This is a genomic window from uncultured Haliea sp., assembly GCF_963973825.1.
Lineage (GTDB): Bacteria > Pseudomonadota > Gammaproteobacteria > Pseudomonadales > Halieaceae > Haliea.
The window spans coordinates 56,446-113,646 of record NZ_CAXBAE010000013.1; the positions used below are offsets into that span (position 1 = coordinate 56,446).

Here is a 57,201-nt window from a genome sequence, read left to right on the forward strand (position 1 = left end):
GGGCGCGATCTCTGGCTGGACCTGCTATTGACCCACGGTGTGGAGCCCTGGCTGGCCGGGCAGGGCCTGTGCTTCCTCTACGACTATCCGGCCAGCCAGGCGGCCCTGTCGCGGCTGGCGCAGCGCGACGGACACCGTGTTGGCGAGCGCTTCGAGTTGTACATCGATGGGGTGGAAGTGGCGAATGGCTACCATGAACTGGCTGATGCCGCCGAGCAGCGTGCCCGTTTCGAGGCAGACAACCGACAGCGTGAGGCCCGGGGGCAGTCGCCGCGGCCGCTGGACGAGGCTTTGCTTGCGGCTCTGGCGCACGGCCTGCCGGCCGCCAGTGGCGTTGCGCTGGGGCTGGATCGCTTGCTGATGCTGGCCAGCGGCGAGACGGATATCCGGCGCCTACTGGCCTTTTCCTGGGAACGTAGCTGAGGCCGGCGGGCAGACCGCCGGGCCGTAGCCAGCGATAAATTCGGGCGGCATGCGTCGCGGCCGCCCGGTGCTGATCTCGATACAGGCAAAACGCATCATGCCGCGCAGTAGCGTGACGCCGTCGGCCGGCCGTTGAATCTGGAAGCGGCGCTCCATGGTCAGCCGGCGGTCCCAGCCCACGATCCAGGTGCCGGCAATCAGCGCATCGCCTTCGCGCGATGCTTGCAGGTAGTCATATTCGCTGTGGGTAATGGCCATCGCCCGGTCCAGCCGGCGATAGCTGTCCAGGTCCAGCCCCAGGTGCACCGAATGGGCCCAGGCCACCTGCTCACACCATTTCACATACACCGTGTTGTTGGTGTGTTGCAGGCCATCGATATCGGCAGCGCCCACCTCGGTCTCGAGCGTGAAGGGCTGTGGATAGTCCCAGGTCAGTGCGGCCATGCTACACGGCCTGGCCGGGGCTGAGCGCTGTGTCCGGCTCCAGCGGCTTCTGCGCGAAGTGGAAGAACGCGTAGGCGATGGCCAGCAGCGGACATAGCAGGTTGAAAAAGGCAAACGGTGCGTAGCTCAGCGTGGCCACGCCCAGTGTCGCGGACATGTAGGCACCGCAGGTATTCCAGGGAATCAGCGCTGAGGTCAGCGTGGCGGAGTCTTCCAGTGTGCGCGACAGATTGAGCCGCGACAGCCCGCGACGGGCATATTCATCGCGGAACATGCGTCCGGGCAGGGCAACGGATATGAACTGGTCTGCCGCCAGCACGTTGGTGGCGATGCAGGTGCCGACCGTGGCGCCCACCAGGCCTGCCGCGCTGTGCACCCGCTGCAGTATCTTGCGCAGCAGGTGATCGAGGATGCCGGTGCGCTCCAGCACGCCGCCAAACGCCAGCGCACAGATAATCAGCCACACCGTATTGAGCATACTGCTCATGCCGCCCTTGCTCAGCAGATCGTCGAGAAAGCTGTTGCCGCTGTTGGCCACGTAACCGTCGAACAGGCTGATCCATACCCCTTTCAGCAGCAGCGCGGCCGGGTGGAGCTCTCCCGCGGCTCCCGCGAGTTCGCGCACCGCCTGTGGCTGGAACAGCACCGCGAAAACAGCGCCTGCAAGGGCGCTGACCACGATGGAGGGAAACGCCGGAAAGCGTTTGTAAATCAGTCCCAGCATCAGCACCAGCGGCAGCAGCAGGTGCCAGCCGATGTTGAATTCCTGCATCAGGCTCTTCTGCAGTGCGGCGATCTCCTCGGGGGTTGCGGCCTCGCCGCCGCCGATCAGCAGGAAGGCCAGCAGTGCCAGCGCAAAACCGGGCACGGTGGTCCACAGCATGTGGCGAATGTGGTCGAACAGGTCTACCCCGGTGGCCGCCGCCGCGAGGTTGGTGGTGTCGGACATGGGGGACAGTTTGTCGCCAAAGTAGGCGCCGGACACGATGGCGCCCGCCGTGATGGCCGGTGACAGGCCGAAGCTGCCGGCGATACCCATGAGCCCGATACCCAGGGTGCCCGCAACGGTCCAGGAGCTGCCGATACTCACCGCCACGATGGCGCAGATGGCTGCGCTGGCGGCGTAGAACACCGATGGATTGAGTATCTCCACGCCATAGTAGATCATGGCGGGCACGGTGCCCGACAGAATCCAGGTGCCGATCAGCATGCCTACCGACAGCAGGATCAGCGTTGGCCCCAAGCCCACGGAAATACCGTGGATAATGCCTTCCTGGGTCGCGTGCCAGGTGAGTCCGATACGCTTGCCGACCAGCGCCGCCACGCAGGCCGCGAGCAGCAGCGCGATCTGGTTGGCGCCGTAGGAGGAGTCCGCGCCGAACAGATAGACCGAGGCCGCCAACAGCAGGGTCAGGAAGACCACTGGCGCCAGCGCAAGGCCGGTAGTCAGCGGGCGATAGTCAGGGGGCTGGTCGCTCAAGGGGTCTCTCGTGTTGCTGCGGCAGGCACTGATCAGGCGTCATCAGGGCTGAAGAATGCCTTAAACTAGGGCCCGGGTACAGTGCGGACAACGCGGGCAGGGGGATTACAGCGATGGCAATACGGTGCTGAGGAACGATCGCAAGGCGCTCTATCTGGGGCTGAGCGCGGTGCTGCTGTGGTCCACCGCGGCCACGGCCTTCAAGCTCGCCCTGCGTGAGCTGGATGTGTTCCAGCTGGTCGCCTGGTCGGTGTCCGCCTCCGCGCTGGCGCTGTTGGCGATCGTCTGCTGGCAGGGTCGGCAGCGGCAACTGTGGCGCTCGCTGCGCGAGCGACCCGGCTATTTTCTGGTGTTGGCGGCGATCAACCCGCTGCTCTACTACCTGGTGCTGCTGCATGCCTACGCGCTGTTGCCGGCGCAGCAGGCACAGACCATCAATTACACCTGGGCCATCACACTGGCCCTGCTGGCGGTGCCGCTGCTCGGGCAGCGGCTGGGACGCCGGGATCTGCTCGCGGTGGCTCTCGGCTATAGCGGCGTGGTGATTATCGCCACCCAGGGCCAGCCCTTTTCCCTGCAGTTCAGCAGCCTGCCCGGGGTGGGGCTGGCGCTGGGCAGTACTCTGGTCTGGGCGCTGTACTGGATTCTCAATACCCGCAACGAGGGCGACCCGCTGGTCAGCCTGTGCCTGAATTTCCTGCTGGCTACGCCGGCCGCATGGCTGGTCTGCGGTCTGTTTTCAACCCTCTCGACGGGCGGTACCACCGGGCTGCTGGCCGCCCTGTATGTGGGCCTGTTCGAGATGGGAATTACCTTTGCGCTCTGGTCCAGCGCCCTGCGCCTGACCAGTTCCGTGGCGCGGATCGGCAACCTGATCTTCCTGTCGCCGCTGTTTTCGCTGGTCTTTATCGCGACGGTGCTCGAGGAGACCATCCACCCGGCGACGCTGGTCGGGCTGGCCCTGATCATCCCCGGCGTGCTGCTGCAGCAGGCGGGCGGCAACACCGCGCCCCGCGAGGCGTAGGCCACAGTGGCCACGCCCGAGCCCCCGGTATTGGCGCCCCGCTATTACCGCGACAACTTCCAGCACCTGTGCGATACGGTAGAAGCGCTCTACGGCGATCTGTTGCAGCCCGAAGAGCAGGCCTGGCTGGCACAGTGGCGAGCGGCTTCGGAACCGGCGCAGTGCCTGTATGTGCGGCTGGTTTCTCGCGTAGGGCCGTGGTTCCGTATGAACAGGCTGGATTATCCGGAAATCGGGGCGGTTGAGGCGCCGCTGGCGGAACTGCACGCACTCGACCTGCTGCTGTTGCCGCAGGAAGCCAGCGAGGAGTCGCTGCAGGTGCAGGACCTGGACCGCCTGTTCACACTGCCCGAGTGGCGCCGCACCTTCCGGGATCGCTTGCCCGCAGCGGCACAGCGCAGCAAGGCGCAATGGGTGGCGGCGGTGGAGGCGCTGGCCGAGCCGGTGGCCGATGTGCTGCAGGCGCTGTGTGCAGCGACCGGCGAGCGCCTGGTTGCCCCGCTGGGTGTGGATACGGTCGGCCTGTTTCAGTTGCTGTTCTTCGGCAACCGGCGACAAACGCTTACCGACTTCGTGCTCAGCGACCTGGGCATCAACCGCTATTATCCCTACGCACTGACCCGTGCGCAGCGACGTTTTCCCTGCCGCGAGTCGGTGGACGAGTACCGGCAACTGGGCGAACTGGCAGACAGGCACTGGCTGCTGGAGCAGGCCGGCGCGGCGGAGGACTTCACCGCACTGGCTGAGGCATTGCTCGACACCCCACCGCGCCACGCCACCAGCGAGCGACGCTACTGGCTGCTGTGCAATCGGCTGGGGCGCAATCTGGAGCGCAGCGGCGACTGGACGCTGGCTGGGCGTCTCTACCAGCGCAGCCAGTTGCACCCGGCGCGGGAACGCCACGTCCGTGTGCTGGAGCAGCGCGGATGCTGGCAGGAGGCGCAGGACGCGTGTACGGAGCTGTTGCAAAGCCCCTGGTGTGAAGAGGAACGCGATGCGGCCCGGCGCATTCTGCCACGGCTGCAGCGCCAACTGGGTGTGCCCCCGACTCCGCGCAGGCGTCAGGCGGTGCCGATGCTGGACCTGGCGTTGCCGCAGACAGAGACGCGGGTAGAGATCGCGGTGGCCGAGCACCTCGCCGATGGCGAGTGGGACTCGGTGCACTATGTGGAGAACAGCCTGTTCAACAGCCTGTTCGGGCTTGCCTTCTGGGAGCAGATTTTTGCACCGGTGCCCGGCGCTTTCCACAACCCCTTTCAGGCCGTGCCCGCAGACATGTACCAGGCCGGATTTCGCACCCGCAGGGAGGCAGCACTGACGCGCCGCCTGCGCGAGCTGGCCACGGGTGATCTCGCTGCCGAGTTGCAGGCTGCGCTGCAGCGCTACGCGGGTTATCAGTGTCGCTGGGTCAGCTGGCCGTTGCTGCACGCCGATTTTCTGGCCCGGGTCACAGCCTGCATACCGCGGGAGCACCTGCTTGCGGTTTGGGAGCGTATCCTGTTCGACCCGGGTGAAAACCGGCGCGGCTTCCCCGACCTCATCGCCCTCGGCGACGGCCCGGGCGCCTATTGCCTGGTGGAGGTGAAAGGTCCGGGCGACCAGTTGCAGCACAGCCAACGGCGCTGGCTGCAGTTCTTCGGGGATCAGGGTATACCGGCGAAGGTGGCGCGGGTGGTGTGGACTGATGGCTGAGCACCGCGTGACCGTGCGCGAGCTGGCGCTGTTCTGTCACCGCAGCGGTGACATCGACCACCGCTTCACGCCTTCTCCCACGGGCCAGCAGGGAATTGAGGGGCACCAGCGCATCTACCGTCGCCGTCCAGCCAGCTACCGCGCGGAGTTTTCCGTACAGCTCGCCTGGCAGGGTGCAGCAGCGCTGCCGGCGCTGGTGGTGTCCGGCCGTGCGGATGGTTACGACAGCGAGCAGGGGCTGGTGGAGGAAATCAAGACCTGCCGCATTGACCCGTCCCGCATCCCACCTGCGGTTACGCGTCTTCATCTGGCCCAGGGCAGGCTGTATGCGGCCTTGATTGCAGCCAGCGAAGATTTGCCCGGGTTGGCGGTACAGCTGACCTGGCTGCAGCTGGATACGGACGAGGAGCACCCGCTGCGGCAGGATTACAGTCGCGAAGAGCTGGATGACTTCCTGCAGGATACCCTCCTGCGCTACAGCCAGTGGCTGGCACAGGTGGCGCAGCGACGCCTGCGGCGCGATGCCAGTCTCACGGCGCTGGCGTTCCCCCACGCGCAGTTCAGGGCTGGCCAGCGCGAACTTTCCGAGCGTGTGTACAAGTGCATTCACCAGGCCGGTCAGCTGCTGCTGGAGGCGCCCACTGGCATCGGCAAGACCGCCGCCGTGCTGTACCCCGCCCTCAAGGCTCTGGGTACAGGCCGCCATGACAGCGTGGTCTTTGCGACGACCCGTATCAGTGGGCGCCGCGCCGCGGAGCAGGCCATGCAGCGCTTCGTGAGCGCGGGCTATGGTGGCAACGCGCTCAGCCTCACGGCCAGGGAGCAGGCCTGCCTGGCGCCGGGAAAAGCCTGCCACGGAGAGGATTGCCCCTACGCCCGCGGCTACTACGACCGTCTGCCCGCCGCCCTCGAGGAAGCGCTGCAGGCGCCACTGCTGGGGCGCGAGGCGCTGGCTGCGATTGCCGGGCGTCACTCGGTATGCCCCTACCAGCTCAGCCTGGACCTGGTGCCCTGGGTGGATGTCATTGTTGCCGATGTCCACCACGTGTTCAGCCCCACCGCAAACCTCGCCGAGCACCTGACCGCCGCCGGTGGACGCTGGACAGTATTGCTGGACGAGGCGCACGGCCTGCCCGACCGGGCGCGCGGCATGTACGGAGCCGAGCTGCCCAAGGCGCTGGTAATGGCGGCGCGTCGCGAGGCCTCCGGGGACCTGCGACGCGCGCTGGAACGGCTCAATCGCCAGTTGCTGGCGCTGTTGAAACTGGAGGGGTGGGTGTCCGCCAGCCATTGGCTGACGGACGTGCCAGAGTCGCTCGGCAGGGCGCTGGCAGAGTGTGTGGAGGCGGTGAATGCAGCGCAGGCGTTGGACGCGTTTGTGTTGCAGGCCCGCCCTGCCCTGCGCGACCTGTATTTTGTCGCGCTGCAGTGGCAGCGCTTGCTGGAATGCTGGGGTGGCGAGTTCCGGCTGGAGCTTGAGCGGGGCGCTGGCCCCCAGGGCTTGGTACTGCGTGTGCATTGCCTGGAGCCCTCGCGATTGCTGGCGCAGCGTCACCAGGCGATGCATGCGCTGGTCGTGTTCTCCGCCACGCTCAGCCCGCAGCAGTGGGCACTGGATACCCTGGGTCTGACGCCCGCGGCGGTGGCCTGGTGCGCGCCCTCCCCGTTCACCCGGGACCAGCTGCAGGTGCAGATTGCCTCGCATGTGGATACCCGCCTGCAGCAGCGTGCCGCAAGTTTGCCGGTGCTGGCCACCCTGCTGCGGCAATGGCTGGAGAGTGTGCCGGGCAACTGTTTGCTGTATTTCCCTTCGTACCGCTACCTGGAGGACTGCCTGCAGCAGATGCTGGAGCAGGGTTGGCCGGCGGGCCGCCAGCGCTGGGTGCAGGGCCGGAGTGGGGCGGGTGGCCCGGACCTGTTGTCGTTGCTGCAGCAGGCGCGGGATGTGGCGGCGTTCTGTGTGCTCGGCGGTGCCTTCGGCGAGGGTATCGACCTGCCCGGCGACGAACTGCACAGTGTGGTGATCGTGGGTGTTGGCCTGCCACAGGTGAGTGCCGGCAACGAGCAGCTGCGGCAGCTGTTCGGCAGCCGCTACGGGAACGGCTTTGCCTACGCCTACCAGTACCCGGCGGCGCAGAAGGTCAGCCAGGCGCTGGGCCGTGTGGTGCGCACCGGAAGCGACCGCGGCAAGGCACTGCTGGTTGATGCGCGCTATGCCGACCCTGTCTGGCGGGCATTGCTGCCGCCCTGGTGGGACTACACGAGCTACCCGGTGACAGCCAGCGGACGATAGCCGGGCTTGGCAAAGGCGAGTTGCACCGTGCCGATAATCCGCTCGCGGAAGCCGCCCTCGCAGTAGCAGAGGTAAAACTCCCACATGCGGATGAACTGGTCGTCAAAGCCCTGTCGGCGCACGGCGTCCAGCTGCGCAATAAAGCGCTCGCGCCAGGCGGCCAGGGTGCGTGCGTAGTCCAGGGTGATGTCGCGCAGGTGCACCATCTGCATGTCAGTATCGCGGGCCAGGTGGTTGGCGATCACAGCAATGGACGGCAGGCAGCCGCCCGGGAAGATGAAACGCTTGATGAAGTCGACGGTATCCCGCGCCTGCTGGTAGCGCTGGTCGCTGATGGTGATCGCCTGTATGACCATTTTACCGTGGGGTTTCAGCAGTTCGCTGCAGCGCGCAAAGTAGGTGCCGTAAAACTGGTGACCCACCGCCTCGATCATCTCGATGGACACCAGTTTGTCGTAGTGTCCGGTGAGGTTGCGGTAGTCCTCGCAGAGCACCGTTACCCGATCACCCAGGCCCAGCTGGGCCACGCGCTCGCAGGTGTAATTGAATTGCTCTCTGGAGATGGTCGTTGTGGTGACCCGGCAGCCATAGCGTTGCGCGGCGTGAATCGCCATGCCGCCCCAGCCGGTGCCGATTTCCAGCAGGTGGTCGTCCGGGCTGAGTTCCAGCTGCTGGCAGATCTCGTCGAGTTTTGCCAGGGATGCTTCTTCCAGCGAGCTGTCAGCGCTGGGGAAGAGCGCGGAGGAGTACATCATGGTGGGGTCGAGAAACAGGCGGAAGAAATCGTTGCCCAGATCATAGTGTGCCGCGATGTTCCGGCGTGAACCGGAGTGCGTATTGCGGTTCATGCCGTGGGCGAGCTTCAGGCCCAGCCGCACCAGCCAGGACTGGCCGCGTTCCATGGCTTCCATGGTGAGCATGTTGGCGCTGAACAGGCGCGTGACCGTGGTCAGGTCGGGGGTCGACCAGTCGCCCTCGATGTAGGCCTCGCCTGAACCAATCGTGCCGCCGGAAAGCAGTTTGCCGTACACCGCGGGGTTGTGCACGGTCACCTCGGCATGGGGTTCGCCATCGCGCCGTGAGCTGCCGACACGGAACGTCTCGCCGCCGTCATGCAGGGTGAGGCTGCCCACCGTGAAGTTGCCAAGTACCCGCAAGAGCAGCTTGCGCGCCAGGTGATGGTTGGACCAGCGTTTTCCGGCCTTGGTTTGCAGCCGCACCTGGCTGACACTCATGTCGTTCATATCACGCTCCAGAAGGTCTCGATCCGGGGTGGTTGTGCACCGGCACCCCTTTGATAAACAGGCGCAGTGCCTGCCAGTAAATACCCAGGGCCACCTTGAGTGTCATCAGTGGATGGCGCCAGAGAATGCGGTTCAGGTTGCGTCCGGTCATGGGCCGCGCGCGCAGGGTGAGATTGGCCTCGAAAATGCGCCCCTCGTCAGTGTCCGTCGCCAGGTAGATCGACAGGCGCTCGCCCGGCGTGTTGCTGCGCCACACGTAGCGCATGTCCATCGGGTTGAAGGGCGACACATGCATGGCCTTGTCGAAGGTATGTTGCAGCCAGCCGCCGCTCTCGGGGCCTCGCAGCACGTAGCTGTGGCGCTCATCCCAGGGCGTGTTGGTGACCTCTGCCACCAGAAACTCGAGGCGACTTTCGTCGTCACTGAAGCAGTAGTAGCAGGCGATCGGGTTGATCTGGTAACCGAAGTAGCGCAGGTTGGCGAGCAGGTAGATGGGCCCGGTGTGCTCCTCACCGGTTTCTTCGCGGATGCGGCGTCGCACCTCCTCTGCGAGCGGTATTGCGGGGTCACCGAGAAAGTCGCTGCGCAGGAAACGTGCCGGCGCCCAGCGCGTACTGGACCACAGCCAGCGTTTGGCAAACAGCTGGGGCAGTTCGTCCAGGCATATCCAGGGCATGAAGACGCCATAGCTGAAGGCGTGCTCACGGGGCAGGAAGCGGCGGTGGCGCAGCGTGCCTTGGTACAGCCTGGACTTCACGCCGCGGCCTTGGCCGCCTGGTTGATGCCGTCCGCCACGCGCAGTGCGCTGACGACGCCATCTTCGTGGAAGCCATTGTGCCAGTAGGCGCCGCAATACCAGGTATTGCGTGTGCCATTGATCTCCTGCCAGCGCTGTTGAGCCTTGATACCCGCCAGCGAAAACACCGGGTGGGCATAGTTGAACGTGCCGAGGATGCGGTTCGGGTTGATGGAGGCAGTGTCGTTCAGCGTCACGCAAAAGGTCTCCGGCGCGTTGAGTCCCTGCAGGATATTCATGTTGTAGGTTACCACGGCTCGCCCCGAATCCACGCCCAGGCGGTAATTCCAGCTCGACCAGGTTTTGCGGTTCTGCGGCAGCAGGCGGACGTCGGTGTGCAGCACCACCTCGTTGTTCTGGTAGGGCAGTGCACCGAGGATGGCCTTTTCCTCCTCCGACGGGTCGGCGAGCATGCGCAGGGCCTGGTCGGAGTGTGCCGCCACCACCACCTGATCGAAGCGGAAGCTGCGGCCATCGCGCAGGGCGAGGTCAACGCCGTTGGGATTCCGGTTGATGTGGGTGACCTCGCTGGAGGTGTGTATGCGGTCTTCGAAGCGCTGGCAGAGCGGCCGCAGGTATTCCCGCGAACCGCCTTCCACGACCCGCCACTGGGGCCTGTTATTGACCGAAAGCAGGCCGTGATTGCGGAAGAATCGCAAAAAGAATTCCAGCGGGAAATCGCTCACGCTGGCGCAGTCTGCAGACCAGATTGCGGAGGCCATGGGCACCAGGTAATGACTGCTGAAGGCGTCGCCGTAGCGTTTGCGCTGCAGGTAGTGGCCCAGCGTTTCCCCGGGCTCCAGCAGTCCGGACTCCAGGTCGGCGACGGATTCACGGTTGAAGCGCAGGATGTCGCGCACCATGCCCAGGAAGCGGGGCGATGCCAGATTGCGTCGCTGCGCGAAGAGGGTATTGATGCTGCTGCCCGAGTATTCGAGGCCGCTCTCGAGATCGCTGACGCTGAAGCCCATGTCCGTCGGTTTGCTGCTGACGCCCAGTTCCTGCAACAGGGCAATAAAATTGGGATAGGTCCAGTCGTTGTAGACGATGAAGCCCGTGTCCACGGCGTAGCGCCGGGTACCCAGCTTGACATCGACGGTGGCCGTGTGGCCCCCGATCTGCGTCCCTGCCTCGAACACAGTCACGCGGTGCGCGCGGCTGAGATAGTGGGCACAGGACAGGCCGGAAATACCTGAACCGATGACTGCGATATCCAAAACTGTGACTCCTCCCGGCCTTCAGGCGGCACCGCGCTGCGTCGCGGTCGAAACCCGTGCCTCAAACGATAGTTCAATGGCCAGATTACGCCCTCCCGCTGCCGCTGGATCATTCTGCTTATTTATACAAACGATTTGATCCGGCTGCCTCGCCGGGGCGTATACTGGCCTGAACACGATGAAGAACGCGGGTGCAACGGTGGAAGAAAAGATCGACAGTGCGTCGAACGGCTGGCAGGGCCCCACAGGGCGCCGTACCGACGAGTGGAGCGAATGCCTCACACAAATTGCAGCGACCGGCGATCGCGCGGCGTTCACACGCTTTTTTCGCCATTTTGCGCCGCTGATCAAGGCCTTCGCCCTGTCCGGCTCCAGTCTGTCTGCGGCACATGCGGACGAACTCGTCCAGGAAGTGATGTTGAAGGCCTGGCAGAAGGCCTCCGCGTTCAACCCGGAGAAAGCAGCCGCCAGCACCTGGGTCTACACGATAGCGCGCAACTGCCGCACGGACATGTTCCGCCGTCTGCAGAAGTTCGATACGCCGCTCGCGGCAGACGATTTTATGCCGGATCAGGAGCCCAGCGAGCCCTTTGCCATGTTGCAGAGCCGCCGCAGCCGGGACACGATCCACGAACTGATGGGTACCCTGCCGCCAGACCAGGCGCAGATACTCGCCAAGGTGTACATGGAAGGCAAGTCGCACGCGGAAGCGGCGGCTGAGTTGGATCTCCCGCTGGGTACCGTCAAGTCACGGGTCCGGCTGGCAATCCAGAAATTGCAAATTCAGATAGACAGGTAAGCAGCAGAATATCATGGCCAAGTTTCATCCCAGCGTTGATTTATTGACCGAGTACGTGGCGGGTATCCTGCCGCTCGCGCAGTCCGCCTGCATCTCGGCACACCTCAATTACTGCCCGCAGTGCCAGCAGCAAAGTGCCCGCTTGCAGGACCTGGGTGCCGTGTTGTTCGAGAGCCTGACACCGGTGCCGGTGGGCGACGCGCTGCTCAACACCGTACTGGCGCGGTTGGACGAGGAGCCGCCCCTCAGCTATCGGCGTGCCCAAGACCCTGCAGTAGGCCGGCTCCCGGCGCTGTTGCAGCGGCTGATGAAGGGCGATTTCTCCGAGCTGTCCTGGAACAAGATCACGTCCTCCCTGAGCATCAGCTACCTGAAAACGGGTGATACCGCCTACGAGTTTGCGCTCTATCACATCAAGGCGGGCGGCAGGATTCCCGAGCACACCCACCGCGGCTCTGAAATGACGCTGGTGCTGCAGGGCGGCTTCTCTGACGCCGCAGGCAGCTACCACGAGGGGGATTTCCTGTTCCGCGAAGCCAGTGACACCCATGCGCCCACTGCCTTGCAGTCAGAGGACTGCATCTGTCTCGCCGTGCTGGACGCGCCCCTGCGCTTCACTGGCTGGAAGTATCGCTGGATGAACCCATTCCTGCAATTGCGCGCAGGCTGATTCGATCGCCCCCTCCCGGGGGCTTTTTTTTGTCTCCCTTCACCTGTTGCGGGATGGTGGCAACCGCAGGCCATGGGACGATAGCGTATTGAGTCGGCCAATGCCGGGCCTGCAATTATTTGCCATGTGAATATTAGGCATAATTCCTTGATGGGGGTCTGTGTGCTACAGTCCCGTGCCGAAAAACCGGGAGAGCCGGGATCAGGGGTTACCGAACGTTACAGAATACGGTGCCAGACCCTGCTACCACGGCCACAACAACGACAGCAATCTCAATCGACACGCTTGAAAACGGGGTAGGACGAACTATGCGCATCGCAATTCCGAGGGAGACGCATCCGGGCGAAAACCGGGTGCCGGTCACACCGGAGACAGCCAAGAAGCTGTGTCGCCTGGGTGCTGACCTGGTCATTGAAAATGGGATGGGCCTCGGGTCCGGGTTCACGGATGAGGAATATGCCGCGGCCGGTGCCACGCTGACGACCGATCGCGAAGGCCTGTTCCGTGACGCCGACATGCTGTTGCGCCTGCGCAAGCCCGAGAAAGCCGATATCGCGCTGATGAAAAAGGGCTGCATCCACATCAGTTACCTGGACCCGTTCAATGAGCACGACCTGGTGCGCACCCTGCAGCAGCACGGTGTGACCGCCATCAGCATGGAAATGATTCCGCGCACCACGCGCAGCCAGAAAATGGACGCCCTGAGCTCCCAGGCCAACCTGGCGGGTTATGTCATGGTGCTGCAGGCTGCTACGCACCTGCCGCGCATCTTCCCGATGATGATGACACCGGCGGGTACCCTGAAGCCGGCCAAAGTGTTCATTATTGGTGCCGGTGTCGCCGGCCTGCAGGCGATTGCGACCGCCAAGCGTCTGGGTGCACGGGTGACGGCCTTCGATACCCGCCCGGTGGTGGCAGAGCAGGTGCGCTCGCTGGGCGCCACCTTCCTCGATATCGATCTGGGGCAAACCGGTGAGACGGCCGGTGGCTATGCCACGGAGCTGACGCCTGAGCAGATCCAGAAACAGCGCGAAGCGCAGAAAGATACCATTGCCGACTCTGACGTGGTGATCACCACCGCCCAGGTGTTTGGCCGCAAGCCCCCGGTGATCGTTACCCGGGACATGGTGGAAGGCATGAAGCCGGGTTCCGTGATCGTGGATATGGCGGCTGAAACCGGTGGCAATGTGGAGGGCTCGGTGCCGAATGAAGTGGTCACCGTCAACGGTGTGACGATCATCGGCAAGGGCAACCTGCCCAATGAAGTCTGCCGCGACGCCAGCCACATGTATGCGAGCAACCTGTTCAACCTGGTCGATGACGCCTGGGACAAGGAAAGCAACGCATTCAAGATCGACTTCGAGCACGACATCCTGCCCGGCTGCATCATTACGCACGGTGGTGAAGTGACCAACGAAACCATCAAGAAAATCCTGGAGGGGGGCAACTGATATGGAAGCCGTATTCCTGACCTTTATTTTGATGTTGTCCATTTTCCTGGGCTTCGAACTGATCAACAAAGTACCGGCAACGCTGCACACGCCGCTGATGTCCGGTGCCAACGCGATTTCCGGCATCACCGTGGTCGGTGCCATCAGCCTCGCCGGCACAGGCCAGCACGATATGGCCCAGTGGCTGGGTGCTGCGGCTGTCGCCCTGGCGACGATCAACGTGGTGGGTGGTTACATGGTGACCGACCGCATGCTGGCGATGTTCAAGAAGAGGGGTAAATAATCATGGGTGCAACCGGATTGGCCATTCAATTGGCGTTTGTTGTCGCGGCGGCCCTGTTTATTTTCGGCCTCAAGCTGCTGGGTTCCGCCGCCACGGCGCGCAAGGGTAACCTGCTGTCCGCGGTGGGCATGCTGCTGGCGATTGTCGCGGCCCTCATTGACCAGGGCATTGTCGAGTTCCAGTGGATTCTGGTGGGCATGGTGGTTGGCGGCGTGATCGGTGCTGCCACGGCACGCCTGGTGCAGATGACCTCCATGCCGGAAATGGTGGCGCTGTTCAACGGCTTCGGCGGTATGGCCAGCCTGCTGGTAGGTGCTGCGGCGCTGGGTGCCGGCGACAGCAACACCTTCATCCTGGTGACCATCGTGCTGTCCATCCTCATCGGTGGCCTGACCTTCACCGGCTCACTGGTGGCCTATGGCAAGCTGAGCGAGAAAATCGGCAGTGGCGCCGTCACCTTCAGCGGTCAGCAGATCGTCAACAGCCTGCTGGTGCTGGCGATTCTTGCCAGCGCCGTGATGTTCTGCCTGCAGCCCGAGAACAGCCAGTGGCTGTACGCCATCATCGCGCTGTCCCTCTTGTTCGGCATCATGGCGGTGATTCCCATCGGCGGTGCCGACATGCCGGTGGTGATCTCGCTGCTGAACTCCTATTCAGGCCTCGCAGCCTGTGCGGCGGGTTTTGCCATCAACAACAACATCCTCATTGTCGCCGGCTCCCTGGTAGGCGCGTCGGGCATTATCCTCACGCAGATCATGTGCAAGGCGATGAACCGTTCCCTGAGCAACGTATTGTTCAGTGGCTTTGGCAGCGTGAGCAGCGCCGAGACCGTGGTAGAGGGCGAAATCAAGCCCATCTCCGTGGAAGACGCGTTCTATGTACTGGAAGCGGCGACCAGCGTGGCAATCGTACCTGGCTACGGCATGGCCGTTGCCCAGGCGCAGCACGTGGTCAAGGAACTGTGTGAACTGCTGGAAGAAAACGGCTGCGAGGTCAACTTCGGTATTCACCCGGTGGCGGGCCGTATGCCGGGGCACATGAACGTGCTGCTGGCGGAAGCAGACGTACCCTACGACCAGCTGCTGGAAATGGACGAGATCAACCCGCGCATGGAAACCGTCGATGTAGCGATTGTGATCGGCGCCAACGACGTGGTGAACCCCGCTGCGCGGGAGGTGGAGTCCAGCCCCATTTACGGCATGCCGGTGATCAATGTCGACAAGGCGCGCACCGTGTTTGTGCTCAAGCGGTCCATGGCGTCGGGCTTTGCCGGCATCGAAAACCCGCTGTTCTACAAGGAAAACACCCGCATGCTGTTCGGCGATGCGAAAGAAAGCATCGGCGGCCTGATCCGCGAGTTCAGCTAAGTTGTTACCGCCCTGCGGGTGCTTTGCACCTGCGGGGCGGATGAACTGTCGGTTTCACCGAAACGTTCAGCTACGACAACCCCGTCTCGATCACCACCGTCTCCGCGATCTATGGCCTTGAGTACGGCTCCGACCGAGCCCGTTATAGCAAGGTGCATACAGCTTGAATTCCTTCGATTATTCTCTTCTTGTGTTCACGTTGTACCACCTCCAGATCAGGGTATTATTTCTGAACCGGGTGGGTTAATGGCACTGAACCACTTCGTCGACCAGAGCCCTGCGGACCACAATGTAAGTTCCATCGGGGAGAAAGCGACTGGCATTGGTACAGTATTGGCATCGGTAGTGGCGGCTACATCGCAACGTAAAACACCACGCGAGTACTATATAATCAGCGATGAGCGCGCCATGAAAGGCCTTTTCCGAAATCCAGCTATAACGATTCTCCTCTCACTGGCCCTGTGGATTGGCATTCAAGAGTTTCTCGATCATGCTCCTCTCCAGTTTGTTTTGACCGTCATTCTGATGGTAGTTTTCTCGTCGATTCTACTTACATCACGCTGTCCCAGGTGTGGGGACACGTACGGAATCACTATGATGAATTACGTCGTGACACAAAACTGCTGTAAGAAGTGTGCAAGATCGAGGCATTCGAAGAACTGAACAGTCAAAGCGGCGCACCAGAGCAGTGTGCCTACGACCACGACCGCCTGAGCCTATGATGACGTGGCCTCCGGCAACCTCGGCCTGGGCAAAGTCCACGAAGGGACCATAACCGGGTACAGCAAGGTGTAAAGCGGCTCGCCTTTCGATGATGGCCAGCTGACCGGTACCACCTGCATGATAGGCGTCGAGAGCTATTTCATGCTGCAGAGCTGACGCGCACAGGCACCAGCGACCGAGCAGCATCCCGACAATACCACCAAACTGGGCGGCTTCTTCGTGCAATATACGTATTGGTGGCTGAGAGGATTAACGTGCAGCGTATTATAAGGCAAGTCGCTTTAGTAAGCGGCGTAATATATTCCGTCCTGCTTCTCATATTGACCCTCGTATACCGACCGGGTGTTGGTGAGATCGCTATGAGTTTCTTGCTGGGTCCGAGCGCAGTGTTAGTCATTTACCTTTATGCAACCAAACAAGATATGAGTTACGCATCATGGTCTATGGAGCACGGAAAAGCTCCTTTCGCGCGGTTTCTGCTTCTTGCCATCGCAGTTTGGATGCTGGTTGCCATCCCTTGGATATTGGTAGGATAAAAACCGTCAATTTCCAAGTCGTGGCGCCACGTCGCCGACCACTTGGCAGCTTGGCCCGATCTCCAGACTGTAGAAGTGCAGCCACACGGGTCCCGAGCACCTGGTTGATGTGGGGATCATTCATATGGACAGATGAATCTTTCGCGCGAACCTTGGAAGGATTTTCGAATGACAATGCAATTGCCCGCGCAGGGTGAGCGTGTTCTTTCCGATCGCTGTCTATTTGTGCAGGTATGCTGCTATGAAGCGGGTTAATGAGTTGAAGCTGGCAATACTTGTCTGGATTATTGGCATGCTCGGGCTTGCCTTGGTTTTCACTGGTGTCGAGCTGCTGGGTAGAATACTTGTCAGCTGCAGTTTTTTTTCGGGCTTGATTTTGATCCTGCGAGGAAATCTGAAGATTTGGTTCCCTAAAAAATGAATGATGGGGAATGACATCAAGAAACGTACATGTCAGGGAATTGGTGTGAGAAAAGGCTGTGGAGTCCTGCGCTGCGAACCTGATTTGCTAGCGCGTGGCGCCCGGGCACGCCACCACATGCCTGTGCCGCCGTGAAATCCGCTTCCATGTCCAGGCTTTCCTGCAGAGCGATAAACAAAAAAAATTGCGGCGCTCACTGCTCCCGAAACTGCAGACTCGCCAGCCGCGCATACAGCGGTGAATCCCGCAGCAGAGTATCGTGCGTGCCCGTGGCCACCAGCTGCCCCTTGTCCAGCACCGCAATGCGGTCCGCGTGGCGTATGGTCGACAGGCGGTGAGCGATGATCACCGTGGTACGGTTACGCATCAGTTCCTCAAGCGCGAGTTGCACCTGGTGCTCGCTTTCGCTGTCCAGAGCGCTGGTGGCCTCATCCAGCAACAGCACGCGGGGGTTCGCCAGTATGGCACGGGCCAGGGCGATGCGCTGGCGCTGGCCGCCGGACAGGCGTACGCCCTGCTCCCCCAGCTCGCTGTCGTAGCCCTTCGGCAGGCGCTGGATGAACTCATCGGCGTGGGCCGCCCTGGCAGCCGCCATCACCTCTTCCGTGCTGGCGGCGGGCATGCCGTAGGCAATGTTGTAGCGCACGGTGCCGGTGAACAGCGCCGGCTGTTGCGGCACCAGGGCCATTTGCTGGCGCAGGGTTTCCAGGCGCATCTCGCGCAGGTCCACACCGTCAAACAGCACCGCGCCGTCCTGCGGGTCGTAGAAGCGCAACAGCAGCTGGAACAGGGTTGATTTGCCGCCGCCGGAAGGGCCGACCAGGGCCAGGCTCTTGCCTTCTTCGATGACCAGTGACAGGCCCTTCAGCGCGGGGTCAGCCGGGCGCGCCGGGTAGGCAAAGGTGACGTTGCGCAGGCTCAGGCTGGCCCGGCGGGGTACCGCACGGCTGGTGCCGTCAATAATTTCGCTGCGGGTATGCAGCAGTTCCAGCAGGCGCTCGGAGGCACCCGCCGCACGCTGCAGTTCGCCCCACACTTCCGAAATGGTGGCGAACCCGGAGCCCACCATCAGCGCATAGAACACGAACGCGCCCAACTCACCGCCGCTCATTTCGCCGCTGATGACCGACTGCCCGCCACTCCAGAGCATGGCCGCCATGCCGCCGAAGAGCAGCAGGATGGCGACCCCCACCAACAGGGCGCGCTGGCGAATGCGCCGCCGGGCGATAACAAAGGCACGCTCTACTTCCCGGCCGAAGGCCGCGCTTTCGCGACTTTCGCTGGTATAGCTCTGTACGGTGCGGATGTGCTGGATAATCTCGCCGGCGTAGCTGCCGACATTGGCGATGCTGTCCTGGCTCTGGGTGGACAGCCGCCGCACGCGCCGCCCGAAGAACAGGATGGGCAGCAGCACCAGCGGCACTGCCACCGTGATGATCAGGCTCAGCTGGATGTCGGTGATGAACATCAGCACCAGGCCGCCGAGCAGGGTCAGCCCGCTGCGCAGCGCCATGCTCAGGGAGGAGCCGATGATGGTCTGTAGCAGCGTGGTGTCGGTGGTGAGGCGCGACATGATTTCGCCGCTGCGGTTGGTCTCGAAATACCCGGGATCCAGATGGATGATGTTGTCGAACACCGCGTTGCGGATGTCGGCGCTGACCCGCTCGCCCAGCCAGGAGACAAAATAGAAGCGGGCAAACGTGCCCACGGCCATGGCGGCGGCGATGACCAGAATGACGCCGATGGCATTGGCCAGGTCGGCGCGGGTGCCGCCGCTGAAGCCCTCGTCGATAAGCACCTGGATACCCCGGCCGAGAAACAGTGTGGCCCCCGCGGTAAATACCAGTGCGGTGCCGGCGGCCAGCAGGCGAGCCCGGTAGGGCAGCAGGAAGCGCAATATGGCCAGCAGCGGTGACAGGCTGCGACCGGGCTTTGCCGCCATTACTCCGCGTCTGCCGGGGCTGCGCCGCGCCGTTTGATCAGGCGCCCGAACACAATGCCCAGTTCGAACAGGCACCACATGGGTACCGCCAGCAGCGCCTGTGAGATCACGTCGGGCGGGGTGAGCAGCATGCCGAAGACGAAGCAGCCGACGATGACGTAGGGCCTTTTGCGCGCGAGATCCTCGGGTGTGGTGATCCCGGCGGCGATCATGATTACCACCGCGATGGGGATCTCAAAGGAGATACCGAAGGCGAAGAACAGCTTGAGCACAAAGTTCAGGTAGCTGTTGATGTCGGTCATGATGGCGATATCTTCGGGGCCCACGCTGGTAAAGAAGCCGAACACCAGCGGAAACACCACGTAGTAGGCGAAGGCTGCGCCGGCGTAGAACAGCACCACGCTGGAGGCCAGCAGGGGTATCGCAAGGCGCTTTTCATGCCGGTACATCCCGGGTGCGATGAAGCTCCAGGCCTGGTAGAGCACATAGGGAATGGCGATGAACACTGCGGCGACCAGGGTGAGCTTGAACGGCGTCAGGAACGGCGAGGCGACATCCGTGGCGATCATCGACGTGCCCGCTGGCAGCAGCGCGCGCAGCGGCTCGGAGACAAAGCTGTAGATCTCGTTGGCGAAGGGAAACAGGCCGATGAACACAATCAACACGGCGAGCAGCGCGCGCAGGAGCCGGTCGCGCAGCTCGGTGAGGTGTGCCACCAGGGGCAGGGGCTGGTCTTCGCTGTCGTCGCTCATTGCCCCGAGGGCTCCTTGTCGGGGCTGACCTGTCCGGGGCTTGCCCGCCCGGGGCTCGCCCGCCCGGGGCTCACCTGCCCGGGGCCAGCTGCCCCCGAACCCTCTGTGGGCGTGGGCGCTGCTGCGCTGTCGTTCCCGCTGGCCGCCTTCAGGGCATCGCCGGCCTGCTGTGCATCGCGCTTCAGGTCGCTACCGGTTTTGCGCAGCTCCTGCATGATGGCGTCGTTGTGCAGTTCCTGCTCTACTTCGCTGCGGATCTGATTGAAGCCGCGGCGGATCTGCGCCAACCAGGCGCTCACGGTACGGATTGTCGAGGGCAGCCGCTCTGGCCCGATGACCAACAGCCCGACCACTCCGATAAGCAGTAGCTCGGCAAACCCGATATCAAACATGGCGGCGTGTCACGACTTGCTGTTGTCGCTCCGTGCTTCGCCGCTGGTGTCGTCCTTGGCTTCCGCCTCCGCCTTGCTGCTGTCATCATCCTGGATGCTTTTGCGGAAGCCCTTCACGGCGCTGCCGAGGTCGCTGCCCAGGGTGCGCAGGCGCTTGGTGCCGAACAACATGATGACAATGGCGAGAATGATCAACAATTGCCAGATACTGATGCCACCGATACCCATGTGTGTCTCCGTTGTGTAGTGGTGATCCCGCGGTCAGCCGCGAGAGGCCTTTTCGTCCAGCCCGGACACGCCGAAGCGCTCTGCCAGGCAATCCAGCACCGCGCTGGAGTCCAGCTCCAGGTGGGAGAGCATGACCAGGGTATGAAACCAGAGGTCAGCCACTTCGCCCACCAGCTCCGCGCGGTTCTCCCCCGCATCCTTGGCAGCAATAATGACCTCGGTCGCTTCTTCCCCGACCTTCTCCAGAATCTTGTTCAGACCCCGGTGATGCAGGCTGGCCACGTAGGAACTCTCCGGGCTTGCTGTGCGGCGCGCGGCGAGTATCGCGTCCAATTGTTGCAGAACATCGTTCACGGTGTCTTTCCGTACATGGATTCCGGTGATTTCAGCACAGGGTCGGTGGTGTTCCAGTCGTCACCGGTCCAGCGCTGGTAAAAGCAGTGGCGACGCCCGGTGTGGCAGGCGACGCCACCCACCTGTTCCACGCGCAGCAGCACGGTGTCGCCATCGCAGTCCAGGCGTAGCTCGTGCAGCAGTTGTACGTTGCCTGAGCTCTCGCCCTTGCGCCACAGCGCCTGGCGCGAGCGCGACCAGTACACGGCGTGGCCGGATTCCACCGTGCGCTGCAGCGCCTCGGCGTTCATCCAGGCCAGCATCAGCACATCCCCGCTGGCGGCGTCCTGGGCGATCGCGGGCACCAGGCCCTGGTCGTTCCAGTGCACGGCCTGTAGCAGGGCTGCGGTGTTGTCAGGGGTTACGGTATCCATAGCGGGGCATTATGGCACAAGGGCATGACCCCGCCTATTCGTCCGCGCTGCGTCCTGGCCAGAGCAGCAGCAGGGCTCCCGAGAGCAGTAGCCAGCTGGCGGCCGGTACCGTACTGAGGAAGGCCCATCCCCCGGGCAGCGCCAGTACCAGCCCGCTGCCGGCGAGTGCCGCGGCCGCGACGTGGCGCCGCGACCTCCGGCGCTGTTGTGCGCGCTGCAGGGCCATCTGGCGTTGCTGTTGCTGGCGCTGCTGGCGTGAAAGATCGGGGCCGCCGGGCCTGCGTTGCAGGTTGTCGAGCACGGCATCCGGCACCTGCGGCAGCTGCTCCAGCCAGGAGGGAAAATGTCGCTGCAGGCGCCGCAGCATGGACTGCGGCGAATAGCGCTCCTGCACCCAGCGCTCGAGGAAGGGCTGCGCGGTGTCCCATAAATTGAGCTGCGGGTAGAGCTGGCGACCCAGGCCCTCGATGTTGAGGAGGGTCTTCTGCAGCAGAACCAGCGCAGGCTGCACTTCCATGTCGAAGCGCCGCGCCGTGCTGAACAGGTAAATCAGCAGCTGGCCGAAGGAAATGTCGCTGATGGGCCGTTCAAAAACGGGTTCGCAGACCGCGCGCATGGCGGACTCGAAATCCTGCACGCGGGTGTCCGGGGGAATCCAGCCGCACTCCACGTGCAGTTCGGCGACCGCGCGGTAGTCGCGCTGGAACACCGCCAGCAGGTTGCGCGCCAGGTAATACTGGTCAGCGTCGCTGAGGCTGCCTACGATCGCGCAATCCACGGCGATGTAGCGCGGGTTGGCGGGGTCGGTGGCGTTGACGAAGATATTGCCCGGGTGCATGTCGGCGTGGAAAAAGTTGTCGCGGAATACCTGCGTAAAGAAGATTTCCACACCGCGTTCGGCGAGCAGCTTGAGGTCGGTGCCGCGTGCCTCGAGGGCGGCCATATCCGTCACCGGAATGCCGCTGATACGCTCCGCCACCATCACGTTGCTGCGCGTATAGTCCCAATATACCTGGGGTACGTAGACCAGGTCGCTGCCCTCGAAGTTGCGCCGCAGCTGGGAGGCGTTGGCCGCCTCGCGGCGTAAATCCAGCTCGTCGAGAATAGTCAGCTCGTAGTCCGCCACCACCTCCACCGGGCGCAGCCTGCGACCATCGGGCAGGTAGCGCTGCACCAGCCGCGCGAGGGTATAGAGCAGTGCGAGGTCCTGGCGTATTACCGGCTCGATGTCCGGGCGCAGCACCTTGACCACGACCTCTTCCCCGCTGTGCAGCGTTGCACCGTGCACCTGCGCTACCGAGGCCGACGCTATGGGTATGGACTCGAATCGCGCAAACAGGGTGCTCACCGGCTCCCCGAGGGCAGACTCGATAATCCCCGCTGCCAGGGTTTCGTCGAAGGGGGGCACCTTGTCCTGCAGTCGCGCGAGCTCGTCGGCGATGTCGGCGGGCAGCAGGTCGCGTCGCGTCGACAGGAGTTGACCGAACTTGATGAAGACCGGGCCCAGTGCCTCCAGCGCGCGGCGCAGCCGCTCTCCCCGACTCATGCCGGGCTGGCTGTTGCGCCAGGGCGACAGGCGCAGCAGCAGCCGCAGGGCCGCGGGCAGTGTTTCGGGCGCGACAAACTCCTGCAGCCGGTAGCGCCCCGCCACGCGCAGGATCAGCAGCAGCCGCCGACTGCGGGAAAACAGTCCGGCGCTCACTGCCCGGCGCTCCGGATGCGCTTGCGCAGCCGTTCCAGCCGCGACTGCAACCGCTCCACGCGTTGCTGCAGGGCTTGCACGTCGCCGTAGAAGTCCTCGACTTCCAGGCGCGGTGGTGTCAGGCGCGCCTCCTCATGGATGAACTCCTCGAGCTGCCGCAGCAGGCTGCTCGACGCGGCCGTCCCGGCACTGAAACCGGCGCGCAGGAACTGCGCAAGCTGATGGCCAGCGACGTCCCCGAGCACGTTCACCAGCGGCGCTTCCCAGTCCAGGTCGAGGCGCCCGATGATGCCCTGCAGTTCGATCAGTGGCGCGCTGTCGCCCTGCAGCACCAGGTTGCCGTTGATCAGTGTGGCTGCCGGGTCGCTGGCGCCCGCCAGCTGGGCAAAATCGGCGGCGCTGCCGCGCACGCGCGTGGTCACCGGGCCATCGTAATAGCCGAGTAACCGGGTGCGTTCCGCGCCCGGTTGCAGGTACACGTGAACAACGGGCGAGGTGCACTCGATGGCGAAGGTGCGTCCGGCCAGCCCGGCCAGTTGCCGCTGGCCAGCCGGGTCCAGCGCCAGGGCGCGATTGAGTGCCGCCTCCAGCGCAGCCAGTGCCGCTGTGGTCAGCGTCGGGTCGAGGCCGGCGGGGGCCATGTCAGGCCTTGAAGCCCCGATGCAGGGCGACAACGCCGCCGGTGAGGTTGTGGTATTCGCAGTTGACGAAGCCCGCATCCTCCAGCATGCCCAGCAGTGTGTCCTGATCGGGGTGCATACGGATGGATTCTGCCAGGTACTGGTAGCTGTCGCTGTCCCCCGCGACCAGCCTGCCCATGAACGGCAGCACGCGGAAGGAGTAGCCGTCGTAGGCTTTTTCCAGCAGTGGGTTGACCGGCTTGGAGAATTCCAGCACCAGCAGCCGCCCCCCGGGCTTGAGCACGCGCAGCATGGAGCGCAGGGCGAGGGCCTTGTCGGTGACGTTGCGCAGGCCGAAGGCGATACTGACGCAGTCGAAGCTGTCGTCGGGGAAAGGCAGGTACTGCGCATCGGCCTGTACGAACTCGAGGTTGCCCTGGTAGCCGTGGTCCAGCAGTTTGTCGCGGCCCACGTTGAGCATGGATTCGTTGATGTCTGCCAGCACCACGCGACCCGTGGGTCCGACGATGTCAGCGAACTTTGCGGCCAGGTCACCCGTGCCGCCGGCAATATCCAGCACCGACTGGCCGGTGCGCACGGCACTGAGTTCGATGGTGAAGCGCTTCCATATCCGGTGTATGCCGCCGGACATGAGGTCATTCATCAGGTCATAGCGCCCCGCCACCGAATGAAAGACATTGGCCACGAGGCCGGCCTTGGCGTCCTCATCGACTTCCCGGTAACCGAAATGGGTGGTGCGTTTATCGCTCATGCGGCCTCCGCCGTCCTGTAACAGGGCCGTTATTGTAGCGCGATGTGGCTCCCGCGGTCAGGGCTGGAACTGGATGACCTGCACCTGGGGATCACGTGTGGCACCGGCCGCCGACATGCGGTCGAGGTAGTCCTGCCAGAGCGCTTCCCGCTGCGTGCACAGCTGATAGAGGTAATCCCAGGCATAGAGCCCGGTGTCGTGCCCGTCATCGAATACCAGTTGCAGTGCATAGTGCCCCACAGGCCGGATGTCGGTGATGGCGACGTGCATCTTGCCGGTTTGCAGCACCTCCTGCCCCGGGCCGTGCCCCTTCACCTCGGCCGAGGGGGAGTAGACGCGCAGGTACTCACAGGGCAAACGGTAGCTTTCTCCACCGGCATATGCCAGCTCGAGCTCCCGCGAGGCGCGGTGCAGGTGTATGTCGATGGGGCGCGGTGCTCGTTCGGTCATGGCGTGACTCTCAACTCACAGAATGAAGCGCGACAGGTCTTCGTCTTCGCTCAGGGCCTGCAGCTGGCTGTTGACGTAGTCGGCGTCGATGGTCAGCGGCTGTTGCTGCAGCCCGGCATCCGCGGCGCCGAAGGAGGCCTGCTCCAGCAGGCGCTCCATGACGGTATGCAGGCGTCTTGCCCCGATGTTTTCGGTTTTCTCGTTGACCTGCCAGGCGGTCTCCGCAATGCGCCGCAAGCCATCTGCGGTGAACTCCACCTCCAGGCCTTCCGTGGCCAGCAGGGCCTGGTACTGTTCGGTGAGTGAAGCGTCAGGCTCGGTGAGGATGCGCTCGAAGTCGCTGGCGGTCAGTGACTCCAGTTCCACCCGGATTGGCAGGCGGCCCTGCAATTCAGGGATCAGGTCGGAGGGCTTGGCGAGGTGGAACGCGCCCGAGGCGATGAACAGGATATGGTCGGTCTTGATTGTGCCGTGCTTGGTGGTGACGGTAGAGCCCTCGATCAGCGGTAGCAGATCGCGCTGCACGCCTTCCCGCGAGACATCGGCCCCGGCCGTCTCGCCGCGCTTTGCCACCTTGTCCAGTTCGTCGATGAAGACGATACCATTCTGCTCGGCTTCGCGAATGGCCCGCTGCTTCAGCTCCTCTTCGTTGACCAGCTTGGCCGCCTCTTCGTCGCACAGGGCCTTCAACGCCGCCTTGACCGGCATGCGGCGGGTCTTGCTCTGCTGGCGCGAGAGGTTGGAGAACATGCTTTGCAGCTGGTTGGTCATCTCCTCCATGCCCGGGGGCGCCATGATCTCCATGCCAAGCCCGCTGGTCGCCAGGTTGACCTCCACTTCCTTGTCATCGAGCTCGCCTTCGCGCAGTTTTTTCCGCAGCAGCTGCCGGGTGCCGGCGCCGGCGGTGTTGTCGGCGCTGTCTCCGCGCGCCGGAGGCAGCAGGATGTCCAGCAGCCGCTCCTCTGCTGCCTCTTCGGCGCGAAACCGCACTCGTTGCATCTCCTGCTCGCGATACAGTTTCACGGCAACGTCGGCGAGGTCGCGGATGATCGACTCCACATCGCGGCCGACATAGCCCACCTCGGTAAACTTGGTGGCCTCGACCTTGACGAACGGCGCATTCGCCAGCTTCGCCAGGCGACGCGCGATTTCGGTCTTGCCCACGCCGGTGGGGCCGATCATGAGAATATTCTTCGGGGTGATTTCGGCGCGCAGCGCATCCGGCAGCTGCATGCGTCGCCAGCGATTGCGCAGGGCGATCGCCACAGCGCGCTTGGCGTCCTGCTGGCCGATGATGTGCTTGTCCAGTTCGTGGACAATCTCGCGGGGCGTCATGTTGGACATGCGGGGAGCCTAATAGTCGAGTTGTTCGATGGTTTGGTTGTGATTGGTGTAGATGCAGATATCGCCGGCGATATTCAGGCCCTTCTCCACGATGCTGCGGGCGTCGAGTTCGGTATTGTCCAGCAGTGCGCGGGCGGCGGATTGCGCGAAGGGGCCACCGGAGCCGATGGCAATCAGGTTGTCCTCGGGCTCGATGACATCGCCGTTGCCGGTGATCACCAGGGAGGTCTCTTTGTCGGCGACCGCCAGCAACGCTTCCAGCCGGCGCAGGGCGCGTTCGGTGCGCCAGGCCTTGGCCAGTTCCACGGCGGCGCGCACCAGATGCCCCTGGTGCTTGTCCAGCTGGGCTTCAAACAGCTCGAACAGGGTGAAGGCATCCGCCGTGCCGCCGGCGAAGCCCGCCAGCACCTTGTTCTTGTGCAGGCGGCGCACTTTGCGCGCGTTCCCCTTCATGACGGTATTACCCATCGATACCTGCCCGTCTCCGCCAATGACAACGCTGTTGCCACGACGCACTGAGAGGATGGTCGTGCCTCGATACTGTTCCACGATAAGTCTCCTGTTGCTCCAGATATGGGGAGCCGTGGCGGGAATTCAAGCGCGCCGCCACGGGGCGGCACCGGTGCTAGGGACGCCCCCGCTTCAACAGCAGGGTGTCGATGTTCTGCGCGGCCGTTAAGCCACGCGCGCGGCTCATCTGTGCGTGGGTGGTGTAGGGCCCGAGATACACCCGGAACCAGCGACCGTTGTCTCCCGTGGATTCCTCCACGCTGGGTTCCAGGCCGAGCAGTAGCAGCTCCGCGCGTCGCCGGTCAGCATCCTCGCGCTGGCGGAAGGAGCCCGCCTGCAGCACATAGCTCTCCGCGGGCGGCGGGGCCACGTTGGGCTGTTGCGCCACCTCTGTCGGTTCAACCTCCACGTCGATGGTCTGTTCCGGCAACATGGTATAGAAGTCGAAGCGGGGTTTTGGGGGTGCCTCGGCCGCGGCGGTTTCCGCTGCTTCTCCCGCGGGCTGTGTGCCCGGCGGCAGTGTGCCCAGGTAGAGCAGCAGGCTGAGAAATACGCCTGTGCCCACCCCGGCAGCAAACCAGCGCCAGGGGCTTGCGCCGCCACTACTGCGGCTGGCCGCCTGGGGCTTGCGGCGCGCCCCGCTGCGCCCGCCCCGGCCGCCGCTGTCGCGTGCCATTTACATGGCCTCCGGTGCGTTCACGCCCAGCAGCCACAGGCCGTTGGCCACCACCTGGCGCACGGCTTCGCTCAGCGCGATGCGGGCATCGCGCAGTTCGCCGTCATCCACCAGCAGTTTGTGCGCGTTGTAGTAGCTGTGGAACTCGGCAGCCAGCTCCCGCAGGTAGTTGGCTACCGTGTGGGGTTCGCTGGCCAGCGCCGCGCCCGCCACCACCTCGGGGTACTGGTCGAGCCGCTTGATCAGCGCTTTCTCCTGCTCCTCCTCCAGTCGTGGCAGCGCCGCAATGCCGCGCTCCTGTTCCCAGTCCCAGCCCTGCTCGGCCAGTTTGGCGCGCACCGAGCAGGCGCGGGCGTGGGCATACTGAATGTAATACACCGGGTTGTCGTTGCTCTGCGACAGCGCCAGGTCGATATCGAAGGTAAGCTGTGAGCTGGGCGCCCGAGCCACCAGGAAATAGCGTGTGGCGTCACAGCCGACTTCATCGATCAGGTCGCGCAGGGTGACGTAGCTGCCTGCTCGCTTGGACAGCTTCACCTCGTTGCCGTCGCGCATCACCGTCACCATCTGGTGCAGGACATAGTCGGGCCAGCCTTGCGGAATATCGGCCTGCAGGGCCTGCAGGCCAGCTCGCACGCGAGTCACGGTGCTGTGGTGATCCGCGCCCTGTTCGTTGATCACGCGTTCAAAGCCGCGCTGCCATTTGTTGAAGTGGTAGGCCACGTCCGGGAGGAAATAGGTGTACCCGCCTTCCCGTTTGCGCATCACCCGGTCCTTGTCGTCGCCGAAGGCCGTGGTGCGTAACCAGAGCGCACCGTCCTGTTCATAGGTATGGCCATTGGCGACCAGCCTGGCCACCGTCGCCTCTACCTCGCCGGACTCGTAGAGGGAGGACTCCAGAAAGTAGCGGTCGAAGTGCACCGCGAAGGCTTTCAGGTCCAGGTCCTGTTCGCGGCGCAGGTAGGCAACGGCGAAGTCGCGGATGGCATCGAGGTCGTCCGGGTCCGCCTTGCCGGCGACATGGCGGTCCGTGGCGTCGATTTTTTCACCCGCCAGATAGGCTGCGGCAACATCGGCGATGTAGTCGCCGCGATAGCCGTCTTCAGGCCATTGCGGGTCGTCGGGTCCCAGGCCGCGGCAGCGCGCCTGTACCGAGAGGGCCAGGTTGCTGATCTGGGCCCCGGCATCGTTGTAGTAGAACTCGCTGGCCACCGACCAGCCGGTGGCGCTGAGCAGCCGGCAGATGCTGTCGCCCACGGCAGCACCGCGGCCATGGCCGACGTGCAGGGGGCCGGTGGGGTTGGCGGACACGAACTCAACCTGCACCCGGCGGCCGGCGCCGGCGTTGCTGCGACCGAACTGCTCGCCCTCGGTGAGCACGCGCTGCACCACTGCGCGGCTGCTGTCGCCCGACAGGAAGAAATTGATGAAGCCCGGCCCGGCGACCTCCGCGCGGCTGACCAGCGGTGAGGCCGGAAGAGCGTCACAGATCATGCCCGCCAGGTCGCGGGGTTTGTAGCCTGCCGCCTTGGCCAGGGTCAGGGCCACGTTGCTGGCCAGATCGCCGTGGCTGGCGTCCCGTGTACGCTCGATGACGATGGTCGGTTGCGTGGCCTCGGGGAGTCGACCGTCGGCGGCCAGCGCGTCCAGGGCCTGCTGGATCAGCTGTGACAATTGTTCCTTCATTTCCAGGGGGGATACCTGCGTTTTCTGGGGTGAATTGACGACTCGCCTGTGCGCAAGCCAGCATCGCATTATCGCCGCAAATGGCCGCTCATGGCCAGCGCGCGCCGGCGATCAACCCAGATCCAGCGGGTCGACATCGATGGACCAGTTGAGCCCCTGGCGGCTGGGCAGTTGCTCGGCGCAGTGCACCAGGAGGCGCGCCAGCCGCTGGGCCTGGCGCACGTCCGGCGCCATGGCCAGTAGCTGGTTGCGGAATTTGCCCGCCCGCCGTTGCAGGGGGGAAGGCAGCGGCCCGATGAGGCGGCAGCCCTGCGGCAGAGCCGGGTCGGCCTGTTGCCTGAGTGCCGCCAGGAAGCGTTCCCCGGTATCCGTGGCCGGGCTGTCGGTGCGCAGGAGAATCAGCCGCCCATGCGGCGGCATGCCCTGTTCCGCGCGGGCCAGCAGCAGGCGCCGCGCCTGGTCCGCGTAGCGCTCGGTAAGCATTGCCTGCATCAGGGGGTGATCGGGGTAGTGGGTCTGCACCAGCACCTGCCCGGCGTCACCCGCGCGGCCCGCGCGCCCCGCGACCTGGGTCAGCAGCTGCGCCATGCGCTCCTCACCGCGGAAGTTGGCGCTGAACAGCAGCGCATCCGCGTCAATCACGGCGACCAGATTGACCCCGGGAAAGTGGTGCCCCTTGGTCAACATTTGCGTGCCCAGGAGAATGCACGGCGCGCCGTGCTGCACCTCGGAAACCAGTGCCTGCATGGCACCTTTACCCTGCATGGAGTCGCTGTCGACGCGATAGATTGGCCAGTCGGCAAAGCTACTGCGCAACACCTCTTCGGTTTGCTCGGTGCCCAGGCCATTGGTCAGCAGGCGCTCGCTGTGGCAGCTGGGGCAGGCCTGCGGCAGGCGCAGGTTGGCGGAACAGTGATGGCAGCGCAGCCTGCGCTGGCGGCGGTGCACTGTCATGCGGGCGTCGCAGGCACTGCACTGGGCAATCCAGCCGCAGTCGTGACATTGCAGCGCCGGCGCGTAGCCGCGGCGGTTCAGAAACAGCAGTACCTGCTGTCCGCTCCCCAGGGCGTTGAGGATGGCTTCGCGCAGCGCACGCGACAGTCCGCCCTGCAGGGCTTCGCGGCGCACATCAATGGCTCGCAGGGCGGGCAGTTCACCCTGACCCGCGCGCTGCGTCAGCCGGTAGTGGCCGTAACGGCCCTGCAGAGCGTTGTGAAGGGTTTCCAGTGCGGGGGTGGCGCTGCCCAGCACCACAGTGGCGCCCTCCAGCTGTCCTCGTTTCACGGCGAGATCCCGCGCGGAATAGCGAAATCCGTCCTGTTGCTTGAAGGACGCATCGTGCTCTTCGTCGACAATGATCAGCCCCGGGCGCGGCAGGCTGCTGAAAATCGCCGAGCGTGTGCCTATGACAATGGAGGCAGCGCCCGTGCGCGCCGCCTCCCAGGCAGCGTAGCGCTCGGTGTCATTCAGGCCCGAATGCAGCACCGCAATGCCGCTGCCGAAGCGTTCCGTGAAACGCGCGAGGGTCTGCGGGGTCAGGCCGATTTCGGGTATCAGTACCAGTGCCTGTTGGCCCCGGGCCAGGCAGTGGGCAATCAGCTGCAGGTAGACCTCGGTCTTGCCGCTGCCGGTGATGCCCTCCAGGAGGCTGCAGTGGAAGGCGCCGTAGTGTGCCAGGATGCCCTCCAGCGCCGCGGCCTGCTCGCCGTTCAGCGGCAGCCCGGGCTGCGCCGCGCAGGGAGTCCGGTCGGGCGCCAGCAGGCAGCGTTCGACGAGGCCTTTCTGCTCCAGCTGGCGCAGGATGCCGGCGCTGATGCCCCGCTCGCGCAGCGCGCTGGTGGCAAGCTCGGCGTTGTCCTGCAGCAGCGCCAGGGCCTCCGCCTGGCGCGGCGACCGCCGCAGGGCGCCTGCCGGCAGCCCTTTGCCACGCTGGCTGAGGCGCCAGCCGGGCTGCCCCGGTGGCTGGTGTGGCTGGGCATTCCTGAGCCCGGGCGGGACGGCGACATCGAACACCTCCCCCGGGGGATGTTGGTAATAGTCCGCCGCCCACAGGCACAGCTGCAGCACTCCGGGCGATAACAGCGGGGCCGAATCGACGACCGCCTGCGCCGCACGCAGCGATGCCGGGGGCAGCGCAGATTCTCCGGCCACCTCGATCAGCCAGCCCTGCAGCTGGCGCCGCCCGAAGTCGACCTTCACCCGCACACCGGGCTGCAGGTCCGACAGAGCCTGTGGCTCCAGCCCTGCCGGAGGCAGGTAGTCGAACAGTGAGCGCAGCGGGCAGGAAACGGCCAGGCGAAGAACGGGCATCGTGCCTCTCAGCGTGTTATCGGTGTGGAACGGTGGCGGATAATAGCGCAAACCGCGGGGCTGCCTACAGCGGGGCAGCCTACAGCGGAGCTGCCGTCAGCGGGGCTTGCGCTGGCCGCTGTGTCTGGTACTATGCGCGCCTATTTTTTCGCGTTACCTCCACAATTCCGGTGCGGTGCCCGACAGGATCGGGTGGCGGCACCAATTCACAGGAGCAACACCATGAAAGCAGAAATTCATCCCAAGTACGAGGCGGTTACCGCAACGTGCAGCTGTGGCAACGTGGTTGCCACGCGCTCCACGCGCTGCGAAGACTTCCACATCGACGTGTGCTCGCAGTGCCACCCGTTCTTTACGGGCAAGCAGAAGGTGCTCGACAGCGGCGGCCGCGTTGACCGCTTCAAGAAGCGTTTTGGCGCGCGCGGCGCATCGCGCTAAGCGGCTCCAGCCGGCTGCCTGGTGCAGCCGGCAAACAGAGGCCGGGCACCTTGGGGTTCCCGGCTTTTTTGTGTCTGGTACAAGCCCTTGAAGTGCCTGCGCTTGTGGCTGCGAGTGCTTTTCTATATTCTCGTGCGTCCCTCCCGCAAGCGCAGTCACCAGCGGATTTCTGACTATGAGCAAAGATTTCAGACAGGCGGCCCTCGACTATCACGCGAAGCCGGTTCCCGGAAAAATCAGCATGGAGCTGACCAAGCCCGCGGAAACCCAGGCCGAACTGGCGCTGGCCTACAGCCCCGGTGTTGCCGAACCCTGTCGTGAAATCGCCGCCGATGCCGATGCCGCATATCTGTATACCGGCAAGGGCAATCTGGTTGCGGTAATCAGCAACGGCACCGCCGTGCTGGGCCTGGGCAATCTGGGTTCGCTGGCGAGCAAGCCCGTCATGGAAGGCAAGGCACTGCTGTTCAAGCGCTTCGCCGGCATCAACTCGGTAGACATTGAAGTCAACACCGAGGACAGTGCCAGCTTTATCGACACCGTGGCCAACATCGCCGACACGTTTGGCGGCATCAACCTCGAGGATATCAAGGCACCCGAGTGCTTTGAAATTGAAGCAGAGCTGGCACGGCGCTGTTCTATCCCCATTTTTCACGACGATCAGCACGGCACCGCCATCGTTACCGCGGCGGGCATGATCAATGCGTTGGAGATTCAGGGCAAGCGCCTGGAGGATGCCGTGATTACCTGCCTCGGCGCCGGCGCCGCGGCAATTGCCTGCATGCGTTTGCTGGTGAGCATGGGTGCTCGCCAGGAAAACATCTTCATGCTTGACCGTCGCGGTGTGATTTACGCCGGGCGCGAGGGTGTGAACAGCTACAAGCAGGAGTTCGTCAACAATACCGACAAGCGCAGCCTCAGCGATGCCGTGCGCGGCGCCGATGTGTTTGTGGGGCTCTCGGGTGCGGACCTGCTCAGTGCTGACATGCTGTTGTCCATGGCGGACCGCCCCATCGTCTTTGCCTGCTCCAACCCCGACCCGGAGATTCGCCCGGAACTGGCGCACAGCGTGCGCGATGACCTGATCATGGCCACCGGCCGTTCGGATTATCCGAACCAGGTGAACAACGTGCTGGGCTTTCCGTTCATCTTCCGCGGCGCGCTTGACGTGCGTGCCAGCGCGATCAATGAAGAAATGAAGATCGCGGCGGTGAAGGCGCTCAGCGACCTGGCTCGCGAGCCGGTACCTGAGTCGGTGCTCAGGGCCTGTGGCGAAACCGAGCTGAGCTTCGGTCCTCGCTACATCATTCCCAAGCCGGTTGACCCCCGGCTGCTGCAGCACATTGCGCCGGCGGTGGCGCGTGCTGCCGTGGACAGCGGTGTCGCCCGTGTACCCTACCCCGACAATTACGCACCCGGCCGCGGTTAGCGACTAGAAGATATCCCGCACCAGGTCTTCCGTGGTGCCGCGCAGGCCACTGTCGCCTGCGCCACCGCTGGCCGCCGGCACCTGATCCTCCCGGAAATACTCGAAAATGGCGTTCTGCTGACCCGGGCGTGCCAGCAGGCCGGTGTCGGGGTCGATGCGCACATGCACGACCCCCGGGGGCAGTGGCGGCTGCACGTCGGGGCTGTTGCGCAGGGCGCCGCGCATGTAGTCAATCCAGATGGGCAGTGCCGCCGTGCCGCCGAACTCACGGCGCCCAAGGGGGGTGTAATTGTCGAAGCCGACCCAGGCCGTGGTCACCACGTCGCGGTTGTAACCGGAAAACCAGGCGTCCATGGGGCCGTTGGTGGTGCCTGTCTTGCCCGCGAGGTCGTTGCGCCCCAGGGTCAGGGCCCGGCGGCCTGTGCCCCGTTTGATCACATCCTGCAGGATGCTGGTGAGGATGAAGTTGCTGCGTTCGTCCATGACCCGCTCGGCGCGCGGCTGCTCTGGCGTCGCGGCCGCACCGGCACCGGCGAGAATTTCCTCCATGCGCAGCTCACGCTCCGGGGCGGCTTCGACCGGTGTTTCGACGGGCGGGCACTCGCGGCACACAGTCGCGGGTGCGGCCTCGAAAATAACGTTCCCGTCGATGTCCTCAATGCGCTCAATCAGGTACGGCTTCACCGCGTAGCCGCCGTTGGCCAGCACCGCATAGGCGGTGGCGAGTTCCAGCGGCGACATCACATGGGTGCCCAGCGCCAGGGACAGGTCCGGCGCAAACTGGCTGGTATCGAACCCGAACCGCGCGACATGGCGGATGAGCTCCGGTACGCCAATCTGCTGCAGCAGGCGGATGGAAACCAGGTTGCGCGACTGGGTGAGCGCCCAGCGCAGTCGGGTGGGCCCGTAGAACCGGCCGCCGTCATTCTCCGGTCGCCAGATATCTTCCAGTGAGGCATCCTCCAGCACCACGGGGGCATCGTTGATGATGCTGGCAGCGGTAAAGCCCGCCTCCAGCGCCGCGCTGTAGACGAACGGTTTGAAGCTCGAGCCTGGCTGGCGCCGGGCCTGGGTGGCGCGGTTGAACTTGCTGTTTTCAAAGCCCAGCCCGCCCACGATGCTGATGATGGCGCCGTTGTCCGGGTCCAGGGACACCAGCGCCGCCTGCGCCGCCGGGACCTGGCTGAGGTGCCACCGCCCATCGTCCTGACGCTGTACCCGAATGAGGTCCCCGACCGCCACGACGTCGGCAATACTGGCTGGCGCGCGGCCCACGGAGTTCTCGGTGAGGTAGGGGCTGGCCTGGCGCAGACCATCGTCCCAGAGCAACTCCCCGGTGCTGCCGTCATTGAACAGCAGGTCAACCCGGTCCTCCCCCAGCCGGGTCACAATCGCGGGGCTGAGCCCGGCGACCACCGGGGTCTCGGCGAGGGCTTCCAGCCAGCGGGTGGTGGCATCGGCGGCCACAGCGTCGGCGTCCGGCGGCAACTGGCGCTCTGGCCCGCGATAGCCGTGCCGCCTGTCGTAGGTCATCAGGCCGTGCACCACGGTTTCCTGCGCCAGCTGCTGCAGCTCGCTGCTGATGGTGGTGTACACGTGGTAGCCATCGGTATAGGCCGCCATGCCGTAGCGATCAAGCATCTCCTGGCGGGCCATCTCCGCCGCGTAGTGTGCGGCGAAGCTCAGTTGCGCACCATGGTGCTGGGCGCTGGCCGGCTCTGCCAGCGCTGCCGCCCAGCTGTCCCGGTCGATATAGCCCAGCGACAGCATACGCCCCAGAATCCAGTCGCGGCGCTCCTTGCTGGCCTGCGGCCCGCTGATCGGGTTGTTGCGCGACGGTGCTTTTGGAATGCCGGCGAGCATGGCGTGCTGTGCCAGGGTCAGCTCCTTGATGCCGCTGCCGTAGTAGACCTGTGCAGCGGCTTCAAAACCGTAGGCACGATGGCCCAGAAATACGCGGTTGAAATACAGCTCGAAGATTTCTTCCTTGTCCAGCGCGCGCTCAATCTTGATTGCCAGCAGGATCTCGTTGAATTTGCGCGTGAAGGTGCGTTCCAGGCTGAGGAAATAGTTGCGCGCCACCTGCATGGTCAATGTGCTGCCGCCGGAGCCCTTTTCACCTGTCAGCGCGAGCTCCGACACGGCGCGCATCAGGCCGGCAAGGTCTACGCCGCGGTGGGCGAAGAAGCGGTCGTCTTCAGCGGCCAGCAGGGCCTGCACGAATTGCGGCGGAATGTCCTCGAAACGCAGTGGATTGCGCTTCTGTTCGCCGAACTGGCCGATCAGGTCGCCATCGCGGGTATACACCTGCATGGGCGTCTGTAATCTGACGTCGCGGAGGGTCTCCACGTCGGGTAATCCGGGGTCAAGGTATAAATAGACGCCCGCGAGCAGCCAGCCCAGACCCAGCAGGGCGAGCACGGAAGAACGCAATAAAAAGCGGAGGAAACCCATTTATTCCTTTACAAAGCAGTGACTTGTATTACTGTAGTCGGCAGGGGGGCAGGCAACATTTGGTAATTATAAGCGTATTTTCGCTTTTGATTGCAGTATTGATTATGCTATATCTACAAATTAATGTAGTAGTGTATAAAAACAAGCTAAGTCAGTGATACACATAGGAAAACGAATTGCTTGGCATTCTAGGGAAGAAAAAGTCGGTGGCGGTGTTGGGGCTGGATATCAGTTCCACAACGGTAAAGCTGCTTGAGCTTAGCCAGTCCGGAGGGCGATATCGGGTAGAAAGTTACTCGGTCAGTTCCCTGCCGGTAGACGCGGTCATCGAAAAAAACGTGAACGATATCGAAGGCGTCACCAACGCCATTCGAGCTGTCGTGGCGCAGTCGCGTACCAAGCTCAAGGCGGTCGCAGCCGCCGTGGCAGGGTCGTCGGTGATCACCAAGATCATCGACATGCCAGCCGGCCTCAATGAGGACGACATGGAGACGCAGCTGACGCTGGAGGCGGACCAGTACATTCCGTATCCCCTGGACGAAGTGGCAATCGATTTCGAGATCCAGGGCGCGTCGCCGGAGCGTGCCAATCACGTTGAGGTTCTGCTGGCGGCCTGCCGGCGTGAAACCATCGAGTCCCGGGTGGATGCCATTGAAGGTGCTGACCTCACCGCACGCATTATGGATGTCGAAGCCTATGCCATGGAGCGCGCCTACGGCCTGATCCGGCGCCAGCTGAATCTGGAGCTGGAAAGCATGGTCGCCATTGTGGACATCGGCGCCACCATGACCACACTCAGCGTGTTGAACAACGGGCAGACCATCTACACGCGCGAGCAGCTGTTTGGTGGCAAACAGCTGACCGATGAAATCATGCGCCGCTACGGTTTGCCGCTGGAAGAGGCCGGTCTGGCCAAGAAACAGGGCGGCCTCCCGGACGATTACGAACCCGAGGTCCTGATTCCCTTCAAGGAAGCGGTCGTACAGCAGGTGGCGCGCTCGCTGCAGTTCTTTTTCTCCTCCAGCCAGTACAACGACGTTGACTACATCATTCTCGCAGGCGGCGTGTCCTCCATGGAGGGTCTGGTCGACCTGGTGCAGGACAAGCTGGGTACCCCCACCGCCGTTGCCAACCCGTTCGCCGAAATGACCATCTCATCCCGGGTCAACGCGGTTGCCCTGAGCAGCGATGCCCCGGCGATGATGATCGCCTGCGGACTCGCCCTGCGGAGCTTTGACTGATGGCACAAATCAACCTGCTTCCCTGGCGTGAGGAACGCCGGGCCGAACGGAAGAAAGAGTTCCTCGCCCTGCTGGGTATGGTTGCGCTGATCGGCATCGGGCTGGTGATTCTCGGCGACCGCATTGTCAACGGCCAGATCGACCACCAGAAGGCGCGCAACGAGTACCTGACGGAAAACATCCGTGTGCTGGATCGCCAGGTGGAAGAAATCCGCGAGCTGGAGCGTCGCCGCAACCAGTTGATTGACCGGATGCGCGTTATCCAGGAATTGCAGGGCAACCGGCCGATCATCGTCCGCGTGATGGACCAGCTGGTGCGTACCCTGCCCGATGGCGTGTTCTACACCAGCCTGCAAAGCAGCAACAACGAGATCGTTCTGATCGGGGTGGCGGAGTCCAACAACCGTGTCTCCAGCCTCATGCGACGCCTGGATTCCTCCGACTGGCTGCAGCAGCCAAACCTGGATTCCGTGCGCGCCGCCACCCAGTATGGTGATCAGGCGGCGACGTTCAATCTCAAGGTGAAGGTGCAATTGCCCGAATCCGATAGCGGCGCGGGAGGTTAAGGCATGGCACTCGAAGATACCCTGCGCACGCTCCGGGAGTTCGATGTCAACGACATCGATTTCGACAATATCGGCTCCTGGCCCACCGCGGTCAAGGCAGTGCTCTGTGTACTGCTGTTGGTGCTGGTTGTCGCGGGCGGATACTACTACCACATCAAGGATCTGCAGCTCACGCTGGGCAACGTCCAGGCCGAGGAAGAGCGCCTGCGCAGCGATTATGAGAAAAAGGCCTTCCAGGCGGCCAACCTCGAAGCCTACAAGGCGCAGATGGTGGAAATGGAAGAGTCGTTCGGTGCACTGGTCAGCCAGCTACCCAGCGACACGGAAGTCCCCGGCCTGCTGGAGGACATCACCAACAAGGGCCTGATGAATGGCCTGGAAATCAACAGCATCGCCTTGCAGCCGGAGCAGGCGCGCGAGTTTTACGTTGAGCTGCCGATTGCCATCACGGCGACGGGTTCCTACCATGACCTGGGGGCGTTCATCAGCGGGATGGCCGGCCTGCCGCGTATCGTCACGCTGCACGATTTTTCAATTACGGCGCCGTCGGGCAACAGCAACGCGCTCAACATGAGCATTACTGCCAAGACCTATCGCTACAAGGATGGAGAGGGCTAGCATGAGCATGGAGTGGCGCCTGACCGCAGTTGCGGTGTCTGCAGCCCTGCTGCTGACAGCCTGCGGATCGGACAATTTCAGCGATCTGGACGCTTTTATGGCGGAGAAGCGTGCGCGGCCGGGCGGCATCATTGCGCCGATCCCGACCTTCCAGGCCTATGAGGCCTTTGCCTACAGTGCCACCGCCCTGCGCAGTCCCTTTGATCGCCCGGTACAGGTGCGTGATATCACGCAGATGCAGGCTATCAGCGCAATCAAGCCGGACGAAAAGCGGGCTCGCGAGTTCCTTGAGCAGTACACCTTCGATTCGCTGACGATGGTGGGCTCGCTGGAGCGCGGTGGAACCCAGTGGTCCCTGATTCGGGACCCGGACGGAGGGGTGCACCGTGTGCGCCTGGGGAATTACCTGGGTCGCAACCACGGCCGGATCGTCGAGATGACGGATTCCTATGTGGCGGTGGTGGAGATCGTCAGTGACGGTACCGCAGACGGTTGGGTGGAACGTCCGCGGAGAATCGATCTAAGCGGCATCTGACGCAGGGGCCATTGGTGACAGCCATGTTGAAAAAAACAGCAAATTTGGGGATTAGTGCCGTGAAAGAGGGATCTTGCAGACGGAGTGGTACACTGCAACGTCTGGCAGCAATGCTGGTATTCAGCCTCTTGGGCCAGGCCGTGCAGGCGGCGCCGACCGTGACGGATATCGAGTTCGCCTCGCGCCCGGGCAGCAAGATCGAGGTGCGACTGGATTTCGATGAAACGCCACCGCCGATGGAGGCCTACACCATCGAGAAGCCGGCGCGGATTGCCATTGACTTCCCGGGCACGCGCAGCGCGCTGCCGCAAAAGAGCTACTCCCTGCCCTATGGCAACGCTACCGGAGTGGTGGTGCTGGAGTCGGGTGACCGCACGCGCCTGGTACTGAACCTGGTGAAGCTGGTGCCCTACGAAACCCGGGTTGAAGGTAACAGCCTGTTCCTGGTGGTGGGCCAGGGCAGCAGCGGCGACTACGTCAAGCCGTCCAGCGACCCCAATGCGCTCACAGCGCGCGTCGAGCAGGTTGCCCGCGAGCGTTCGTCCATCAATGACCTGCAGTTCCAGCGCGCAGGCAGCGGTGAGGCACGCCTGACGCTGGAGCTCAGCAATCCCTCGGTCGACGTGAACGTGTTCAGCGAGCGCGGCGATATCCGCGTGCAGTTCCTCGATACCAGTGTGCCCGAGCACCTGATGCGCCGTTTCGACGTTACCGATTTCGCCACGCCGGTGACCAGCGTGGACGTCAACAGCGCCGAGCGCGGTGCGACCCTGACCCTGAAGACCGTGGGAGAATTCGACTACCTGGCGTACCAGACGGACAACCAGTACGTGATTGCGGTCAAGCCGCTGACCAAGAAAGAACTGGAAGAGCGCCGCGACGAGTTCACCTATGTCGGTGAGCGTATCTCGCTGAACTTCCAGGACATCGAAGTGCGCGCCGTGCTGCAGCTGATCGCCGACTTTACCGAGCTCAACCTGGTGGCGAGCGATACCGTGTCCGGGCGCATCACCCTGCGCCTGCAAAACGTGCCGTGGGATCAGGCACTGGAGCTGGTGCTGCGCACGAAAGGCCTCGACAAGCGCCAGGTCGGTAACGTGCTGATGGTGGCGCCCGCGGCGGAAATCGCCGAGCGTGAGCGCCAGCAGATCGAAGCGAACAAGCAGATTGCCGAGCTGGCACCCCTGCAGAGCGAGTTTATCCGCATCCGTTACGCCAGCGCCGCAAGCGTGGTGAGCCTGTTCGAAGCGGGCTCGGAGGACGGCGGTACGCTGATCTCACCGCGCGGTTCTGTGATCGTAGAGCCCCGCACCAACTCCCTGATCGTGACCGAAACCGCGTCCAAGCTGGCCGAGATCCGCGACCTGATCGACCTCGTGGATATTCCGATCCGCCAGGTGATGATCGAGGCGCGCATTGTGATCGCCCAGTCCGACCTGGAGCAGGAACTGGGCATTGAATGGGGCGGCGGCTTTGTCGACTCCGACGTGAACGGCAATGCCCTGTCTGTCTCTGGCGACACGGCAAACGTGGCGGCGATCAACCAGTCGGTGATCGATGGCACCGCCAGCGGCGTGAACTTCCCGGGTGCGCTGATGGTCGACCTCGGTGTCGCGTCCAAGGCCGGTGGCTTTGCGGTCGGCTTCACCAGTGAAGACCTGTTCCTGACCGCCGAACTGTCGGCGCTGGAAGCCGCGGGCAATGGTGAGGTGGTGTCGCAGCCCAAGGTGATCACCGGCGACAAGCAGAAGGCGATCATCAAGTCGGGTTCCGAGATTCCCTACCAGGAAGGCTCGCTGAGCGGCCAGAACACCACGTCCTTCAAGGAAGCCGTGCTGCAGCTGGACGTCACGCCCAACATTACGCCGGACGACCGCATCCTGCTGGACCTGGTGATTACCCAGGACTCACTGGGTGATCTGGTGCCGAGTGGTCAGGGGGGCTTCATCCCGTCCATCGATACCACCGAGTTGACCACGCAGGTGCTGGTGGGCAACGGTGAAACGGTGGTGCTGGGCGGTGTGTTCCGCACCGAGGACATCGAGTCTGTGACCAAGGTGCCGTTCTTTGGCGACATTCCGTATGTCGGTCGCCTGTTCCGCAATGAGTCCAACTCCAAGACCAAAACGGAAACGTTGATCTTCATCACGCCGCGTATCCTCGCTGACAGTCTGCTGGACTAGGGCGCGCCCTGACGTCTCATGCCGGATCTGCACCGCGTCTTTCTCGTCGGCCCCATGGGGGCCGGCAAGAGCACCATTGGCAAGTACCTTGCGCGCCAGCTCGGCCTGGCCTTCGCCGATACTGACACCGAGATTGAGCATCGCACGGGCGCGGATATCCCCTGGATATTCGATGTCGAGGGCGAGTCGGGTTTCCGCGACCGGGAACAGCAGGTGGTGGAGGAAATGACGCAGATGGACGATATCGTCCTCGCCACCGGTGGCGGCGTGATCATGCGCGCCGAAAACCGCGCGGCGCTGGGAAGCCGCGGCTTCGTCATCTACCTGCACGCAACCGTGGATGAGCAGGTGCGTCGCACCCGCAACGACCGCAAGCGACCATTGCTGCAGACAGGGAACCCGGCGACGGTCCTGCGCGATCTGTTCAAGGTGCGTGACCCGCTGTACCGGGAAATTGCCGATTATGTCATCGACACGGACGGCTGCAGCCCGCGCACGGTCGCCCAGCGCCTGATGGAGGCGCTCACCGCCGAGCGCTGAAGACAGAGGGGGATCGCGGGGCTAGAATAGCAGTCTTTTACCGTGGAGTGCCCTGTGTCCGTCATCATGCATACCGTTCATGTCGATCTGGCCGAGCGCAGCTATCCGGTCTACATCGGCCGCGATCTCTTCTCCGACCCGCAGCTGCTGCGCCAGCACCTGCGCGGCCGCGAGGTGGCCATCGTCAGTAACGTGACGGTAGCGCCGCTCTACGTGCCGCGGTTGCGCGCCGCGCTGGGCGACGGCGGCCGGGTCACCGAGATCATCCTGCCAGACGGTGAACAACACAAGACACTGGCCAGCTTTGAGCACATTCTGGAGCGCCTGCTGGCCGATCGCCACAGTCGCGCCACAACCCTGATTGCGGTTGGAGGCGGTGTTGTCGGCGATATCACCGGCTTTGCCGCCGCCTGCTACCAGCGCGGCGTTGAGTTCATTCAGGTGCCGACAACCCTGCTGGCGCAGGTGGACTCCTCCGTGGGCGGCAAGACCGCGGTCAACCACGCTCTCGGCAAGAACATGATTGGCGCATTCCACCAGCCGCGGGCCGTGTTTATCGACACCAACAGCCTGCACACGCTGCCGGCGCGTGAGCTGTCCGCCGGCCTCGCCGAGGTCATCAAGTACGGCCTGATCTGTGACGCCGGGTTTTATGCCTGGCTGCTGGAGGCCATGCCGCGACTGCTGGGCCGCGACGACAGCGCCCTCGCCGAGGCCATTGAGCGCAGTTGTGCACTGAAGGCCCGCGTGGTGGCGGCTGATGAGCGGGAGGGTGGCGTGCGCGCCATTCTCAACCTCGGGCATACCTTCGGCCACGCGATCGAGACCGCCCAGGGCTACGGCAGCTGGTTGCACGGTGAGGCGGTTGCCGTGGGCATGTTGCTCGCACTGCGGCTGTCGGTCGCCCGAGGCTGGGTAGCTGGGGACGAAGTGCGGCGGCTGGAAGCACTGCTGCGCGAGGCGCGTCTGCCGCTGGATATTCCTGCCGGGATGACGCCCTCGATGTTCATTGATCTGATGGGACGCGACAAGAAGGTAGTAGATGGCCGTATGCGGCTGGTGCTGCTGCGCGATATCGGCGATGCCTGCATTGTCGACGACGTTACCGGAGAAGAACTCGAGGGCTTGCTGGGCGCGGCCCAGGCGCGTGCCGCCAGCCCCTGTTGAGGTGGTTTGTTCCACACTGCGCAACTGTGTAAAATGACCTCCCCCTTTCGCCCGAGTGCTGCCGAGGTACGGGGCGTGTCGGTGTAACCGTTTGTTTTTATTACCTATTCTGGACACAGTATGAGTGCAGGCTTGTTTAGCCCTGAAGAATTCCGCGACAACTGTGGCTTCGGCCTGATCGTCCACAGTGCGGGCGACGCCAGCCACCGGTTGCTGCAGACCGCCATTGAGTCGCTGACATGCATGACGCACCGGGGCGGTATCGCAGCGGATGGCAAGACCGGTGACGGCTGCGGCCTGCTCCTGCAGATGCCCGTTCCCTTCATGCGCACGCTGGCGCGCGAGGCTTTTGGCGCGGAACTGGAGGATCCTTTCGGCGTCGGCCAGATTTTCCTGAACCAGGATGAGGGTCGCGCGGCAGCCGCGCGCGCGGGAATGGAGAAGGCGCTCACCGACCAGGGGCTGAAGGTTGTGGGCTGGCGGGAAGTCCCCACCGACAGCAGTGTCTGTGGCGAAATTGCCCTGGCGACGCTGCCGCGTATCGAGCAGGTGTTCTTCAGTGCTCCGGGCCTCAGTGCCGATGAGCTTTCCACCAAGCTGTTCGTGGCGCGACGCAAGGCGGAGATCGCCAACGAGAGCGACCCGGATTTCTACATCTGCAGCCTGTCGGGCCGCGTGATTGCCTACAAGGGCCTGGTAATGCCGGTGGACCTGCCGCGCTTCTACCACGACCTGGACGACGAGCGCCTGGAGACCGCAATCTGCGTGTTCCACCAACGCTTCTCCACCAACACCATGCCGCGCTGGCCGCTGGCGCAGCCGTTCCGGCTGCTGGCGCACAACGGCGAGATCAACACCATTGATGGCAACCGCAACTGGGCCGAGGCGCGCACGGCGCTGTTCCAGTCAGACCGACTACCCAACATCAGCGACATCGCGCCGCTGGTCAATCGCACCGGTTCGGATTCATCCAGCCTCGACAACATGCTGGATGTACTGCTGACCGGAGGTGTGGACATGCCCCGCGCGCTGCGCATGCTGATTCCCCCGGCGTGGCAGAACATGGAGGATATGGACCCCGACCTGCGGGCCTTCTATGAATATCACTCCATGCACATGGAGCCCTGGGACGGCCCCGCCGGCATCGTGCTGACGGATGGGCGCTATGCGGTGTGCCTGCTGGACCGGAATGGCCTCCGCCCCGCGCGCTGGGTGAAAACCAAGGACGGCTTCATCACGCTGGCATCGGAAGTGGGTACCCACGGCTACCGGAGTGAAGACGTGATCGCCAAGGGTCGTGTCGGCCCCGGGCAGATCCTCATGGTCGACACCCAGACCGGCGAGATGCTGCACACGGCGGATATCGACAACCGCCTGAAGAGCCGCCACCCCTACAAGCGCTGGTTGAAGGAGAACTCCTACCACGTTGAGGGCACCTTCGGTGGTGAGCAGGCGCCGGGCATCGAGCCCGATATGCTCAAGCCCTACCAGAAGATGTTCCAGGTGACCTTCGAGGAGCGCGACCAGGTACTGCGTCCGCTGGCGGAGTCGGGCAACGAGGCGGTGGGTTCAATGGGTGACGATACGCCCATGGCAGTCCTGTCGCGGCAGGAGCGCCCCCTGTATGACTTCTTCCGGCAGAAATTCGCGCAGGTGACGAACCCCGCGATCGACCCTCTGCGGGAGGCGATCGTGATGTCCCTGGAGACCGACCTCGGCGCCGAGAAAAACGTATTCCACGAGGGGCCGGAGCATGCTGACCGGATCATCCTCAGTTCGCCGGTGCTGTCGCAGGGCAAGTTCAATACGCTGCTGTCGCTGAATCGCCCGGGCTTTGATGTCTGCGATATCGACGGCACCTACGACCCGGCCGAGATCAACCTGCAGCAGGCGGTGGCGAAGCTGGTGGATACTGCGGAGCAGGCGGTGCGCAATGGCGCGACCATTCTGATCATTTCCGACCGTTCCATCGCTCCGACGCGCCTGCCGATTCACAGCCTGATCGCCACGGGCGCGGTGCACCATCACCTCATCCGCCAGGGCCTGCGCTGCGATGCCAATCTGGTCATCGAGACCGCGAGTGCGCGGGATTCCCACCAGGTGGCCTGCCTGCTGGGGTTCGGGGCGACAGCGATCTACCCCTATCTGGCCTACAGTGTGCTGGAGGACCTGATACGCGATGGCGAATTGCTCGGTGAACCGAGCACCTGCTACAAGAACTATCGCAAGGGCATCAACAAGGGTCTGCTCAAGATCATGTCCAAGATGGGCATCTCCGCGGTCAGCTCCTACCGCGGCGCGCAGCTGTTCGAGGCAGTGGGCCTGGCGCGCGAGGTCGTGGATACCGCATTCTGCGGCGTGGCTTCGCGTATCGAGGGCGCCGGCTTTGCGGAGCTGGAACAGGACCAGCGGCACCTGGCCAAGCTGGCCTGGAACCCGCGCAAACCGCTGCAGCAGGGCGGCCTGCTGAAATACGTACACGGGCAGGAATACCACGCCTTCAACCCCGACGTGGTGACCACGCTGCAGCTGGCTGTCGCCACCGGGGACTATGCGACCTATCAACGCTACGCCGCGTTGGTCAACACCCGCCCGGTGGCAACGATTCGCGACCTGCTGCAACCCGTGCTGGCGGAGAAGCCGCTGGATCTGGACGAGGTTGAACCGATCAGCGCCATTCTGCCGCGTTTCGATTCCGCGGGGATGTCGCTGGGCGCACTCAGCCCCGAAGCGCACGAGGCCCTGGCAGCGGCCATGAACCGGCTGGGTGCGCGCTCCAACTCCGGTGAGGGTGGCGAGGATCCCGCACGCTACGGTACTGAGCGCAGTTCCAAGATCAAGCAGATCGCTTCCGGCCGCTTCGGTGTCACGCCGCATTATCTGGTCAATGCCGAAGTGCTGCAGATCAAGGTGGCGCAGGGTGCCAAGCCCGGTGAAGGCGGCCAGCTGCCGGGCGGCAAGGTGAACGAACTGATTGCGCGCCTGCGCTACTCGGTGCCCGGCGTAACGCTGATTTCACCGCCGCCGCACCACGACATCTATTCCATCGAGGACCTGGCGCAGCTGATCTTCGACCTGAAACAGGTGAATCCGAAGGCGCTGGTGTCCGTGAAGCTGGTGTCGGAGCCGGGCGTGGGTACCATCGCCGCGGGCGTTGCCAAGGCCTATGCCGACCTGATTACCATCAGCGGCTATGACGGCGGCACCGCCGCCAGCCCGCTGACCTCCATCCGCTATGCCGGCTCCCCCTGGGAGCTGGGCCTGGCCGAGGTGCAGCAAACCCTGCGCGGCAACGGCTTGCGCGGTGCGATTCGCCTGCAGACCGACGGCGGCCTGAAAACCGGCCTGGATGTCGTCAAGGCGGCCATTCTGGGTGCGGAGAGCTTTGGGTTTGGCACCGGACCCATGGTGGCGCTGGGCTGCAAGTACCTGCGCATCTGTCACCTCAACAACTGCGCCACCGGTGTTGCCACGCAGAACGAAAAACTGCGGCAGGATCACTTCAATGGCACGATCGAGATGGTGACGCATTTCTTCACCTTCATCGCCATGGAGACACGCGAGTGGCTGGCGCGCCTGGGTGTGCCGTCGCTGGAGGCCCTGATCGGCCGCACCGACCTGCTGGAACGGCTGCCCGGCACAACGCCAAAGCAGTCGCGACTCAACCTGGCGCCCATTCTGCACAAGGACGCGAGTTCGGCAGGGCAGCCTGAGTATTGCCAGGTAGTGGCCAACCACCCCTTCGATCGCGCGGAAAAGGCCGAAGCCATGGTGGCTGCGGCGCTTCCGGCCATCGAATCGCGCAGCGGTGGCGAGTACGAATTTGCCCTGACCAACTGCGACCGCTCCATCGGCGCACGGCTGTCGGGCGAAATCGCCCAGCGCTACGGCAATAACGGCATGGAAGACGCACCCATCGTGCTGCGCCTGACCGGCACGGCCGGGCAGAGCTTTGGCGTGTGGAATGCGGGCGGCCTGCACATGTACCTCGAAGGCGACTGCAACGACTATGTCGGCAAGGGCATGGCGGGCGGTAAGCTGGTGGTATTCCCCGCGCGTGATGCCAACTTCCGCTCCCAGGACACGGTGATTATCGGCAACACCTGCCTATACGGCGCCACCGGTGGGCGCCTCTACGCGGCGGGTATCGCCGGCGAGCGTTTTGCGGTGCGTAACAGTGGCGCGCAGGCGGTCGTTGAAGGTGCGGGCGACCACTGCTGCGAGTACATGACCGGCGGCACGGTCACCGTGCTCGGGCCCACGGGCGTGAACTTCGGCGCGGGCATGACCGGCGGCTTCGCCTACGTGCTGGACCAGGACCGGTCCTTTATCGACAAGTACAACAGCGAGCTGGTGGACATCCACCGGGTCAACTCCGAGTACATGGAGCCCTACCGCAACCACCTGCGTACCACGATACGCGAGTTTGCGCAGGAGACCGGTTCGGCCTGGGGCCTGGAATTGCTGGACAACTTTGAGGACTACGTGGGCAAGTTCTGGCTGGTCAAGCCGAAAGCGGCGGACTTCAACCAGCTGCTGTCACGTCTGCGTAACACCGACTAGGCGCCGGGAGGCGAAAGCGTTATGAGCAAGCGTTTGTCGAATGATTTCCAGTTTATCGACGTGGGTCGGACCGATCCCAACAAGAAAAGCGTCGAGACGCGCAAGACAGAGTACGTCGAGATCTATGAATCCTTCACCGCAGACCGGGCGGCGGAGCAGTCGCACCGCTGTCTGGAGTGCGGCAACCCCTATTGCGAGTGGAAGTGTCCGGTACACAACTTCATTCCCAACTGGCTGAAGCTGGTCAGTGAAGGCAACCTGTTCGAAGCGGCAGAGCTCAGCCACCAGACCAACACGCTGCCTGAGGTGTGCGGCCGCGTGTGCCCGCAGGATCGCCTGTGCGAGGGTGCCTGTACCCTGAACGATGGCTACGGCGCCGTCACCATCGGCTCTTCCGAGAAATACATCACCGACACGGCGCTGGCCATGGGCTGGCGACCGGATATGTCGAAGGTGGTGCCCACCGGCAAGAAAGTGGCCATCATCGGCGCCGGCCCCGCGGGCCTGGGCTGTGCCGACGTGCTGACCCGCGCCGGCGTCAAACCGGTGGTCTTCGACCGCTACCCGGAAATCGGCGGCCTGCTCACCTTCGGTATTCCGGAATTCAAGCTCGAAAAGGATGTCATGGTGCGTCGCCGCGAGGTGTTTGAGGGCATGGGCATTGAGTTCCGCCTGAACACCGAGGTCGGCCGCGACATCGGCGTGGCCGAGTTGATGGAAGAGTACGACGCCGTATTCCTCGGCATGGGTACCTACAAGGCCATGCAGGGGCGCTTCCCCGGCGAGAACCTGCCCGGGGTGCACAAGGCGCTTCCCTACCTGATCGGCAACGTCAACCACAATCGCGGCTATGAGCAGGATCCCTCAGACTACGTGAATCTCAAGGGCAAGCGCGTGGTGGTCCTGGGTGGCGGTGATACCGCGATGGATTGTGTGCGCACGGCAGTGCGCCAGCAGGCGGAGCATGTGATCTGCGCCTACCGCCGCGATGAACTGAACATGCCCGGCTCGCGCAAGGAAGTGGCCAACGCCCGGGAAGAAGGGGTGGAATTCCTGTTCAACCGCCAGCCTATCGAGATCGTTGAGTACTTCGGTCGCGCCTGCGGCGTGAAGATGGTGACCACTGAACTGGGCGAGCCTGACGCCGGCGGCCGCCGCCAACCGCAGCCCATTCCGGGCAGCGAGAAGGTGCTGGAAGCGGACGCCGTCATCATCGCGTTTGGTTTTCAGCCCGACCCGCCAGCCTGGCTGCGAGAGCTGGGCGTGCAGGTCAACGAGTGGGACGGCGTGATTGCGCCCGAGGAGCAGGCGTACCGTTTCCAGACCACCAACCCCAAGGTGTTTGCCGGTGGCGACATGGTGCGCGGGTCTGACCTGGTGGTCACCGCCATCTGGGAAGGGCGCCAGGCCGCCGAGGGCATTCTGGACTTTCTCGAGGTCTGAGCCGGCCGTATCCGCCAAACTGCACACGGAGATTCTGTGACCGAACTGAAAAACGACCGTTTCCTGCGCGCCCTGCAGCGCCAGCCTGTTGACCGAACTCCGGTGTGGATGATGCGTCAGGCCGGGCGCTATCTCCCCGAATACCGAGCCACCCGCGAACAGGCGGGCTCTTTTCTCGACCTGTGCAAGCATGCCGAGCTGGCCTGCGAGGTGACGCTGCAGCCCCTGCGCCGTTACCCCATGGATGCAGCGATCCTGTTCAGTGACATCCTCACCGTGCCCGATGCCCTGGGGCTGGGCCTCTACTTCGAAGAAGGTGAGGGGCCGAAATTCCGCAAAACCGTGCGCAATGAAGCTGACCTGGCCGGGCTTAACTCCATTACGGCGGCGGACGACCTGGGATACGTCATGAATGCCGTGCGTACCATTCGCCGTGAGCTGAATGGCAGCGTGCCGTTGATCGGTTTTTCCGGCAGCCCCTGGACGCTAGCCACCTATATGGTCGAGGGTGGCGCTTCCAAGGACTTCTCCCAGGTGAAGCGCATGGCCTACGACCAGCCCGAGCTGATGCACCAGCTGCTCGCCCTGCTCGCCGATGCGGTAGCCGATTACCTGGCCGAACAGGTCAAGGCGGGGGCCCAGGCGCTGCAGATCTTCGACACCTGGGGCGGCGCACTGAGCGCCGCGGCCTACAAGGAGTTCTCGCTGAAGTACATGCAGCGGGTCATCAGCCGACTGCCCACCGAGGCGGACGGGCGCAAGGTGCCGGTCATTCTCTTCACCAAGGGCGGCGGTCAGTGGTTGCCCGCCATTGCCGATGCGGGTGCCCAGGCCGTGGGTATCGACTGGACCACGGATATCGGTGCGGCGCGCGCACAGGTGGGCGATCGGGTGGCGTTGCAGGGCAATATGGACCCTTCGATGCTGTATGCCTCGCCGGCGCGGATTCGCGAGGAAGTGGGCAGCATCCTGGCTGGGTACGGCCACGGCCCCGGCCACGTATTCAACCTGGGGCACGGCATCACGCCGGGAGTGAATCCCGATCACGTCACCGCGTTTGTGGAGGCGGTGCAGGAGCTTTCACCCCAGTACCACCACAACGACTGACGGCCTGCTGTCAGCGTCGGCGTTGCGCCTGCGCGGCATCCTCGCAGGCCAGCTCCTGCTCGGGGTCGCAGCAGAAGCTGTGGTCCATCTCCAACGCCGGGGATTGCGATGTGGGCTTGCCCACCACCTTGGCCGGCACGCCAGCCACGGTTGTGTGCGGGGGCACCTCGTCCAGCACCACGCTGCCGGCACCCACCTTGGCGCCATCGCCCACCCGGATATTCCCGAGAATCTTGGCACCGGCGCTGATCAGCACGCCGTTGCCGATCTTCGGATGACGGTCACCGTGTTCCTTGCCGGTGCCGCCCAGTGTGACCGATTGCAGGATCGAGACGTTGTCGCCGACCACGGCGGTTTCGCCGATCACCAGACCGGTGGCGTGGTCCAGCATGATACCGCTGCCGAGGCGCGCCGCCGGGTGAATGTCCACGGCAAACTCCACGGCAACCCGGTTCTGGAAGAACAGTGCCAGTGAGTGGCGGCCGCGTTGCCAGAGCCAGTGCGCGACGCGGTGGGTCTGCAGCGCGTGAAAGCCCTTGAAGTAGAGGAACGGAATGTAGATTTCCTGACAGGCTGAGTCGCGCTCCTCGACCGCCAGCAGGTCGGCGCGAATGGCCTTGCGCAGGGCGGCATCGTCCTTCAGCGCCTCGAGGATGACCTCGCGCAGCAGCAGGGAGGATACGGTCGGGCTGTCCAACTGGGTGGCGAGGTGAAAGCTCAGCGCGCACTCCAGGTTGTTGTGATTGAGAATAGTGGCGTGCAGATAACTGGCGAGGATCGGTTCCTCCGCCGCATGTTGCTGCGTCTCCTGCACTATCCGGTCCCAGACCGGATCGGCTTTCCTGGTGGCCATGTCAGTTCCTCGTTTCCGGGCGCACACTTTAGCGTATACGAGCCCGGTATCGCCACAGCGCGTGACCGCTGGCCCTGTACTTGGCTTCGAAGCGGGTCAAGGGCGGGCCATCGGGCAGCCGCTGCACAACCCCGTGCACGCCGGCGATGTGCATGGCCACGCCGAACTCCTCGACGTACAGCGGCCAGTTGGAGCGCAGATCCACCCTGCCGCCCAGGGCCAGGAGGTCGGCAAAACCCGGGTGGCCATGAATCCGGCGCTGCAGATGGCGCGCCTTGGGCCAGGGGTTGGGATACAGCAGGTAGTGGTAGTCCACGCCGCGGCCGGCGCCCGCCAATGCACGCCAGAGGGGCTCGCACTCGGCCTGCAGCAGCAGATACGGCGGATGCTCGTCGTGCTGGTGCAGCGCCAGCCGGTGCGCTGAGCGGTCGATGCCAACCACCAGATGCCCGGGGTGGGCGGCGGCGAGCCGCGCCGTGCTCATGCCGGTGCCGCAGAAGGAATCCAGCACCAGCGGTCGCGAGTCCTCCGCCAGCCGCTGCGCGAGCCTGCGCCAGGCGTCCGCATTGTGCGCCGCCAGCGGCGCCTGGGAGGCGTGCTCAAGGTGCCGGCGCACAGTGTGCACCAGGCGCGGGTGCAGCCCCTGCTGGTTGCTGGTCACCGGGCGGGAGGAAGCTTGCACGCGGGGTCGGCTCCTGTAACAGTGCAGCCAGCGCTTGAGTTGCGCCAGCGGGATTGCCATCATAAATCGCGCCGCCACCACGACCAACCAGGGAATTGCGCCATGCACCAGGATCTGCGCCCGTACTGGCTGAAGCAAATCTACCTGCGCTACCGGCGCTGGTATGCCGACTACTTCCTGCGCCCCCGCTGCACGTCTCTGGGGCCGCATCACACCATCATGAAGCCGTGGTATGTGCACATTTCCGGGGCCAACATCCACATCGGGCGCTGCTTCACTGCCATTGGCGAACCGATGCATCGGGTGCAGATTGGGGTGTGGGGGCGCGAGGCGGGGCAGGGACGCATCCAGATCGGTGACTGTGTGCTCATGAGTCCCGGCGCCCGCCTCAGTGCCAGCGATGAAATCGTGCTCGGTGACGGCGTGATGATGGCCAACGGCTCTTACGTCACAGACTCTGACTGGCATACCCTCTATGACCGCACGGCCCGCGCCCCCGAGCCCACACCGGTTCACATCGGGGACAACGTGTGGCTGGGTGACCACGCGACCGTGCTGAAAGGCGTGACCATCGGCGAAAACAGCGTGGTGGCGGCACAGGCGGTGGTCACCCGGGACGTGCCGGCCAACGTGGTGGTGGCGGGCAATCCCGCGCGCGTGGTGAAAGAGCTGGACCCGGAGCGCGGTTTCACCACCCGCATGGATCTGTTTGCGGACCCGGAGGGCGCCGAGGCGTTTTTCGATGCGGTGGACCGCGAGGTGCTGCGTGGCAACTCACTGCTGCGCTGGCTGTGGTCGGTGCTGTATCCCGCGGGAGCACCCCGGGGCTAGACCCCGGGGCCTACAACAGGCGCAGCGGTTCCTCCTGCAGCGCCGAGAGCTGCTCACGCAGCTCCAGGATGTGGTTGGCCCAGTAGCGCTCGGTGTTGAACCAGGTGAAGCTGCGCGGAAAGGCCGGGTCAGTCCAGCGGCGCGCCAGCCAGGCGGCGTAGTTCACCAGGCGCAGCGTGCGCAGTGCCTCTATCCAGCGCAGCTGGCGCGGTGCAAAGTCACAGAATTCGCTGTAGCCCTCAATGAGTTCGGCCAGCTGCAGCTCGCGCTCGTGGCGCTCACCGCTCAGGCACATCCACAGATCCTGCACGGCGGGTGCCATGCAGCAGTCATCCAGGTCGACAAAATGCGCGCAGTCATCGCGCCAGAGAATGTTGCCGACGTGGCAATCGCCGTGCACACGGATCAGATCCCGCTCCTTTACCTCCCCGTAGAGCTGAGTCACGGCCGCCAGCAGATCCCGGGTGAGGCTGTCGTAGGCGGGCTGCAGATCGCGGGGAATGAAGTGTTCCAGCAGATAGTCACGGTTGTGCGTGAGCATGCCGTCAATGCTGAGGGTGGGCCGGTGCCGGAAGCGCGCACTGGCGCCCACCGCGTGGATGCGCCCCAGCGTGCGCCCCAGTACCAGCAGGCTGTCCATATTGTCGAGCTCTGGCGGGTAGCCGCCGCGGCGCGGGAACAGGGCGAAACGAAAGCCGTCATGACGGTGCAGGCTGTTGCCGGATGCGTCGACCAGTGGGGCCACCACCGAGATCTCGGCGTCCTGCAGTTCCAGACTGAAGGCATGCTCCTCCAGAATCTGCGCGTCGTCCCAGCGCCCCGGGCGATAGAATTTGGCGACCAGCGGCTGCCCATCCTCAATGCCGACCTGGTAAACGCGGTTTTCGTAGCTGTTCAGGGCCAGCAGTCGCGCATCGCAGAGGTAGCCTGCGGACTCGACCGCGTCGATGACACAGTCCGGCGACAGGCGATCATAGGGATGTTGGGCTTGGCTCATAGACGCACTCCAGGCAGCGACCGCGACGGGCGGTGCCAGGGGAGCAGTGTATCAGGTCGCCGGTGGTGGAGTCCGGGCGATGCACCAGAGCTGCACATCGTCGGCGCCCGCGTCCTTGAGCAGGCGGGCGATGGTCTCGGCGGTGGCGCCGGTGGTCATGACGTCGTCGACCAGTGCGATGCGGCGTCCCTGCACCGGAGCGCGCAGGCTAAACGCATCGCGCAGGTTGTGCAGGCGCTGCTGTGCCGTGAGGGTCGACTGTGCAGGGACCGCGCGCGGGCGGCGCAGCGTGCGCTCCGCCACTGGCAGCCGCTGCAGGGCGGAGTCGCAGTGCTGCAGCGCCCTGGCCAGCAACGTTGCCTGGTTGAAACCCCGCTGCAGCAGGCGCCGCCAGTGCATGGGCACGGGCAGCAGGAGGTCGCGGTCTTGCGGTGGGTCTACTGCGGCAAGCCAGAGTTCTGCGAGCAGGCCGCTCAGATGTCGCTGGCGCTGGAATTTCCATTGCCCGATGAGGTAGCCCAGGCAGGGCTCGTACACATAGGGCGCGAGCACCCTGTCCAGCGCCGGCGGGCGCTGCGTGCAGGCACTGCACAGGCCGCCGCCGGGGGTAGCCAGCGGCAGGGCGCAACACGGGCAGCAGGGGTGATTGGGTACCAGCTGTGCCGCGCAACAGCCGCACAGCGGCAGGTGGCTGGCGCTGGGCAGCCGACACAGCAGGCACTGCTGTGGGAAGAGGGTATCCGCGAGCAGGCGCGCCCACCTGTTAACCAAGGTGTGCGCCACAGGTTGACAGCGGCGGGGTGCGGCTTATCATGTTGGCTTGCCTACTGTCTCTCTGGATACCTGTCATGAATGCTCCCGCCTCCGCGCCTGCCTCGCTCCGCCACGACTGGAGCCGCGGCGAAATCGAAGCCCTGCTGGCGCTGCCCTTCAACGACCTGCTGTTCAGGGCGCACAGTGTGCACCGCGCCTATTTTGACCCAAACGAGGTGCAGGTCAGCACACTGCTTTCCATCAAAACCGGCGCCTGTCCGGAAGACTGCGCGTACTGTCCGCAAAGCAATCGCTATGACACGGGGCTGGAAGCGGAAAAGCTGATGGAAGTGGAAAAGGTACTGGCGCAGGCACAGGCGGCCAAGGCCAGCGGCGCTACCCGCTTCTGCATGGGGGCGGCCTGGCGTTCACCCAAGGCCCGCGACATGCCCTACGTGGTGGCCATGGTCAAGGGCGTGCGCGAGCTGGGCCTGGAAAGCTGCATGACCCTCGGCATGCTGACCGAGGCGCAGGCAAAGGAGCTGGCCGAGGCCGGGCTCGACTACTATAACCACAACCTCGACACCTCGCCCGAATACTACGGTGAGATCATCACCACGCGTACCTACAAGGACCGGCTGGACACACTCTCCCATGTGCGCGAGGCCGGGATGAAAGTGTGCAGCGGCGGCATTGTCGGCATGGGCGAGTCCCAGCGCGACCGCGCCGGGCTGCTGCAGCAGTTGGCCAATCTGCCCGAGCACCCCGAAAGTGTGCCCATCAACATGCTGGTGCGGGTCGAGGGTACGCCGCTGGCCGATGAGGCCGACCTGGATCCTTTCGACTTTATCCGCACCATCGCTGTGGCGCGCATCCTGATGCCCGCCTCCCATGTGCGCCTGTCTGCCGGGCGTGAATCCATGAGTGAAGAGATGCATGCGCTGGCGTACTTCGCCGGCGCCAACTCCATCTTCTACGGCGAGAAACTGCTCACCACGCCCAACCCGCAGGCCAATGCCGACATGGCCCTGTTCCAGCGTCTGGGTATCCGTCCGGAGCAGCGTGAGGTGGCGAGCGCTCCGCAGGTGCCCACCCCGCAGTTCTACGACGCAGCGGCGGCGCACTAGCCGCCAGCGCCATGAAGGAGGCCTTCCCGCAGCGTCTCCGGGCGGTGCTGGAAGAGCGCCGTGCCGCCGGTCTGTATCGCCAGTGCCTGACCCTGGAGTCCGCCCAGGGCCCGGTGGTGCGGCTGGCGGGCCGCGACTACCTGAATTTCTGCAGCAACGACTACCTCGGCCTTGCCGCACACCCCAAGGTCATCGCGAGCCTGCGCGATGCCGCGACGCGCTGGGGCGTGGGCAGCGGCGCATCCCATCTTGTGTGCGGCCACAGTGCCGCGCACCGCGAACTGGAGGAGGCGCTCGCTGCCTTCACCGGCAGACCCCGGGCACTGTTGTTTTCCAGTGGTTACGCCGCCAACACCGGTATTCTGCAGGCCCTGCTGCGGCCCGGCGACACCGTCTTGCAGGATCGTCTCAACCACGCTTCGCTGCTTGACGGTGGCCTGCACAGTGGCGCGCGGCTGCGCCGCTTTGCCCACAACGACTGTGCCGACCTGGCGCGTAAACTCGACGCTGCTGCCGGGCCCACGCTGGTCGCTGTCGACGGCGTGTTCAGCATGGACGGCGACACGGCGCCGCTGGCCGAGCTGTCCGCCACCTGCGCCAGTCGCGACGCCTGGTTGATGGTGGATGATGCCCACGGCTTCGGTGTGCACGGGGAGGCAGGTGCCGGCAGCGTGCAGGCAGCCGGGCTGGGCGAGGCGGAAGTGCCGGTGCTGATGGCGACCCTCGGCAAGGCCCTGGGTACCTCCGGCGCCTTTGTGGCGGGCAGCGAACTGCTGATCGAAGCGCTGATCCAGTCCACGCGCAACTATATCTATACCACCGCCATGCCCCCGGCGCTGGCGGCGGCCAGCCTCACCGCGCTGCGACTGCTGCATGAGGAGTCCTGGCGGCGCGAGCAGCTCGCTGAGCACATCGCCCGGTTTCGGCGCGGTGCCCGGCAGTGCGATCTGCCCCTGCTGGACTCCGACAGTGCCATTCAGCCCTTGCTGGTGGGCGATGCCGGGCGCGCCGTGCGCCTCAGCGAGCGGTTGCGTGAGCGCGGCCTGTTGATCAGCGCCATTCGTCCGCCAACCGTGCCGGCGGGAACCTCCCGGCTGCGCATCACCCTGAGCGCAGCGCATACGCCGCAGCAGGTGGCCACATTGCTGGCGGCGCTGGCGGAGTGCTGGCCCGATGCCTGAGCTGTTGGCCAGAGCCGAATACCTGCCCGCCGCGCAACAGGCCAGAGCAGACCTGGTGCTGCTGCACGGCTGGGCCGGCAGCAGCGAGTGCTGGCGGCCGCTGCTGGCCGCGCTGCGACGCTGGGCCAACGTTACCCTGATTGACTGGCGGCCCGGCGCCGATCTGGCGGATGTTGTGGCGGAGGTGTTGACGGTGTCGCCGGCCAGCGCTGTGTATGTCGGCTGGTCCCTCGGCGGGCAGCTGGCCACTGCCGTGGCGTCGCGAGCGCCGCAGCGCGTCGCCGGGCTGGTCACTGTGGCCAGTAACCCCCGCTTTCTCGCCGAGGGGAGCTGGCCCGGTGTGGCAGCGGCGCAGCTGGCCGGTTTCCAGGCAGGTCTGGCGGCGGATGCTGACGGTACACTGCGCCGCTTTTCCGCCCTGCAGTCCCGCGGCTGCGCTGCTGAGCGCGCCCTGGCGCGGCAGCTGGTGGCGCATAGTCGGGGCTGGGACGCCGTCGCCCTCGCCGCCGGCCTGCAATGGCTGGCGGAACTGGACACGCGCAGCCTGCTTCCGGCGTTGGCCTGCCCGCAACAGCACCTGCTGGCGGAGGCCGACGCACTGGTGCCGGGCGCTGCTCATGAAGCCCTGTGCGGGTGGCTGGCGGGCGTCGCCGAGGCCTCCGTGACGGTCATACCGGGTACCGGTCACGCGCTGCCCTGCGCCGCACCGGGGGCTCTGGCTGAGGCGCTGTACCGCTTTGCCGTGGACACAGCGGCGGTGTGTGAAGCGGCAGAGGCCGCTCCCGCGGCACCGGTGAGCAAGCAGGCGATTGCCCTCTCCTTCAGCCGCGCGGCGCCTCGCTATGACAGCGTGGCGGCGTTACAGCGCGACGTTGGTAAGCGTTTGCTCACCTCACTAGTCAATGAAAGCAAGAGCTCGATAACCCTGCTGGACCTCGGCTGTGGCACGGGGTATTTTCATCCGGCGTTGCTGGAGCGCTATCCCGGGGCCGCCTATGTCGGGCTGGATCTTGCGCAGGGCATGCTCTCCTGGGCGCGTGAACGGCACACAGAGCACGCCGCCTGGGTGGCCGGTGACGCCGAGGCGCTGCCCCTTGCCAGCGGTTCGGTGGACGTCATCTTCAGTAGCCTCGCCTTTCAGTGGTGCTACCGCCCCGATCTGCTGTTTGCCGAACTGGGCCGGGTGCTGGCGCCGGGTGGTCGCTGCTTCTTCAGCTCTCTGGGCCCGGCAACCCTGCAGGAGCTGCGCGATTCCTGGGCGGCAGCGGATGGCAGCCAGCACGTGAATGATTTCCTGCCGCCCGAAACCCTGCAGGCAGCGGCGGACATCACAGCGGGGGTACGACTCACCCTGCGCAGTGAGCGTATTGTGCTGCGCTACAACAAGGCGACCGAACTCCTGCACGAACTGAAAACGCTGGGCGCACACAACATGAACAGCAAGCGCCCCGCCGGACTGACCGGACGCCAGCGCCTTGC

51 protein-coding genes (2 of these 51 cut by a window edge) are annotated in these 57,201 nt (G+C 64.3%); 26 read left to right on the top strand and 25 right to left on the bottom strand.

The features are described from left to right. Window positions 1–423: the final stretch of an EF-P lysine aminoacylase EpmA gene (epmA, locus tag AACZ17_RS14250; protein WP_290741342.1), read on the top strand. Its footprint begins 537 nt before the window's first position; the window shows 423 of its 960 coding nt (coding positions 538–960); its start codon lies off the left edge, out of view; it ends in the stop codon at window positions 421–423. Here the strand turns inward: epmA and AACZ17_RS14255 are convergent. Together AACZ17_RS14255 and nhaC are read right to left on the bottom strand one after the other, a co-directional pair. Further along, window positions 394–867, bottom strand: coding sequence for a thioesterase family protein (locus AACZ17_RS14255; protein ID WP_290741344.1), 474 nt, complete (start codon window positions 865–867; stop codon window positions 394–396). The genes epmA and AACZ17_RS14255 overlap by 30 nt on opposite strands. Before the next feature lies 1 nt (window position 868). After that, on the bottom strand, window positions 869–2,347 hold the full coding sequence (gene nhaC, locus AACZ17_RS14260; RefSeq protein ID WP_290741347.1) for a Na+/H+ antiporter NhaC: 1,479 nt from the start codon (window positions 2,345–2,347) through the stop codon (window positions 869–871). Window positions 2,348–2,471: 124 nt separating this feature from the next. Between nhaC and AACZ17_RS14265 the strand changes: the two genes are divergently transcribed. From AACZ17_RS14265 to AACZ17_RS14275, 3 genes are read left to right on the top strand one after another with little or no spacing between them, the layout of a single operon-like run. Next, window positions 2,472–3,371: a DMT family transporter gene (locus AACZ17_RS14265; RefSeq protein ID WP_290741349.1), complete on the top strand. Its 900-nt coding sequence runs from the start codon at window positions 2,472–2,474 to the stop codon at window positions 3,369–3,371. 6 nt (window positions 3,372–3,377) lie between these two features. Next, entirely contained in the window at window positions 3,378–5,063 is a 1,686-nt protein-coding gene (locus AACZ17_RS14270; RefSeq protein ID WP_290741351.1) for a VRR-NUC domain-containing protein, read from the top strand. Then, a complete protein-coding gene (locus AACZ17_RS14275; RefSeq protein ID WP_290741353.1) occupies window positions 5,056–7,356 on the top strand; it encodes an ATP-dependent DNA helicase in 2,301 nt (766 codons plus the stop codon). Before AACZ17_RS14270 ends, AACZ17_RS14275 begins: the two co-directional genes overlap by 8 nt. On the opposite strand, the gene AACZ17_RS14280 is transcribed toward AACZ17_RS14275, so the two are convergent. From AACZ17_RS14280 to AACZ17_RS14290, 3 genes are read right to left on the bottom strand one after another with little or no spacing between them, the layout of a single operon-like run. Next, window positions 7,329–8,600 (bottom strand): class I SAM-dependent methyltransferase, encoded by a 1,272-nt coding sequence (locus tag AACZ17_RS14280; RefSeq protein ID WP_290741355.1) that lies wholly within the window; start codon window positions 8,598–8,600, stop codon window positions 7,329–7,331. The genes AACZ17_RS14275 and AACZ17_RS14280 overlap by 28 nt on opposite strands. 1 nt (window position 8,601) lies before the next feature. Beyond that, window positions 8,602–9,357 (bottom strand): DUF1365 domain-containing protein, encoded by a 756-nt coding sequence (locus AACZ17_RS14285; RefSeq protein WP_290741357.1) that lies wholly within the window; start codon window positions 9,355–9,357, stop codon window positions 8,602–8,604. After that, a complete protein-coding gene (locus AACZ17_RS14290; RefSeq protein ID WP_290741359.1) occupies window positions 9,354–10,613 on the bottom strand; it encodes an FAD-dependent oxidoreductase in 1,260 nt (419 codons plus the stop codon). The genes AACZ17_RS14285 and AACZ17_RS14290 overlap by 4 nt, the downstream gene beginning before the upstream one ends. A gap of 178 nt (window positions 10,614–10,791) precedes the next feature. Here AACZ17_RS14290 and AACZ17_RS14295 point away from each other — a divergent pair, with 178 nt between their 5' ends. From AACZ17_RS14295 to AACZ17_RS14320, 6 genes are all read left to right on the top strand, one after another. Beyond that, window positions 10,792–11,412 (top strand): sigma-70 family RNA polymerase sigma factor, encoded by a 621-nt coding sequence (locus AACZ17_RS14295; RefSeq protein ID WP_290741361.1) that lies wholly within the window; start codon window positions 10,792–10,794, stop codon window positions 11,410–11,412. A gap of 13 nt (window positions 11,413–11,425) precedes the next feature. Next, a complete protein-coding gene (locus AACZ17_RS14300) occupies window positions 11,426–12,082 on the top strand; it encodes a ChrR family anti-sigma-E factor (RefSeq protein ID WP_290741363.1) in 657 nt (218 codons plus the stop codon). Window positions 12,083–12,390: 308 nt separating this feature from the next. After that, window positions 12,391–13,533: a Re/Si-specific NAD(P)(+) transhydrogenase subunit alpha gene (locus AACZ17_RS14305; protein WP_290741365.1), complete on the top strand. Its 1,143-nt coding sequence runs from the start codon at window positions 12,391–12,393 to the stop codon at window positions 13,531–13,533. Window position 13,534: 1 nt separating this feature from the next. Beyond that, complete coding sequence (locus AACZ17_RS14310; protein ID WP_123032695.1) at window positions 13,535–13,816, top strand: NAD(P) transhydrogenase subunit alpha; 282 nt, start codon at window positions 13,535–13,537, stop codon at window positions 13,814–13,816. Between the two features lie 2 nt (window positions 13,817–13,818). Further along, entirely contained in the window at window positions 13,819–15,183 is a 1,365-nt protein-coding gene (locus AACZ17_RS14315) for an NAD(P)(+) transhydrogenase (Re/Si-specific) subunit beta (RefSeq protein ID WP_290741369.1), read from the top strand. A 1,500-nt stretch (window positions 15,184–16,683) separates the two neighbouring features. Then, window positions 16,684–16,863: a hypothetical protein gene (locus AACZ17_RS14320; RefSeq protein ID WP_290741371.1), complete on the top strand. Its 180-nt coding sequence runs from the start codon at window positions 16,684–16,686 to the stop codon at window positions 16,861–16,863. Between the two features lie 193 nt (window positions 16,864–17,056). Here the strand turns inward: AACZ17_RS14320 and AACZ17_RS14325 are convergent, their stop codons facing one another. The 15 genes from AACZ17_RS14325 to AACZ17_RS14395 all read right to left on the bottom strand — a co-directional run bounded on the left by AACZ17_RS14325 (window position 17,057) and on the right by AACZ17_RS14395 (window position 31,014). Continuing rightward, a complete protein-coding gene (locus AACZ17_RS14325) occupies window positions 17,057–18,805 on the bottom strand; it encodes an ABC transporter transmembrane domain-containing protein (protein WP_290741373.1) in 1,749 nt (582 codons plus the stop codon). Further along, the gene (tatC, locus tag AACZ17_RS14330; protein ID WP_290741375.1) at window positions 18,805–19,557 is read right to left on the bottom strand and encodes a twin-arginine translocase subunit TatC; all 753 of its coding nucleotides are present in this window, start codon (window positions 19,555–19,557) and stop codon (window positions 18,805–18,807) included. Before tatC ends, AACZ17_RS14325 begins: the two co-directional genes overlap by 1 nt. Next, window positions 19,554–19,949 carry a Sec-independent protein translocase protein TatB gene (tatB, locus tag AACZ17_RS14335; protein ID WP_290741377.1) on the bottom strand — a complete coding sequence of 132 codons (396 nt, stop codon included), beginning with the start codon at window positions 19,947–19,949 and terminating at the stop codon, window positions 19,554–19,556. Before tatB ends, tatC begins: the two co-directional genes overlap by 4 nt. Before the next feature lie 9 nt (window positions 19,950–19,958). Then, entirely contained in the window at window positions 19,959–20,177 is a 219-nt protein-coding gene (gene tatA / locus AACZ17_RS14340) for a twin-arginine translocase TatA/TatE family subunit (protein WP_290741379.1), read from the bottom strand. Between the two features lie 33 nt (window positions 20,178–20,210). Then, the gene (locus tag AACZ17_RS14345) at window positions 20,211–20,531 is read right to left on the bottom strand and encodes a phosphoribosyl-ATP diphosphatase (protein WP_290741381.1); all 321 of its coding nucleotides are present in this window, start codon (window positions 20,529–20,531) and stop codon (window positions 20,211–20,213) included. After that, entirely contained in the window at window positions 20,528–20,944 is a 417-nt protein-coding gene (gene hisI, locus AACZ17_RS14350) for a phosphoribosyl-AMP cyclohydrolase (RefSeq protein WP_290741383.1), read from the bottom strand. Before hisI ends, AACZ17_RS14345 begins: the two co-directional genes overlap by 4 nt. A 34-nt stretch (window positions 20,945–20,978) precedes the next feature. After that, entirely contained in the window at window positions 20,979–22,646 is a 1,668-nt protein-coding gene (ubiB, locus tag AACZ17_RS14355; RefSeq protein ID WP_290741385.1) for a ubiquinone biosynthesis regulatory protein kinase UbiB, read from the bottom strand. Then, on the bottom strand, window positions 22,643–23,287 hold the full coding sequence (locus tag AACZ17_RS14360) for an SCP2 sterol-binding domain-containing protein (RefSeq protein WP_290741387.1): 645 nt from the start codon (window positions 23,285–23,287) through the stop codon (window positions 22,643–22,645). The genes ubiB and AACZ17_RS14360 overlap by 4 nt, the downstream gene beginning before the upstream one ends. 1 nt (window position 23,288) lies before the next feature. Then, the gene (gene ubiE, locus AACZ17_RS14365) at window positions 23,289–24,038 is read right to left on the bottom strand and encodes a bifunctional demethylmenaquinone methyltransferase/2-methoxy-6-polyprenyl-1,4-benzoquinol methylase UbiE (RefSeq protein ID WP_290741389.1); all 750 of its coding nucleotides are present in this window, start codon (window positions 24,036–24,038) and stop codon (window positions 23,289–23,291) included. A 57-nt stretch (window positions 24,039–24,095) separates the two neighbouring features. Next, window positions 24,096–24,488: a DUF971 domain-containing protein gene (locus AACZ17_RS14370; RefSeq protein WP_339638632.1), complete on the bottom strand. Its 393-nt coding sequence runs from the start codon at window positions 24,486–24,488 to the stop codon at window positions 24,096–24,098. A 15-nt stretch (window positions 24,489–24,503) separates the two neighbouring features. Beyond that, a complete protein-coding gene (gene hslU / locus AACZ17_RS14375) occupies window positions 24,504–25,832 on the bottom strand; it encodes an ATP-dependent protease ATPase subunit HslU (RefSeq protein WP_339638635.1) in 1,329 nt (442 codons plus the stop codon). 9 nt (window positions 25,833–25,841) lie between these two features. Next, window positions 25,842–26,381: an ATP-dependent protease subunit HslV gene (hslV, locus tag AACZ17_RS14380; RefSeq protein ID WP_339638637.1), complete on the bottom strand. Its 540-nt coding sequence runs from the start codon at window positions 26,379–26,381 to the stop codon at window positions 25,842–25,844. A 76-nt stretch (window positions 26,382–26,457) separates the two neighbouring features. Then, window positions 26,458–27,018 (bottom strand): SPOR domain-containing protein, encoded by a 561-nt coding sequence (locus AACZ17_RS14385; protein WP_290741391.1) that lies wholly within the window; start codon window positions 27,016–27,018, stop codon window positions 26,458–26,460. Continuing rightward, window positions 27,019–28,704, bottom strand: coding sequence for an arginine--tRNA ligase (gene argS, locus AACZ17_RS14390; protein WP_339638639.1), 1,686 nt, complete (start codon window positions 28,702–28,704; stop codon window positions 27,019–27,021). It lies immediately after the preceding gene. Window positions 28,705–28,815: 111 nt separating this feature from the next. Beyond that, a complete protein-coding gene (locus AACZ17_RS14395; RefSeq protein ID WP_290741396.1) occupies window positions 28,816–31,014 on the bottom strand; it encodes a primosomal protein N' in 2,199 nt (732 codons plus the stop codon). Window positions 31,015–31,236: 222 nt separating this feature from the next. Between AACZ17_RS14395 and rpmE the strand changes: the two genes are divergently transcribed. Continuing rightward, on the top strand, window positions 31,237–31,452 hold the full coding sequence (gene rpmE / locus AACZ17_RS14400) for a 50S ribosomal protein L31 (RefSeq protein WP_027950632.1): 216 nt from the start codon (window positions 31,237–31,239) through the stop codon (window positions 31,450–31,452). A gap of 175 nt (window positions 31,453–31,627) precedes the next feature. After that, entirely contained in the window at window positions 31,628–32,881 is a 1,254-nt protein-coding gene (locus AACZ17_RS14405) for a malic enzyme-like NAD(P)-binding protein (RefSeq protein ID WP_339638643.1), read from the top strand. Window positions 32,882–32,884: 3 nt separating this feature from the next. Here AACZ17_RS14405 and AACZ17_RS14410 read toward each other — a convergent pair whose 3' ends face one another. Next, window positions 32,885–35,335, bottom strand: a complete 2,451-nt coding sequence (locus tag AACZ17_RS14410) for a penicillin-binding protein 1A (protein WP_290741401.1) — start codon at window positions 35,333–35,335, stop codon at window positions 32,885–32,887. 176 nt (window positions 35,336–35,511) lie between these two features. On the opposite strand from AACZ17_RS14410, the gene AACZ17_RS14415 reads away from it, so the two are divergent. The 10 genes from AACZ17_RS14415 (at window position 35,512) to hemE (ending at window position 49,298) form a co-directional block, all read left to right on the top strand. Then, window positions 35,512–36,576 carry a pilus assembly protein PilM gene (locus AACZ17_RS14415; RefSeq protein WP_290741403.1) on the top strand — a complete coding sequence of 355 codons (1,065 nt, stop codon included), beginning with the start codon at window positions 35,512–35,514 and terminating at the stop codon, window positions 36,574–36,576. After that, window positions 36,576–37,142, top strand: a complete 567-nt coding sequence (locus AACZ17_RS14420) for a PilN domain-containing protein (protein ID WP_290741405.1) — start codon at window positions 36,576–36,578, stop codon at window positions 37,140–37,142. The genes AACZ17_RS14415 and AACZ17_RS14420 overlap by 1 nt, the downstream gene beginning before the upstream one ends. A 3-nt stretch (window positions 37,143–37,145) precedes the next feature. After that, window positions 37,146–37,760, top strand: a complete 615-nt coding sequence (gene pilO, locus AACZ17_RS14425) for a type 4a pilus biogenesis protein PilO (protein WP_290741407.1) — start codon at window positions 37,146–37,148, stop codon at window positions 37,758–37,760. A 7-nt stretch (window positions 37,761–37,767) separates the two neighbouring features. Beyond that, window positions 37,768–38,295, top strand: coding sequence for a pilus assembly protein PilP (locus AACZ17_RS14430; protein WP_290741491.1), 528 nt, complete (start codon window positions 37,768–37,770; stop codon window positions 38,293–38,295). Between the two features lie 110 nt (window positions 38,296–38,405). Then, a complete protein-coding gene (pilQ, locus tag AACZ17_RS14435; protein ID WP_290741494.1) occupies window positions 38,406–40,478 on the top strand; it encodes a type IV pilus secretin PilQ in 2,073 nt (690 codons plus the stop codon). 18 nt (window positions 40,479–40,496) lie between these two features. Further along, window positions 40,497–41,018, top strand: a complete 522-nt coding sequence (gene aroK / locus AACZ17_RS14440; RefSeq protein WP_290741409.1) for a shikimate kinase AroK — start codon at window positions 40,497–40,499, stop codon at window positions 41,016–41,018. A gap of 66 nt (window positions 41,019–41,084) precedes the next feature. Beyond that, the gene (gene aroB, locus AACZ17_RS14445) at window positions 41,085–42,185 is read left to right on the top strand and encodes a 3-dehydroquinate synthase (protein WP_290741496.1); all 1,101 of its coding nucleotides are present in this window, start codon (window positions 41,085–41,087) and stop codon (window positions 42,183–42,185) included. A gap of 120 nt (window positions 42,186–42,305) precedes the next feature. Further along, window positions 42,306–46,748, top strand: coding sequence for a glutamate synthase large subunit (gene gltB / locus AACZ17_RS14450; RefSeq protein WP_290741411.1), 4,443 nt, complete (start codon window positions 42,306–42,308; stop codon window positions 46,746–46,748). A gap of 21 nt (window positions 46,749–46,769) precedes the next feature. Beyond that, complete coding sequence (locus AACZ17_RS14455; RefSeq protein WP_290741413.1) at window positions 46,770–48,191, top strand: FAD-dependent oxidoreductase; 1,422 nt, start codon at window positions 46,770–46,772, stop codon at window positions 48,189–48,191. Window positions 48,192–48,227: 36 nt separating this feature from the next. Beyond that, the gene (hemE, locus tag AACZ17_RS14460; RefSeq protein WP_290741415.1) at window positions 48,228–49,298 is read left to right on the top strand and encodes a uroporphyrinogen decarboxylase; all 1,071 of its coding nucleotides are present in this window, start codon (window positions 48,228–48,230) and stop codon (window positions 49,296–49,298) included. Window positions 49,299–49,308: 10 nt separating this feature from the next. Here hemE and cysE read toward each other — a convergent pair whose 3' ends face one another. Continuing rightward, on the bottom strand, window positions 49,309–50,151 hold the full coding sequence (gene cysE / locus AACZ17_RS14465) for a serine O-acetyltransferase (protein ID WP_290741417.1): 843 nt from the start codon (window positions 50,149–50,151) through the stop codon (window positions 49,309–49,311). A 28-nt stretch (window positions 50,152–50,179) separates the two neighbouring features. Beyond that, window positions 50,180–50,833 carry an SAM-dependent methyltransferase gene (locus AACZ17_RS14470; protein ID WP_290741419.1) on the bottom strand — a complete coding sequence of 218 codons (654 nt, stop codon included), beginning with the start codon at window positions 50,831–50,833 and terminating at the stop codon, window positions 50,180–50,182. A 102-nt stretch (window positions 50,834–50,935) separates the two neighbouring features. On the opposite strand from AACZ17_RS14470, the gene AACZ17_RS14475 reads away from it, so the two are divergent. Then, window positions 50,936–51,664 carry an acyltransferase gene (locus AACZ17_RS14475; protein WP_290741421.1) on the top strand — a complete coding sequence of 243 codons (729 nt, stop codon included), beginning with the start codon at window positions 50,936–50,938 and terminating at the stop codon, window positions 51,662–51,664. A 10-nt stretch (window positions 51,665–51,674) separates the two neighbouring features. Here the strand turns inward: AACZ17_RS14475 and AACZ17_RS14480 are convergent, their stop codons facing one another. Then, window positions 51,675–52,661 (bottom strand): serine/threonine protein kinase, encoded by a 987-nt coding sequence (locus AACZ17_RS14480; protein ID WP_290741423.1) that lies wholly within the window; start codon window positions 52,659–52,661, stop codon window positions 51,675–51,677. Between the two features lie 51 nt (window positions 52,662–52,712). Then, on the bottom strand, window positions 52,713–53,432 hold the full coding sequence (locus AACZ17_RS14485; RefSeq protein WP_290741425.1) for a ComF family protein: 720 nt from the start codon (window positions 53,430–53,432) through the stop codon (window positions 52,713–52,715). Between the two features lie 77 nt (window positions 53,433–53,509). Between AACZ17_RS14485 and bioB the strand changes: the two genes are divergently transcribed. The 3 genes in view from bioB to bioC are tightly spaced (at most 11 nt apart) and all read left to right on the top strand, a layout consistent with a single transcriptional unit that may run on beyond the window. After that, the gene (gene bioB, locus AACZ17_RS14490) at window positions 53,510–54,541 is read left to right on the top strand and encodes a biotin synthase BioB (RefSeq protein WP_339638649.1); all 1,032 of its coding nucleotides are present in this window, start codon (window positions 53,510–53,512) and stop codon (window positions 54,539–54,541) included. Window positions 54,542–54,552: 11 nt separating this feature from the next. Beyond that, window positions 54,553–55,722 carry an 8-amino-7-oxononanoate synthase gene (gene bioF, locus AACZ17_RS14495; protein ID WP_290741427.1) on the top strand — a complete coding sequence of 390 codons (1,170 nt, stop codon included), beginning with the start codon at window positions 54,553–54,555 and terminating at the stop codon, window positions 55,720–55,722. Then, window positions 55,715–57,201, top strand: the 5' portion of a protein-coding gene (bioC, locus tag AACZ17_RS14500) for a malonyl-ACP O-methyltransferase BioC (protein ID WP_290741429.1). Its footprint extends 91 nt past the window's final position; only the first 1,487 of its 1,578 coding nucleotides appear in the window; its start codon is at window positions 55,715–55,717; the stop codon falls past the right edge of the window. The genes bioF and bioC overlap by 8 nt, the downstream gene beginning before the upstream one ends.

Bases quoted from the DNA above. Each gene is read 5' to 3' on its own strand.
- AACZ17_RS14255 (WP_290741344.1), bottom strand. From the start codon at position 867: ATGGCCGCACTGACCTGGGACTATCCACAGCCCTTCACGCTCGAGACC.
- AACZ17_RS14275 (WP_290741353.1), top strand. From the start codon at position 5,056: ATGGCTGAGCACCGCGTGACCGTGCGCGAGCTGGCGCTGTTCTGTCAC.
- AACZ17_RS14280 (WP_290741355.1), bottom strand. From the start codon at position 8,600: ATGAACGACATGAGTGTCAGCCAGGTGCGGCTGCAAACCAAGGCCGGA.
- AACZ17_RS14295 (WP_290741361.1), top strand. From the start codon at position 10,792: ATGAAGAACGCGGGTGCAACGGTGGAAGAAAAGATCGACAGTGCGTCG.
- AACZ17_RS14300 (WP_290741363.1), top strand. From the start codon at position 11,426: ATGGCCAAGTTTCATCCCAGCGTTGATTTATTGACCGAGTACGTGGCG.
- AACZ17_RS14305 (WP_290741365.1), top strand. From the start codon at position 12,391: ATGCGCATCGCAATTCCGAGGGAGACGCATCCGGGCGAAAACCGGGTG.
- AACZ17_RS14310 (WP_123032695.1), top strand. From the start codon at position 13,535: ATGGAAGCCGTATTCCTGACCTTTATTTTGATGTTGTCCATTTTCCTG.
- AACZ17_RS14315 (WP_290741369.1), top strand. From the start codon at position 13,819: ATGGGTGCAACCGGATTGGCCATTCAATTGGCGTTTGTTGTCGCGGCG.
- AACZ17_RS14320 (WP_290741371.1), top strand. From the start codon at position 16,684: ATGAAGCGGGTTAATGAGTTGAAGCTGGCAATACTTGTCTGGATTATT.
- AACZ17_RS14325 (WP_290741373.1), bottom strand. From the start codon at position 18,805: ATGGCGGCAAAGCCCGGTCGCAGCCTGTCACCGCTGCTGGCCATATTG.
- tatC (WP_290741375.1), bottom strand. From the start codon at position 19,557: ATGAGCGACGACAGCGAAGACCAGCCCCTGCCCCTGGTGGCACACCTC.
- tatB (WP_290741377.1), bottom strand. From the start codon at position 19,949: ATGTTTGATATCGGGTTTGCCGAGCTACTGCTTATCGGAGTGGTCGGG.
- tatA (WP_290741379.1), bottom strand. From the start codon at position 20,177: ATGGGTATCGGTGGCATCAGTATCTGGCAATTGTTGATCATTCTCGCC.
- hisI (WP_290741383.1), bottom strand. From the start codon at position 20,944: ATGGATACCGTAACCCCTGACAACACCGCAGCCCTGCTACAGGCCGTG.
- AACZ17_RS14360 (WP_290741387.1), bottom strand. From the start codon at position 23,287: ATGGCCCCCGCCGGCCTCGACCCGACGCTGACCACAGCGGCACTGGCT.
- ubiE (WP_290741389.1), bottom strand. From the start codon at position 24,038: ATGAGCGATAAACGCACCACCCATTTCGGTTACCGGGAAGTCGATGAG.
- AACZ17_RS14370 (WP_339638632.1), bottom strand. From the start codon at position 24,488: ATGACCGAACGAGCACCGCGCCCCATCGACATACACCTGCACCGCGCC.
- hslU (WP_339638635.1), bottom strand. From the start codon at position 25,832: ATGTCCAACATGACGCCCCGCGAGATTGTCCACGAACTGGACAAGCAC.
- AACZ17_RS14385 (WP_290741391.1), bottom strand. From the start codon at position 27,018: ATGGCACGCGACAGCGGCGGCCGGGGCGGGCGCAGCGGGGCGCGCCGC.
- argS (WP_339638639.1), bottom strand. From the start codon at position 28,704: ATGAAGGAACAATTGTCACAGCTGATCCAGCAGGCCCTGGACGCGCTG.
- AACZ17_RS14395 (WP_290741396.1), bottom strand. From the start codon at position 31,014: ATGCCCGTTCTTCGCCTGGCCGTTTCCTGCCCGCTGCGCTCACTGTTC.
- rpmE (WP_027950632.1), top strand. From the start codon at position 31,237: ATGAAAGCAGAAATTCATCCCAAGTACGAGGCGGTTACCGCAACGTGC.
- AACZ17_RS14405 (WP_339638643.1), top strand. From the start codon at position 31,628: ATGAGCAAAGATTTCAGACAGGCGGCCCTCGACTATCACGCGAAGCCG.
- AACZ17_RS14410 (WP_290741401.1), bottom strand. From the start codon at position 35,335: ATGGGTTTCCTCCGCTTTTTATTGCGTTCTTCCGTGCTCGCCCTGCTG.
- AACZ17_RS14420 (WP_290741405.1), top strand. From the start codon at position 36,576: ATGGCACAAATCAACCTGCTTCCCTGGCGTGAGGAACGCCGGGCCGAA.
- pilO (WP_290741407.1), top strand. From the start codon at position 37,146: ATGGCACTCGAAGATACCCTGCGCACGCTCCGGGAGTTCGATGTCAAC.
- AACZ17_RS14430 (WP_290741491.1), top strand. From the start codon at position 37,768: ATGGAGTGGCGCCTGACCGCAGTTGCGGTGTCTGCAGCCCTGCTGCTG.
- pilQ (WP_290741494.1), top strand. From the start codon at position 38,406: ATGCTGGTATTCAGCCTCTTGGGCCAGGCCGTGCAGGCGGCGCCGACC.
- aroK (WP_290741409.1), top strand. From the start codon at position 40,497: ATGCCGGATCTGCACCGCGTCTTTCTCGTCGGCCCCATGGGGGCCGGC.
- aroB (WP_290741496.1), top strand. From the start codon at position 41,085: ATGCATACCGTTCATGTCGATCTGGCCGAGCGCAGCTATCCGGTCTAC.
- gltB (WP_290741411.1), top strand. From the start codon at position 42,306: ATGAGTGCAGGCTTGTTTAGCCCTGAAGAATTCCGCGACAACTGTGGC.
- AACZ17_RS14455 (WP_290741413.1), top strand. From the start codon at position 46,770: ATGAGCAAGCGTTTGTCGAATGATTTCCAGTTTATCGACGTGGGTCGG.
- cysE (WP_290741417.1), bottom strand. From the start codon at position 50,151: ATGGCCACCAGGAAAGCCGATCCGGTCTGGGACCGGATAGTGCAGGAG.
- AACZ17_RS14475 (WP_290741421.1), top strand. From the start codon at position 50,936: ATGCACCAGGATCTGCGCCCGTACTGGCTGAAGCAAATCTACCTGCGC.
- AACZ17_RS14480 (WP_290741423.1), bottom strand. From the start codon at position 52,661: ATGAGCCAAGCCCAACATCCCTATGATCGCCTGTCGCCGGACTGTGTC.
- bioB (WP_339638649.1), top strand. From the start codon at position 53,510: ATGAATGCTCCCGCCTCCGCGCCTGCCTCGCTCCGCCACGACTGGAGC.
- bioF (WP_290741427.1), top strand. From the start codon at position 54,553: ATGAAGGAGGCCTTCCCGCAGCGTCTCCGGGCGGTGCTGGAAGAGCGC.